The sequence below is a fragment of the Streptosporangium becharense genome (assembly GCF_014204985.1).
Lineage (GTDB): Bacteria > Actinomycetota > Actinomycetes > Streptosporangiales > Streptosporangiaceae > Streptosporangium > Streptosporangium becharense.
The window spans coordinates 2237615-2295285 of sequence record NZ_JACHMP010000001.1 but is presented as its reverse complement, the minus strand read 5'-3'; the positions used below and the strand labels follow the sequence as shown (position 1 = coordinate 2295285).

Here is a 57671-nt window from a genome sequence, read left to right as displayed (position 1 = left end):
GTCCGACATGCGGGTGCGCAGCACCGTCGGCCACAGCGTGAACAACGTGCCGAGCACGGTCAGCCCCACCCAGCCGAGCAGGTTCACCTCGGCGTGCGCGGCGTGCAGCCGCTCGTGCAGGCTGCCGTGCCCGACGTGCGCGGTCAGCAGCCCGCCCAGGGTGCCGCCGGTCGCCAGCGCCGCGGCGGCGCACACGTACCAGGCGATGACGTGCCCGAACCGGCCGGGCAGCGCCCGCCGGACCAACTGCACCAGCGCGACCGCGTGCCAGATGACGACCACCACGATCACACCCGCCCCGGTCGCCGCCACCGGCCACGGCCCGACGGCCGCGCCGTGCAGCACGGCCACCGTCGCGGTGTTCAGCAGGCCCAGCCGGGTCAGGCTCCAGCGGCGCTCCGGCGTGCGTGCCCGCAGCAGCGCCACCGCGAAGTGTTCGCTCCAGATGAGGATGGCGGTGCTGACCGCGCCAAGCAGGAACACGTGGATCAGCAGCCAGCGCGGTGCCGGCAGTGCCTCGCCCGCCAGGGCGGTGGCGACGGTCAGGCCCAGCCAGCCCACCACGATCGCGTTCGCCCGCAGGTGCCACGACGCGCGCAGGCGCGGCGGCCCGTCCGGTGGCGGGGTGGGCGGCGGACCCTTCTCGATACGCACCTCGACCGGACCCAACGCGGGTGCCTCCCTATCGCTGACCGGCGCGTCGCCGCGTGAACGCGGTGGCGCCTCCGGCCTCACGCTAACCGGCCGAGGTGCGGTACGACCGGGCTCAAAGGCCGTTGCCGTCGGGACCAAAGTCCTTTTCCGGTCGGCCCTTCTCCCGTCCTCCGCCCGTGCTTCGCCGTTCCTCGCCCGTTTCCGCCGGCCGTCCGTTCGTTTCCGCCGGTCCTGGGCTGTCTCCGCCCGCCGTCCGCCTGCTTCCGCGGGGCTCCGCCCGTCCCCGGAGACCGGACACGTCGCGTCCCGAGACCGGGTCCGCACCGCCTCCCACGTGCGGGTTCGCCCCATGCCGTCTTCCCCGGGCGGGCACCGCCCCGCCGAAGCATGGGACTTTCCTCCCGAAGTTCAGAGGCCAGTGGCCCTTCACCGGGCCCGTCCGCGGCCGAAGGCTCTTCCCCGGAGACCCGGCCATCGGGCCCGCCATCGCTGCGAGAGGGAGACGACCGATGAAGAACCCGCGCGGACTGGCCGCCACGCTGGTGGGCGCCGTCGGTGCCGCCAGCCTGACGGCCGGCGCCGTCATGACGGCCCGCGGCCTGCAGGGCAGAGCGGAAGTCAGGGACGAACTGCTCCGCCAGAAGATCACTTTCCCGGAGAAGGGACTGCCCGACGGGTTCGAGGAGCACGCCGGACAGCAGGTGGAGACCGGAACGCAGGCGCGCGTGTTCGCCGACGTGATCGGCGGGAACGTGCGCCGGGCGACGAAGGGACGCACCTACTCCGAGGTCAGCGCCGAGCTGAACGCCGCCGGAGGCGAGGACGAGGCGCTCGCCGCGCTGCGTCAGACCGCGTTCATGGGCGAGACGTTGCGCGCGTCGCTGATGTCGGCCTACCAGGCATGGCAGCTGACCTCCATGTCCATCGGCCTGGGCGTGGTCCTGATGGGCACCGGAGCCGCGTTCGTCACGGTGGGCGCGGCGCTGTCCTCCCGTCCGTGACCACCTTCCCGGCGCCCGCCGGGAGGAAAGGAAGCTCAATGAGCGAACCCGCTCCCGGCGGGCCGTCGCCGGCGGAACGGCGGCGTCCCCGCCCGGTGCGTCCCGTCCGCCGCGACGTCGCCTCCGCTCCGTTCATCGTGATCTGGGAGGCGACGCGGGCCTGCCCCCTGGCCTGCCGGCACTGCCGGGCCGAGGCCAGGCCCGACCGCGATCCCGCCGAGCTGACGACCGCCGAAGCGGTCGGGCTGATGCGCCAGATCGCCGCTTTCGGCCGCCCGACCCCGCTGTTCGTCATCACCGGTGGCGACCCCTTCGAACGGCCCGACCTCTACGACCTGATCCGCCGGGCACGGGAGCTGGGCCTGTCACCGGCCGTGTCGCCTTCGGCCACACCCGCGCTCACCGCCGATGCCCTGGCCCGCCTCCGCCAGGCGGGCGCCTCGGTGATCTCGCTCAGCCTGGACGGCGCGACCGCCGCCCCGCACGACGCGTTCCGCGGGTTCGGCGGTGTGTTCGACCGCACGCTGCGAGGCTGGGAGACGGCCCGCGACGCCGGACTCAAGGTGCAGATCAACACCACGGTGACCCGGACGAACCTGACGGACCTGCCGGGCATCGCGCACCTGGTACACGAGCGCGGGGCACTGCTGTGGAGCGTGTTCTTCCTCATCCCGACCGGCCGGGGGCGTGCGCTCACCTCGCTGACCGCCGCCGAGAGCGAGGACGTGCTGAACTTCCTCTACGACGTCGGAGAGATCGTCCCGGTCAAGACCACCGAAGCGCACCACTTCCGCCGTGTCGCCCTGCAACGGCATGTGCTGGCCGAACGCGGAGACGACCACGAGGAGGTCCTCGGTCTGGGACCGCTCTACCGCGACCTGCGGCGACGGGCCCAGGACCTCGGACTGATCGGCACCGGCCGGGTCCGGCGACCGCCGATCGACGTCAACGCCGGTCGGGGTCTGGTGTTCGTGTCCCACACCGGGGAGGTCTCACCGTCCGGGTTCCTGCCCCTGTCGGCCGGTAACGTCCGCGACCGCCCGCTGCCGGAGATCTACCGGGACTCCACGGTGTTCACCTCACTGCGTGATCCCGGGCTGCTGACCGGGCGGTGCGGCGCCTGCGAGTTCCGTACGGTGTGCGGCGGCTCACGTTCCCGGGCGTTCGCCGTCACCGGTGACGTGCTGGCCGAGGAACCGTGGTGTTCCTACGAGCCCGGCAGCTTCCCCTACGCCCGGGAGCTGGCCGGTCTGCTGTGAGCCGTCCGGGCCGTCCGAGCCGTTCGAGCCGTTCGAGACGGCCGCCGGTCCGTCCGTTGTGAGTCCGCTCGGGAGGACCGGCCGTGAGCCTTCCGCGGAGCCCGCGACCATCCGGGTCGCGGGCTCCTTCCGTCCGAGGTCTGCCCGGGATCGGCCGGGGTCGATCCGAGGTCTGCCCGGGGTCCGGTCCGGCTTCTCCGCGGTGGGAGGTCAGGCGGCCCGCAGGATGCGACGGCCGGAGATCTGTTCGGCGGCGATGACGATGAAGTGGTCACGGCTTCCCGGTGCCCACGGTGTCAGCGGCAGCGCCGCCAGCCGGGCGGTCTCGGCCGGATCCTCGGCGGCGCGAGCGTGCCCCACGGCCGTGACCGACCACCCGGTGCGGGCGACGGTGTCGAAGTCGTCCACCTCGAACGCCACGATGGTCCGGCGTGTCGCGGCGGCCAGCTTGGAGCCGGCCGTCGTGCGGATCACGATGTCCTCGCCGTCGAGGTAGAAGTTGACCGGCTGGACGGCCGGCAGAGCCCGGTCGGTGAAGACGATCCGCCCGATCGGGCACGAGGCCATCAGGCGCATGCACTCCTCGCGGGAGAGCACCTGCAGGCCGGCCGAGTCGAATCTCATACCTCCAGCCTGCCAGGACACTCACCGCGGGATGTAGGGGCGAAAGTCCCGCCGTCGGCCGCCGGTGGACACCAGGACCCCTCGGCCGGTCACCGGCCGAGGGGTCCTCTGGTGGACCGTCGTCCTCAGCGGGCGGTCATCGACGGCGTCACCGAGGCGGTCGAGCGCCGCCGGGCCGTGGAGCGGACCGCGGTCACCGTCAATGCGAGGGTCAGCACCGACACTCCGGCCAGCAACGCCAGCCCCAGGCCGTAGGAGCCGAAGCGGCCGTAGACGAAGCCCATCACCAGCGGCGGGACGAATCCCCCCAGTCCGCCTGCGGCTCCCACCAGACCGGTCACCGAACCGACCTTGTCGGTCGGAGCCACCTGGGCGACGAGCGCGAAGGTGGCGCCGCTGCCGGCGCCGAGCGCCGCGGCCATGGTCAGGAACGCGACCGTGCCCAGGAACATCAGCGGCGGGGTGAACGCCTGCACGGCGGCGCAGAGGGCGACCGCGGCGAACACCGCCACCAGGACGGGGATCGACCCGATCCGGTCCGACAGCCAGCCGCCGACCGGACGCATCACGACCGCCAGGAGCACGAAACCCGCCATCCGGTTGGCGGCGTCGGCCTGCTCGAGACCGTAGGCCGACTGGAGGTAGACCGGCAGGTAGACGGAGAACGCGACGTAACCTCCGAAGGCCACCGCGTACAGGATGCAGGCCTGCCAGGTGATCGGCAGCTTCACGGCCGCCGCCAGACGGGCCCAGGTCGACTGCTTCGGCACCGTACGGCCCGGCGCGTCACGCAGGACGAGCCAGGACACCACGGCATAGACCGCCAGCATCGCGGCGGTGAGCAGGAAGGGTGTGGCCGAGTCGCCGGCCCTGACCAGCTTGACGGTGGTCAGGGCACTGATCGCGGTACCGCCCATGCCCGCCCCGAAGACGCCGATGGCCAGGCCGCGACGCTCCGGGGGGAACCAGGCGCTCACGAAGGGCACGCCTACCGCGAACACCGTTCCGCCGATGCCCAGGAAGAAACCCCCCACCAGCAGCGCCGCGAACGAGCCCTGCCCGGCCAGGCCGATGAACAGCACCGGGACGATGGTGGCGGCCGAGATCAGCGGGAACATCACCCTGCCGCCGAACCGGTCGGTGAGCGCTCCCACCGGGATCCGGCCCACCGATCCGACGATCACCGGGACCGCGACCAGCAGCGCCTGCTGGGAGGCCGACAGGCCCAGCAGCTCCTTGAAGCGCGGGCCCAGCGGGCTGAGCAGCGCCCAGGCCCAGAAGTTGACCGCGAATCCCACCGTGGCCAGCGTCAGCATCAGCGCCGGCCGTTGACGGGGGTCAGCTGGGGCTTTTCGGCCGGTTGTGTCGGTGCTCATGTTGTCCATCCTTCTCGCGCCGTTTCATGCACATGTGGCGTCGTACTGACCCCCGCCGCGCCCGTTGATGCACGGGGTCGCGGGAGCCGGGGTACAGCTCGATCGAGATGGTCGGCAGGCGACCCGCGGGGGACGGCAGGGCGGTTCGGTAAGCCGCGAACCGGTCGCGTGAACGGTCCTCAGGACGACCCATCGCCTCCGGCGTCACCCGCCAACACCACGCCTTACCGGGCAGTCCTCTCGATCGCGGCGTCCTTTCGCACTGTGTCCCTCTCATCCCAACCAAAAGCCCCGCAGCTCCGTAGGGGCCAAGGTCCTGCCGACCGGGGACCTTCTGCCCGGTCACGTCCACGATGCCCCGTCAATGCCGGAACACACGCCTCTCAGGACACAGGCCTCGGGGAGGGACGCCTCCCGGCGCGGGTCTTAGGAGATCTCGTCGTCCGGACGGCCGACCAGCCGCCCGAGAGGGACTCCCGCCAGGCGCCGCACCTCGTTGGCCATGTGCGCCTGATCGGCGTATCCACTGGCCAGGGCCACCTCGGCCGCCGCGACGCCCCGCCTGGCCAGCCGCAGTGCCAGTTGGAACCTGACCACCCGCTGCAGCGTCTTCGGCCCGTACCCGAAGGCCCGCAGCGATCGCCGCCGCAACTGCCGCTCACCGATCCCCAGATCGCGGGCGACCTCGGCGACGTTCCGCCCCGCCCGCAACGAGGCGACGACGGCCGCCGCCGAGGGGTCGGCCGCGGAGGTCACCCGCAGGCGTGCGGCCAGCGCCCGCTGCATCTCCGCGGCGACCGACTCGGAAGGCTCCGTCGCGTCGGTCCGCTCGGGCAGCCGGGTGAGCGGGGCCAACTCCGGGACCCCGTCCAGGTCGGACAGCGGGACCCGCAGGTCGCGCAGGCTCTCCACCGGCACACCGAACACCTCACCCACCCCGCCGGGCCGGAAACGGATCCCGATATAGCGGTCACCGGGCACCATCGGCACCGGTTGCGGGCCTGTGTCGGGCCCGGCCACATGCGGTCCGTACGGACCCCAGATCAGGTCGACGCAGCCGTCGGGCACGACCGGTTCCGTCGCGGACGAGACGGCCTCGTTCACCCACACGCAGGCCACCCGTGCGTTCAGCGGCGGATCCGGAGCCCATTCCCGATACACGATCTCAGCGTACGGGTGCGGTCCTCTTCTCCGGGGTGTCCGTCCGGGGGGCCTCCCCCGACACCAGGACGGCGGCCCAGTCGCCTTCCGGATCGCTGTCGACCAGCAGCGCGCGGACCAGGAGGCTGAGCGGGATGGCGAGCAGCGCGCCCAGCGGACCGAGGACGAACGCCCACAGCATGAGAGACAGCAGCGTCATCGTCGTGGACAGGCCGACCGCGTCCCCCATGAACTTCGGCTGGACCAACGACTGGACCACAAAGTTGATCACCATGTAGGAGACGATCACCAGGAGCATGGTCCGCGGACCGCTCTCCAGCAGGCCCAGCAGGGCGGGTGGGACCAGCCCCAGGACGAAACCGATGTTCGGGATGTAGTTGGTGATCAGCGCCAACACGCCCCAGAGCAGCGGGAGCGGTACGCCCAGCAGCCAGAGTGCCCCCACGTCCAGCACGGCGCAGACCAGCCCGAACACCGTCGAGACCACCAGGTAGCGTCGGGTCTTCTGGGCGAAGTTCTCCAGTGCTCCGATGAGCTTGGGCCGACGTGTCGCCCCCATCGCGAGGGCCTTGGAGAAGGTGCGCGCATCCAGGCACATGGCCAGCACCAGCACCACGATGAGGACCAGGCCGGAGAGGACGCCCAGCAGGCCGGTGGCGAACCCCTGCACGAGCTGGAAGACCTTCCCGGGGTCGAGTGTCTTGATCGCCTCGTTCATCTGCTCGGTGCCGACGCCGAGCCGGCCGGCCAGGTTCTGTACGTCGGCGACGAGCTCGGTGAACTGCGGACCGTAGGTGGGAGCCAGGGCGGCCAGCTGCGCGACCGCCAGAATCAGGATCGCCACTATGCCCAGCAGAAGGAGGAGCACGAGGACGAGCGGAACCGCGACCAGGGTCCAGCCGGGGGCACCTCGCCTGCCGAGCCAGGTCCTGACCGGGGAGACGGCCAGGACCAGCACCAGGGCCAGGAGGGCGGGGCCGACGATCGAACCGACCTCTCTGATACCCGCCAGGGTGACCACACCGCATGCGGCGCACCCCAGCACGACGAACGGCCGGGGCATCACTCTTTGGTCCGTCATGCCCCGCTCCCTACCCAGCGGAGGGGCAGGACCTTCCGCCGATTTCCCGTTGCCCGCCGGGATCGCACGCTGATTTGACGGGCGTCGGCCTCCTACATAGAGTTCACAGGCCCGCAGGGGTTGGCGGAGATCGCCAAGGCCCGCGGGAACCTCCTCTGATCTCTTCCGCATCCGGAATAGACCATGCCGGGATTCTGTTCTGAAAAGAGCTGATACTTCCGGTTGGACAAGGCGCGGATGTTGAAGTAAGTTAGAGGGGTTGCCCTGGGAACAGGGAAGTCGGCATCCTAGCGGATCCGGCGGGTGTGGGTCGAACGGTCGCAAACACGACAGTTTGACACGAACCCAGAGGAAACGGTAAGATGGTGACACGGAATGGAATGCCCCGGAGGATCGGTCCGCACGGATCGGGTTCCCCGGTGAACGCGTCCGTTTCTTGAGAACTCAACAGTGTGTTAAAAGCCAGTGCATGAAGCACAACCCCGTCCGACTTGCCGGTCTGTGGCCGGTGGGGGGATGGGATTCCTTTGGTTGATGTTCCCTCGTGTCCGCCGGGCCGTTTCGGTCCCGGGGGGTGACGGGGGGCTTTCAGCCGGGAGAACTCGAAGACATTGTTTGGAGAGTTTGATCCTGGCTCAGGACGAACGCTGGCGGCGTGCTTAACACATGCAAGTCGAGCGGAAAGGCCCTTCGGGGTACTCGAGCGGCGAACGGGTGAGTAACACGTGAGTAACCTGCCCCTGACTCTGGGATAAGCCCGGGAAACTGGGTCTAATACCGGATATGACACGTTCCTGCATGGGATGCGTGTGGAAAGTTGTTTCGGTTGGGGATGGACTCGCGGCCTATCAGCTTGTTGGTGGGGTAACGGCCTACCAAGGCGACGACGGGTAGCCGGCCTGAGAGGGCGACCGGCCACACTGGGACTGAGACACGGCCCAGACTCCTACGGGAGGCAGCAGTGGGGAATATTGCGCAATGGGCGGAAGCCTGACGCAGCGACGCCGCGTGGGGGATGACGGCCTTCGGGTTGTAAACCTCTTTCAGCAGGGACGAAGGTGACGTGTACCTGCAGAAGAAGCGCCGGCTAACTACGTGCCAGCAGCCGCGGTAATACGTAGGGCGCAAGCGTTGTCCGGAATTATTGGGCGTAAAGAGCTCGTAGGTGGCTTGTCGCGTCGGGTGTGAAAGCTTGGGGCTTAACTCCAGGTCTGCATTCGATACGGGCTGGCTAGAGGTAGGCAGGGGAGAACGGAATTCCTGGTGTAGCGGTGAAATGCGCAGATATCAGGAGGAACACCGGTGGCGAAGGCGGTTCTCTGGGCCTTACCTGACGCTGAGGAGCGAAAGCGTGGGGAGCGAACAGGATTAGATACCCTGGTAGTCCACGCCGTAAACGTTGGGCGCTAGGTGTGGGGGCCTTCCACGGTTTCCGCGCCGTAGCTAACGCATTAAGCGCCCCGCCTGGGGAGTACGGCCGCAAGGCTAAAACTCAAAGGAATTGACGGGGGCCCGCACAAGCGGCGGAGCATGTTGCTTAATTCGACGCAACGCGAAGAACCTTACCAAGGCTTGACATCGCCCGGAAAGCTCTGGAGACAGAGCCCTCTTCGGACCGGGTGACAGGTGGTGCATGGCTGTCGTCAGCTCGTGTCGTGAGATGTTGGGTTAAGTCCCGCAACGAGCGCAACCCTTGTTCCATGTTGCCAGCACGCTCCTTCGGGGGTGGTGGGGACTCATGGGAGACTGCCGGGGTCAACTCGGAGGAAGGTGGGGATGACGTCAAGTCATCATGCCCCTTATGTCTTGGGCTGCAAACATGCTACAATGGCCGGTACAGAGGGTTGCGATGCCGTGAGGCGGAGCGAATCCCTAAAAGCCGGTCTCAGTTCGGATTGGGGTCTGCAACTCGACCCCATGAAGTCGGAGTCGCTAGTAATCGCAGATCAGCAACGCTGCGGTGAATACGTTCCCGGGCCTTGTACACACCGCCCGTCACGTCACGAAAGTCGGCAACACCCGAAGCCCGTGGCCCAACCAGCTTGCTGGGGGGAGCGGTCGAAGGTGGGGCTGGCGATTGGGACGAAGTCGTAACAAGGTAGCCGTACCGGAAGGTGCGGCTGGATCACCTCCTTTCTAAGGAGCAGTCGGCTCGCGTGGTTCCACCTCTTGGGGTGGGGGCGCGGGTTCATGTCGTGTCTGCAGGCGCGTGTCCTGCACACGGCGCGCTCATTAGTGGAGCACTGGCTAGTCGGTTCAGCGGGGTCGCTGGCCGGTCAGTACCGCCCGTGGGGTCATCGTCGTGATGGGTCTGTGGGAGGGGGAACGCCGTGTCGGGGCCGGGCTGGGGCGAACACACTGTTGGGTCCTGAGGGAACGGACACTCAGGGCGGATCGGTCGGTCGTCGTTGGATGGCCGGGGGTTCGCTCGTCTGTTTCGCCTCGTGTACAGGGCCGGATCGCTTGTCTCGGGTTGTCGGGGTGGGTGGGTGCGGTGGCTGTTTGTTGTTTGAGATTTGCATAGTGGACGCGAGCATCTTTGTGGCCAAGTTTTTTAGGGCACACGGTGGATGCCTTGGCATCAGGAGCCGATGAAGGACGTGGGAGGCTGCGTTAAGCCCCGGGGAGTCGCCAACCAGACGGTGATCCGGGGATGTCCGAATGGGGAAACCCAGCACCAGTCATGTGGTGTTGCCTCCGCCTGAATGTATAGGGCGGTTGGTGGTAACGCGGGGAAGTGAAACATCTCAGTACCCGTAGGAAGAGAAAACAAATAGTGATTCCGTGAGTAGTGGTGAGCGAAAGCGGAAGAGGCTAAACCGTGCACGTGTGAGAGCCGGCGGGCGTTGCGTGTGCGGGGTTGTGGGACTCTCCGACGGTCTCTGCCGGGACTGTGAGAAGTGATAAACCTCTGTGATAGTCGAAAGCTCTGGGAAGGGCTGCCGTAGACCGTGAGAGCCGGGTAGGCGAAATCGTGGGGGCTTCTGGAGGGGATCCCAAGTAGCACGGGGCCCGAGAAATCCTGTGTGAATCTGCCAGGACCACCTGGTAAGCCTAAATACTCCCTGATGACCGATAGTGCACGAGTACCGTGAGGGAAAGGTGAAAAGTGCCCCGGTGAGGGGTCGTGAAATAGTACCTGAAACCGTGTGCCTACAAGCCGTAGGAGCGTAGTCCTCTTCGGAGGGCTGTGATGTGACTGCGTGCCTTTTGAAGAATGAGCCTGCGAGTTATGGTGTGTGGCGAGGTTAACCCGTGTGGGGGAGCCGTAGCGAAAGCGAGTCTGAAGAGGGCGTTTGAGTCGCATGCTGTAGACCCGAAGCGGAGTGATCTAGGCATGGGCAGGTTGAAGCGCGGGTAAGACCGCGTGGAGGACCGAACCCACCAGGGTTGAAAACCTGGGGGATGACCTGTGTTTAGGGGTGAAAGGCCAATCAAACTCCGTGATAGCTGGTTCTCCCCGAAATGCATTTAGGTGCAGCGTCGCGTGTTTCTTGCCGGAGGTAGAGCACTGGATGGCCGATGGGCCCGACAAGGTTACTGACGTCAGCCAAACTCCGAATGCCGGTAAGTGAGAGCGTGGCAGTGAGACTGCGGGGGATAAGCTCCGTAGTCGAGAGGGAAACAGCCCAGATCACCGACTAAGGCCCCTAAGCGTGTGCTAAGTGGGAAAGGATGTGGAGTCGCAGTGACAACCAGGAGGTTGGCTTAGAAGCAGCCACCCTTGAAAGAGTGCGTAATAGCTCACTGGTCAAGTGATTCTGCGCCGACAATGTAGCGGGGCTCAAGTACACCGCCGAAGTCGTGGCATTAGCGTATGGACTCGAGCCTTTGTGGTTGAGAGACGCTGATGGGTAGGGGAGCGTCGTGCGGCCGGCGAAGCAGCGGGGTGACCCAGTTGTGGAGGCCGTGTGAGTGAGAATGCAGGCATGAGTAGCGAATCAGAAGTGAGAAACTTCTGCGCCGGATGACCAAGGGTTCCTGGGGCAGGCTAATCCGCCCAGGGTAAGTCGGGACCTAAGGCGAGGCCGACAGGCGTAGTCGATGGACAACGGGTTGATATTCCCGTACCCGCTGTGATGCGCCCATACTGAATCCAGTGATACTAAGGGTCCTTAAGCCCTTCGGACCTTCGGGTCTGGGGTGAGGCTGAACGCCTGGCCTGATCTGGTAGTAGGTAAACGATGGGGTGACGCAGGAAGGTAGCCCAGCCCAGGCGATGGTTGTTCCTGGGGTAAGCATGTAGGGAGGACCGTAGGCAAATCCGCGGTCCGCGTATCCTGAGATGTGATGCCGAGCCGATTGTGGCGAAGTGGGTGATCCTATGCTGCCGAGAAAAGCCTCTAGTGAGTGTCGCGGCGGCCCGTACCCGAAACCGACTCAGGTGGTCAGGTAGAGAATACTAAGGCGATCGGGTGAACTGTGGTTAAGGAACTCGGCAAATTGCCCCCGTAACTTCGGGAGAAGGGGGGCCTTCGCTGGTGATGGACCGTGCGTCCGGAGCTGGTGGGGGTCGCAGAGGCCAGGGGGAAGCGACTGTTTACTAAAAACACAGGTCCGTGCGAAGTCGTAAGACGATGTATACGGACTGACGCCTGCCCGGTGCTGGAACGTTAAGGGGACCGCTTAGCCAGGCTTGCCTGGCGACGGTGAGAACTTAAGCGCCAGTAAACGGCGGTGGTAACTATAACCATCCTAAGGTAGCGAAATTCCTTGTCGGGTAAGTTCCGACCTGCACGAATGGCGTAACGACTTCCCCGCTGTCTCAACCGCAGACCCGGTGAAATTGCACTACGAGTAAAGATGCTCGTTACGCGCAGCAGGACGGAAAGACCCCGGGACCTTCACTACAGCTTGACATTGGCGTTTGGAGCGTCTTGTGTAGGATAGGTGGGAGACGGTGAAGCTCGGACGCTAGTTCGGGTGGAGTCATTGGTGAAATACCACTCTGGTCGTTTTGAACGTCTAACCTCGGTCCGTGATCCGGATCAGGGACAGTGTCTGGTGGGTAGTTTAACTGGGGCGGTTGCCTCCTAAAGGGTAACGGAGGCGCCCAAAGGTTCCCTCAGCCTGGTTGGCAATCAGGTGTCGAGTGTAAGTGCACAAGGGAGCTTGACTGTGAGACCGACGGGTCGAGCAGGAGCGAAAGCTGGGACTAGTGATCCGGCGGTGGCATGTGGAAGCGCCGTCGCTCAACGGCTAAAAGGTACCCCGGGGATAACAGGCTGATCTTCCCCAAGAGTCCATATCGACGGGATGGTTTGGCACCTCGATGTCGGCTCGTCGCATCCTGGGGCTGGAGTAGGTCCCAAGGGTTGGGCTGTTCGCCCATTAAAGCGGTACGCGAGCTGGGTTTAGAACGTCGCGAGACAGTTCGGTCCCTATCCGCTGCGCGCGCAGGAGACTTGAAAGGAGCTGTCCCTAGTACGAGAGGACCGGGACGGACGAACCTCTGGTGTGCCAGTTGTTCCGCCAGGAGCACGGCTGGTTGGCTACGTTCGGAAGGGATAACCGCTGAAAGCATCTAAGCGGGAAGCTCGCCTTGAGATGAGGTCTCCCACCCTGTGAGGGGGTAAGGCTCCCGGGAGATGACCGGGTTGATAGGCCGGAGGTGGAAGCGCAGTAATGTGTGGAGCTGACCGGTACTAATAGGCCGAGGACTTGACCATGAAGCAGTCTTGTTGTGCTCGCGTCCACTAGGCAATTCTGAGGCAGCAACCGGTGGGTTGTGTGTTTCATAGGGTTACGGCGGTTATGGCGAAGGGGAAACACCCGGTTACATTCCGAACCCGGAAGTTAAGCTCTTCAGCGCCGATGGTACTGCACCGGGGACGGTGTGGGAGAGTAGGTCGCCGCCGGACAATCGTTGTGAGGGGGAGGGGTCTGTCCCGTGAGGGGACGGGCTCCTCCCCCTCATTTTTTTTCGTGCGCGTGTGCGTGTGCGTGTGCGTGTGCGGGGGGCCGGCCGGGATGGTGGGGGGCTCTTCTTTTTTGGTTGTATGGGGTTCCGGGGGGTTTGCGGGCCCCTTCTTTTTTTGTGTGTCGGGGGGTCCGGGGGCGGGCCCCCCCTTTTTTTGTGCGGGTGCGGGTGCGGGGGCCCGGAGGTGCGGGCCTGGTGGTGGGCGGCCGGGGCTTTGCGGGCCCCCTTTTTTTGTTCTGCGGGCTCCTTTTTTGTGTCGGCCTGGGGGGCTCTTCTGTTGTCGGGGGTGCGGGCGACGCCGCGGGGCGGGCCTGGCGCGTGCGTGCGCGGGGGCGGGTCCTGTTGCGCGTTCTGCGGGTGCGGAAGGCGGTACAGGGCCCTTTCTCGTGTGAGGGGGAAAGAGTGCGCAGGGCCCTTTGCGCGTATGCAGTATGCAGGGAGCCACCAACCGGGCGTCTTGGCATGCTGCCCGCCGCGGGCAATCAAGTGGGCTGATTCCGGCCTCGCCCGGCCTGGCGATGGGCACGGATTAGTTTGTGTCGACGCGACCGGCAGCGGATAAGTTACGGTGAACATGCTGGTTCATACAGTGAACATGCCGATTTCGAGGGAGAATCGCTGTGCGTGATGCCGCGCTGGACCTTCTGGCGGAGTGCCGCCGCAGTTACCAGACCGTGGTTGATCAGGCCGATGTCCGCATGCTGCGTGCCGAGACCGTGCAGCTCATGGGGGTGCTGGCCGACCCCGCGCATTGAAGCGCCGCCGATGTCGCCGCATTCCGCCTTGAGCGCGTCGAAGCTTTCCTGGGGGATCTGGAAGAGCTGGCCGCCGAGCTGACCATGCTCGGCGAGTTGCTCGTGCTGGCCGAGGACGATGCCCTGGTCGCCGAGTGCCATGCTGCGGCGGAGGCGCTGGCCGCCCGCCTCGGCAGCGTTCGCGAACAGGTGCCTCTTCACCACGGTGAACGCGAGGCCATCGTGGTCGTCGGGTGGGATTCGGAGAAGGCCCAGGGCTGGGCGGAGACGTTGGGGGGTGAGTACCTCTGGCGGGCCGAGCGCGATGGGCGAAGGGTGCAGACCTACAACTGGCGTATCGACTGGTTCGGCCCGAACGCCGTGGTGATGCGGGTCTGCGGGGCCGGGGCCTTCGAGTGGCTGGCCGCCGAAACCGGTACGCATCGCCGTGACTACGGGGAGGGCTGGCCGACGCTGGAAGCCTGGGTCGAGGTGCTTCCCGTAGCCGTGTCCTACGACTTCATACATGTTCCGGACGATGAGGTCCGGGCTGAGGACTTTCCGCAGACCTGGGGTTGCGGTGCCCGGCTTCCCGACTGGGATCGCTCGGTGCGGCTCACCCATCTGCCCACGGGGCTGGTGGCGTTCTGCGAGGGGCAGGGGTCGACGAGACGCAACCGGGACGGTGCGATGACCCTGTTGCGAGCGCTTCTGCTCCGTCATCGCCAAACAACCGGCGATCCGTCGGACGAGAGCCGCGCGGAGGCTCCCCACGCCGATGGGGCACACTCCTGACCGCTGTCGTCCAGACGATAGTTTCCCCTCTGTCCCGGAGAGCAGGTCTGACAGTCTTATCTACCGCCGGCCAGGGCCAGGGCCTCTGCCGACGGTGAAAGACGTTCGGCGGGGTTACCCCGCCGAACGTCTCGCCGGGGCCTCTCGCCGCAGTAACCGATCGCTGCGTTGCCGAGAGTCCCTGGAAGATCACTGTGTTGCCGAGGACCCCTGGAATTCGTCGAAGGGGCCGGAGGTTTTCCGTACGCGGATTCGGGGCCGGTGAGGGAACTCCAGTCTGGAGGCAGGACCCCGCCGAAGCGGCGGGGTCCTCGTCAAAGGGGGTGAAGGTCGTTAAGGGGGGAAGGTCGTCAGGGGGTGATGAAGAGGGCGTCTCCCAGGGTGCGCTCGGCACCGTCCGAGGGATGGTTGACGACCTTGTGGCCGACGACCATCGCGGTTGAGCCGCCACCGTCGAAGTTGATGGCCTGCTTGGCGCCCAGCCAGCGCATCAGCTGCGCTGCCTCGACCATCGAGGCGCCAACTGTGACGCCGGGTTTACGACCGTCCACCGTGGCCAGGATCAGGCCTCCGGACCGGGTGATACCGACCATCGTCCGCGGGTGGCGGCGGAGCATCATGTTGACCGAGGCGTGTCCGTCGGCCGCGGCGGTGATCCGAACCCGGCCGTTCCTGACCAGCCCGACCCCGCCTCCCATGATGTACGTCCGGTGGGTGAGGGGGATGGCCCTTTGCGTTCGCAGGTCTATGACCTTGGTGTCCACCTTCATCCCCCCGCCTTCCAGTGCGTACTCCTGGAGCCAGGCGGCGGCCAGGCCGGTGCCGTGGAGCACTGAGGTGCCCCGGGGGACCGCTCCGCCGGCCTGGCGGACGTTCACGATCCGGCCCTGAGCGTCGATCACGGCTTCGACACCGCCGTCGGCCGCGGTCTTGGCGCCGAACTCCTCCGTGTAGAGGACGAGTTCCTCGGCGGCGGCGGCCCGATTGATCCCCTTGACCTCGGTTCTCGCTCCGTCGGAGGAGATCGCGGTGATCATGGTCTTCAACTCGGTGATCCTGGCCTTGCGGCTGTCGGTGATGACCAGGGCACTGCGGCCGGGGATGCCCTCGCTGAGCAGCCTGCCGCCGACCACGGAGACTCCGACCGGGTCGCCCTGCAGGGCTTTGGCCGTGTGGATGTTGAAGAAACCGCCGTTGACACCCGCGATGGCACCGGCGAGCCTGGACATCGAACTGGTGGTCTCACGTCTGGCCACACTCTTGCCGACGCTGGTCTTGAACGACCCCCGGAAGGCCTTCGTGTCCACCATCAGCACCCGCATCTCCCACGGGCCGGTGGTCTCGGTGCCGTCGTCGCCCAGGTAGTCGGCCTTGGCTGGGATGTCGTACTTCTTCAGCTCCTTGACGACCTTGTCGGCCTCGGCCTGCTGCTTGAGCGTCCACAGGCCGATGCGCACCATGTAGCGCTCGACGGCCGGGGCGTCCGCGGCGGCCGGTTGCACGATCTTCACGAGGGAGGGGGTCAACCCGGCAGCCTGCACCGCTTCGGCTCTGGCCTGGGCGACGTGGAGCGGGCCGTTGTCGTGGCCGTTGGGCATCAGCACGGAGACCGTCCACCCCTGCGTGGCCTCTCCGTGGGTCACACTGAAGAGTTCCACGCCGGGGGCGACGCTCTGTTGCTTCTTCACCGGTACCGAGCCCGTTCCGAGTGGGAACGCCGAGGAGGGAAACCGTGCACTCGCCTGTTCGGCCTCGGCGGGAATCGCCGTGGCGGTGAGTGCTACGGCTGCCAATCCGGCGACGAGACGTCGCGACATGTATATCTCTCCCCATTGGTGGACCTGACTTAGGTGCACTATCGTGCCGAGATTCACCGGTCGGGGAGAGCGAAACACGCGAAACATCCCGAGAAAGTGTTGTTGTTCACTCGGACTCCGGCGCGGAGCAAGGATTTCCACGCTGTTCCGGCCGAGGGCCAGGATTACCGGTGGAGAGGGCCGACGCCTCGTCCGGGTCGGGGGTTAAGACCCAGGGTGCTCACCGTTGCCCCGCTTGGCTTGCGATGTCCCGTTCGGGGTGAGGATTGAGGGAGCCGGTGTTTCGTCCAGGGTGAGGATTGAGGGAACCGGCGTCCCGTCCCGGGTGAGGATTAACAGCGGAGGATGCCGGCCTCCTGTTCGGGAAACGCCGATCCGGATGAGGTCTGCGGGGAATGTGAATTTTCACATGGCCTGCGGGGGATTCTGGGGCTCCATGATGTGATACACCTTGCGCAGGGTCTCGTGAACGATCCAGATGGTTTTGGCTCCCTCTGCGAGCAGGCAGACCGAGCCGGGGGCGAGCTCGACGGTGGCTCCTCCGTCGACCTCCAGCGTGGCGCGGCCGGTCAGCACCACGAACACCTCGTCGCGCTCCACGTCGGTGACCGTGCCCGGGGTTATCTCCCAGATGCCCCGGCTCTGCCCGCCGTCCGGTGACGACCACAGTTCGATCGACGACACGCGAGGAGAGCCCGCGAGAATCTGGCCGGGGGCCAGTTCCTCGGGGGAGAGCCGGACGCCGTCCGCCGGGACGGAGAAGGCTCCCGCGGCGGCGACCATACGGGCCAGGTCGGCGGGCTCGGGGACGATGATCTCTGGCATGGATACCTTTCAGGTGCGGGGGTTGTCTCTCCGGAAGGACTCCAGCGCCAGGAGGGCGACGTGGAGGGAGAGGCAGGACTCGACGTCGTCCAGGTCGGTGTCGAGGATGCGTTCAAGCCTGCGCAGGCGGTCGTAGAAGGCCGGTCGTGACAGATGGGCCTTCTGCGCGGCGACGGCCTTGTTGCGGCCCACGTCGAGGTAGGTTCGGAGGATCCGGGTGAGGTCGCCGCCGCGCTGGGCGTCGTGGGCGAGCAGGGGGCCGAGCTCGCGCTCGGCGAAGGTCTGCAGCCGGGCGTCGTCACGCAGCAGATGGAGCAGGCCGCGCAGGCGCAGGTCGGGCAGGCGGTAGAAGGGGCGGCCGTCGGGCTGCCGGACGGCCACGTCGGCGACCTGCTCGGCCTCCAGAAAGCTGCGCCGCACGTCGCGGACCGATTCGACCACGGAACCGGCGGCGAGTACGAACGGCAGGGGGAAGGCCGCGCGCAGGTGGTCGGAGAGTGAGGTCAGCGCGGGTTCGGCGAAGGTGCGCGGCGGCAGGGGGAGCAGGATCCCGACGCGGTTCTGGTCGAGTGCCCCGACGAGTGCGGGCAGACGGATCTCGCGACAGGCCGACGCGGCGGCGTCGGCCAGCTCGACGAGCCGGGCGAGCTGCTCCTGGCCGTCCAGCTGGTTCTCCGATGTCCCGATCATGCGGAGCACCACGCTGACCAGCTTGCGGCCGGTGAGGGGGACGCCGACCGCGCGAGCGCGGGCCGCAGCCTCCTCCGGGTCGGCGTAGGCGTAGGTCAGGATGCCGGTGATGATGGTGCCGTGAGCCTGTCGCTCCAGCGACTCCTGGTGGCGTTCCAGCAGGCGGCCCAGAGCCAGAGTGGTGGCGGCGCGTTCGGCGAGCACGATGTCGCGTGGACCGGGCGGGGTGTCGCAGAGCAGGATCAGCCGGCCCCAGTCCTGGCCTCGCGCGCCGACCATGGTGACCAGCCAGCCGGAGGCCGCGTCGTAGGCGGTGCGCTCCGCGGGCGCCACCGCGCGGGAGCGGGTCTCCCAACCGGCGAGCAGAGCGCCGGTGTCGTGCCCGGCGCTCTCGCAGGCCAGAACCTGGTGGGCCAGGTTCTCCAGCAGCACGGCATGCCCGGACAGTCTGGTGACCTGGCTGAGCACCTCCGCGGGGGAGGCGCCTTCGACCGACAGCTCGGTGAAGACCTCGTGGAGCTGCTCTGAGGCGCGCAGCTCCTGGAGCTGGATGTCGATGATGCGAGCGTGGACCGACTCGGTGATCTGGACGAACGGGGTCTCCCTGGCCAGCGTGATCAGGGGAAGGCCGTGCCGCTCGGCGGCTCCGACCACGGAGCGCGGCAGTTCCCCGATGAACTTACGGCCCAGCTCCACGATCAGCCCGGAGGCGCCGACCGCGGCCAGCTCGGCGACGTAGTCGGCTAGTTTGCCCGGATCATCGGGGAGGGCGATACCGGTGGTGAGGACCAGCTCCCCACCGCGCAACAGCTGGGCGATGTCGGTGACCTCTCCCACATGGACCCAGCGCACCCGGCTGTCGAGCCGATCCGCACCCGCCACGACGCGGGGGTTTCCCCGCCGGACGGTGTCCAGGGCGAGAACGTCGGCGACTGTCGGGAGCACTCACCGAGAATATCCGATCAGATTGTAAGTTTGGAGCGACGTGCTCTTACACTCCGTTCGGACAGGGTGGGCCCGCCTGTCCGGAGGAAGCTGCGATACCACCCCGCGCCGCCGGCCTCCGGGCCGCCCTGTCACGGTCATCGGCACCGGCCCTGGCACCGGCACCGGCATTGTCACTGTCACCGGCCCTGGCACCGGCACCGGCATTGTCACTGTCACCGGCCCTGGCACCGGCATTGTCACCGACACCGGCATTGTCACTGGCCCTGTCGCCCCCACCGTCACCGGCCCTGGCACCGGAACGATCGAGGATCGGGCGGCCGAGGCGGTCGAGGCGGCGGACCGGCCTCGGTCCTGTGGCCCTAGGATGACTTGACCTTTTCACGGCCGAGGGGCGCGATTGTGGACATGGTTGAGACTTCCGGCACGCGGCGGCGCAGGACACCGAAGAGTGCCTCCCGGGTGGAGGAGCTGGATCTCCGCGAGCTCCTGGCCGGGCTGACGGCCGTACGCGACGGAGACTTCGGCACCCGCCTCCCCGAGGACGGCGACGGGCTGCTCAAAGAGATCGCCACGGTGTTCAACGGCATGGTCGACCAGTTGTCGCTCTTCACCTCCGAGGTGACCCGGGTGGCCCGGGAGGTCGGCACCGAGGGGCAGCTCGGCGGGCAGGCCGAGGTGCCGGGCGTCTCCGGCACCTGGAAGGACCTCACCGACTCCGTCAACGCCATGGCGGGCAACCTCACCGACCAGGTGCGCGACATCGCGCAGGTCGCGACCGCGGTGGCGACCGGCGACCTGTCGCAGAAGATCACCGTGGACGTCCGGGGTGAGATCCTGGAGCTGAAGAACACGCTGAACACGATGGTGGACCAGCTGTCGTCGTTCGCGGCCGAGGTGACCCGGGTGGCCCGGGAGGTCGGCACCGAGGGACGGCTGGGCGGCCAGGCCGAGGTGACCGGGGTCGCCGGCACGTGGCGCGACCTCACCGACTCCGTCAACTTCATGGCGGGCAACCTCACCGACCAGGTGCGGAGCATCGCGCAGGTGACCACCGCCGTCGCCCGCGGCGACCTGTCGCAGAAGATCACCGTGGATGCCCGGGGCGAGATCCTGGAGCTGAAGAACACCATCAACACGATGGTGGACCAGCTGTCGTCGTTCGCGGCCGAGGTGACCCGGGTGGCCCGGGAGGTCGGCACCGAGGGCCAGCTCGGTGGGCAGGCCGACGTCAAGGGTGTCTCCGGCACGTGGCGCGACCTCACCGACTCCGTCAACTACATGGCGCGCAACCTCACCGACCAGGTGCGCAACATCTCGCAGGTGGCCACCGCCGTCGCCCGGGGCGACCTGTCGCAGAAGATCACCGTCTCGGCGCGCGGTGAGATCCTGGAGCTGAAGAACACGCTGAACACGATGGTGGACCAGCTGTCGTCGTTCGCCGACGAGGTGACCCGGGTGGCCCGGGAGGTCGGCACCGACGGCCGGCTGGGCGGGCAGGCCGACGTCAAGGGCGTCTCCGGCACCTGGAAGGCGCTCACCGAGTCGGTGAACGTGATGGCCGACAACCTCACCGCGCAGGTGCGGAGCATCGCGCAGGTGACCACGGCGGTGGCCAAGGGCGACCTGTCGCAGAAGATCCGGGTCGACGCCCGGGGCGAGATCATGGAGCTGAAGGAGACCATCAACACGATGGTCGACCAGCTCAGCGCGTTCGCCGACGAGGTGACCCGGGTGGCCCGGGAGGTCGGCACCGAGGGCAACCTCGGCGGCCAGGCCACCGTCCGCGGTGTCTCCGGCACCTGGAAGGACCTGACCGACAACGTCAACTCGATGGCCAACAACCTCACCAGCCAGGTGCGGAGCATCGCGCAGGTGACCACGGCGGTGGCCAAGGGCGACCTGTCGCAGAAGATCACCGTTGAGGCCAAGGGAGAGGTGGCCGCGCTCGCGCAGACCATCAACACGATGGTCGACACGCTGAGCGCGTTCGCCGACGAGGTGACCCGGGTGGCCCGGGAGGTCGGCACCGAGGGCCAGCTGGGCGGTCAGGCCCGGGTGCCCAACGTGGCGGGCACCTGGAAGGACCTGACCGACAACGTCAACTCGATGGCCAACAACCTCACCAACCAGGTGCGGAACATCGCGCAGGTGACCACGGCCGTGGCCCAGGGCGACCTGACCAAGAAGATCGACGTGGACGCCCGGGGTGAGATCCTGGAGCTGAAGACCACCATCAACACGATGGTGGACCAGCTGTCGTCGTTCGCGGCCGAGGTGACCCGGGTGGCCCGGGAGGTCGGCAGCGAGGGGCGCCTGGGCGGGCAGGCCGAGGTCGAGGGCGTCTCCGGCACGTGGAAGCGGCTGACGGAGAACGTCAACGAGCTGGCCGGCAACCTCACCCGGCAGGTGCGGGCGATCGCCGAGGTGACCAGTGCCGTGACCTCGGGAGATCTCACCCGGTCGATCACCGTCGACGCGTCGGGCGAGGTGGCCGAGCTCAAGGACAACATCAACTCCATGGTGAAGTCCCTGCGCGAGACCACTCTGGCCAACCAGGAGCAGGACTGGCTCAAGTCGAACCTGGCCCGCATCTCCGGGCTCATGCAGGGACACCGTGATCTCGCCGTCGTGGCCGAGCTGGTCATGAACGAGCTGGCCCCGCTGGTCTCCGCCCAGTACGGGACGTTCCTGCTCGTGGAGGAGGGTCCGGAGGGGGCGGAGCTGGAGGTGGTCGGCTGCTACGGCCACCGGGAGACCACTCGCCGTCACGTCTTCGGCGAGTCGCTGGTGGGCCAGGCGGCGCTCGCCAAGCGGCCCATCCTGGTCGAGGACATCCCGGAGGGCTACCTCACCATCTCCTCCAGCCTGGGGTCGGCCGGTCCCGTCCACCTCATCGTGCTGCCGATCATCGTCGAGGACCAGGTCCTCGGAGTGATCGAGCTGGCCAGCCTCAACCGGTTCACCCAGGTGCACCGCGCCTTCCTGGAGCAGCTGGTCGCGACCATCGGCGTCAACGTCAACACGATCGTCGCCAACGCCCGTACCGACTCCCTGCTCACCGAGTCGCAGCGGCTCGCGACCGAGCTCCAGGTCCGGCAGGAGGAGCTGCAGCGCTCCAACGCGGAACTGGAGGAGAAGGCGGAGCTGCTGGCCCGGCAGAACCGCGACATCGAGACCAAGAACAGCGAGATCGAGCAGGCGCGCCAGGAGCTGGAGGACCGCGCCAAGCAGCTCGCCCTGGCGTCCAAGTACAAGAGCGAGTTCCTGGCCAACATGAGCCACGAGCTGCGCACCCCGCTCAACTCGCTGCTCATCCTCGCCCAGTTGCTGGCGCAGAACCCGGCCCGCAACCTCACCGCCAAGCAGGTGGAGTACGCCAACGTCATCCACTCGGCGGGCACCGACCTGCTCCAGCTGATCAACGACATCCTCGACCTGTCGAAGATCGAGGCGGGCAAGATGAGCATCAGCCTCGAATCGCTGCCGCTGCGGCAGTTGATCGACTACGTGGAGGCGACCTTCCGCCCGCTGACCACGGAGAAGGGGCTGCGGTTCGACGTCGTGGTCGCCCCCGACGTGCCGGAGGTGCTCCTCACCGACGAGCAGCGGCTCCGGCAGGTGCTGCGGAACCTGCTGTCCAACGCGGTGAAGTTCACCGAGAAGGGTGCGGTCGAGCTCCGCATCGAACGGCTCGACAGGATGGACCTGCCGGGGGCACACGGGCAGGAGGTCCTCGCCTTCCAGGTCCGCGACACCGGCATCGGCATCGCCGAGGAGAACCTGTCGCAGATCTTCGACGCCTTCCAGCAGGCCGACGGCACGACCAGCCGCAAGTACGGCGGCACCGGGCTCGGCCTGTCCATCAGCCGGGAGATCGCCACGCTCCTCAACGGCGAGATCGGGGCGGTGAGCGTCCTGGGGGCGGGCAGCACCTTCACGCTCTACCTGCCGATCGCCGACGTCGCGCCGGGCGAGGCCGCGACCGCGGTGCACGCTCCCGCCGCGCCGGCCGCCGTGACACCGCAGGCGGTGACCGGCGCGCCGGCCCCGGAGAGGTTCTCCGGGGTGGCGGACATGCGCCGTCTGCTCGTCGTGGAGTCACGCCCCAACGGGCTGCTGTCGCAGCTGGCCGAGAGCGTCATCGCCGACCTGACCGAGACCCACGGGCCGGTGCAGGTCTCGACCGCCAACGATCCCGGCACCGCCCTGGAGATCCTGAACGCCGACGACCACCACTGCATCGTGCTGGACCTGGGCATGCGGCAGGACGCGGCGGCGGAGTTCCTCCGCAGGCTGGACGACAGTCCGGCCCTGCGCGCGCTGCCGGTGCTGGCCCACCACACCCGCACTCTCACCCGCCCGCAGGAGAACCTGCTCAAGGGCCGGTCGAACACCCAGCCGCTGGAGCGCCTGCCCAGCCTCGACGAGCTGCGCGAGCGCATCACCCTGCACCTTTCGGCGCAGGACCCGGCAGACGTGCTGCCCCTGGTGCAGCCCAGCGCCGACGAGCGTCCCCAGCCGGTGGACGAGGTGGACACCGTGCTGGTGGGCCGGAAGGTGCTGGTCGTCGACGACGACGTCCGCAACGTCTTCGCGCTGACGAACATCCTCGAACTGCACGGCATGGAGGTGCTCTACGCCGAGAACGGCCGCCGGGGCATCGAGGTCCTGTCACGTAACGAGGACATCGACCTCGTCCTGATGGACGTGATGATGCCCGAGATGGATGGTTACGCCGCCACCGCGGCCATTCGGAAGATGGCGAACTTCGCCAACCTGCCGATCATCGCGGTGACCGCCAAGGCCATGCAGGGCGACCGTGAGAAGACCCTGGCCGCGGGTGCCAGCGACTACGTCACCAAGCCGGTGGACGCCCAGGAGCTGCTGACCCGCATCCAGCAGTGGCTGGACGCCTAGGCCGCTCGGAGATGACGACGGTGGCGGCGGTGACGCGGCGGGGCGTGGTGGCGACACTGGTCTCGGCGGCGGCGTTCGGGCTGATGCCGGTGTTCGCGTTCTACGCGTACGGCACGGGCATGTCGGTGACGACGTTGCTCGCGGCGCGGTTCGCCATCGCGGCGGCGGTGTTCCTCGCCTGGCTGGGGGTGCGCGGCAGGCTCGTCCGGCTGACCGGCCGACAGTGGGCGATCCTGGCACTGCTGGGCGGCGTCATGTACGCGGCCCAGTCGCTGCTCTATTTCACCGCGGTCGAGCGGATCTCCCCCGCTCTGGCGGCGCTGCTGCTGTACCTCTACCCGGGGCTCGTCTCGGTGCTGTCGGCGCTCGTCGAGCGCACCCGTCCGGGCTGGTCCACCGTCGGGCCGATCCTGGTCTCCCTCGCCGGGCTGGCGCTGGTGGTGGGGAGGGTGGAGGCCGACCTCGACGTCATCGGCATGCTCGCCGCCGTCGGGGCCGCCGTGGCGTACGCCTGCTACATCGTGCTGGGCAGCAGGGTGTCGGCGGCGCTGTCCCCGGCCGTCACCACCGGCTACCTGTCGATGTTCGCCACCGGCTCCTTCGTGGTGCTCGGCCTGGTCACCGGTGGCCTGGACCTGGGTTTCGCGGCGGTGGGCTGGGCGTGGGCGGCGACGGTGGCGCTCGTATCGACCGTGCTGGCGATCGTCCTGTTCTTCGTCGGGGCCACCGCGCTGGGGCCGGTGCGCGCGTCGCTGCTCAGCATGTTCGAGCCGGTCGTGGCGGTGGTCGCCACCTGGCTGCTGCTGGGGGGCTCGCTGACCGCGGCGCAGCTCGCGGGCGGTGCGGTCGTGCTCGCCGGCGCGGCCTGGGGCGTGCTCGCCGCCGCGGACCGCACCGGTACGCCCGAGCCTGCGGGGCCCGCATCCAAAGCAGGGCGGGCGGTCCCCACGGCCGACGGCTGAGTCTCCGCGGCCGACGGCTGAGTCCCCACGGCCGGCGATGCCCGCCTGCGATCGGCGGCAGGGGAGGACATCTGCGCGCTGCCTGCGGCAGGGGAGGAACGTCCGCTCGCGGCCGGAGGCCGGAAGAGGTCAGACGGCGGCGCCGTCGCCGTCCGCCGGCGCATTCCCGGGACGCGGACCGGTCCCGGGACGCGCGGCCGTTTCGGAGTGCGGGGCGGTCCCGGAGCGCGCGGCCGACGGGGGACGCGGGGCCAGGCCCGGTCGCGGGGCGTCCGGGCCGCGCTCCAGCCGGGCCGCCAGCCCGTCGACGAGGCAGGTCAGGCCGAACTCGAAGTTGAGGGCCCGTTTCGTGGACATGTCGACGGCGCCGTACTCCGCGTAGTAGGCGAGCAGCGCGGGATAGTCCGCCGCGACCATCTCCACCGCCGGCCGGATGGCCGCGTCCATCTCGTCGGGGCCGGCACCCGCCCTGGTCATCATGGCCTGCCAGGAGATCTCGGGGGTGGTCACCCCGGTCACGTAGGACGTGATCGTCGAGACGGCGTAATCGCGGTCGAGGCCCTGGAAGCCGGCCTCGGCGAAGAGGGTGAGCATCCGGTCCGTCAGGCGCATGGCGTTGGGACCGAGGGCGGGGGTCGTCCCGATGATCGAGGTGACCCAGGGATGCCGGAAGATGGCCTGCCGCATGGCGTACGCGAAGGCGAATACCGCGTCGCGCCAGCCGACCTCACCGAGGTCGGGGACGACGAGCTCGCCGTAGACCTCGTCGAGGACCAGCTCCAGCAGCTGGTCCTTGTTCGCCACGTGCCAGTAGATGCTGGTCGCGCCGGCGCCGAGCCTGGCACCCAGCCGGCGCATGCTCAGCGCCTCCGACCCCTCGGCGTCGAGCAGTTCCACGGCCGCACGCACGATCTGCGCGCGGCTGAGCGTAGGGCTCTTGGCGGCACGGGGCTCACGCGTCCAGACGGAGCCGAAGGAGTGGTCCACCCCCCAAGCATAAATGTTGTCGCACACTGTGCGATGTTATCGTACGCTGTGCGAGTGAAATCGAACACTGTGCGAGTAGAACGTGATCCGCGGCGTTGGTGGGTCCTCGGGGTGCTCTGTCTCAGCCTGCTGGTCCTGGTGGTGGACAACAGCGTCCTGAACCTGGCCATCCCCGCGCTCATGATCGATCTGGGGGCCGGTCCGGCGGACATCCAGTGGATCATCGACGCCTACATCCTGGTCTTCGCCGGGTTGCTGCTCACCGCAGGCAGCCTCTCCGACCGCTACGGCCGCAAGCGTTTCCTGATCATCGGCCTGGTGCTGTTCGGCGGGGCCTCGCTGGCCGCCCTGGCGGTCACCGAACCCTGGCACCTGGTCGCCGTCCGCGCGCTCATGGGCGTCGGCGGGTCCATCCTCATGCCGAGCACCCTGTCGATCCTGATCACCGTCTTCGACGACGCGGAGCGGCCCAAGGCGATCGCCGCGTGGAGCACCGTGGCCATGGTCGGCGTGGTCGCCGGCCCCACCCTGGGCGGTTTCCTGCTGGGGCACTACTGGTGGGGGTCGATCTTCCTGCTCAACGTGCCGGTCGCGGCGGTCGCGATCGTGGCTGCGCTGGTGCTGATGCCCGAGTCGCGGGGCCCGGCCAGGCGGCTCGACCCGGTGGGCGTGGTGCTGTCCATCCTCGGGATGACCGCCCTGGTCTACGCGGTGATCTCCGCTCCCGCCGCGGGTTGGACCTCGGCCGGCACGCTCGCCCCCGCCGCCGTGGCGGTGCTCGCCCTGGGCGGGTTCGTGTTCTGGGAGCGCCGGGCGAGCCACCCCATGCTGCCGCTCGAACTGTTCCGCGACCGGAACTTCAGCGGGGCGTCGTCCTCGATCGTGCTGATGTCGTTCGGCACCGGCGCGCTGCTGCTGATGCTCACCCAGTACCTGCAGTTCGTGCTCGGCTACGACCCGATGGAGGCCGGCCTGGCGCTGCTGCCGTACGCCGTGGCCGCCGCCCTGTTCAACCCGGTCGGCGCCGGCCTGGCCCAGCGCCTCGGCAACCGCACGCTGATCATCGGCGGCTTCCTGGTGATGGCCCTGGGCTTCGGTGTGCTCGCCTTCATGACCGCCGAGACCGGGTACGGCATGCTCGTCGCCGGCCTCGTTCTCATGGGGGTCGGCGGTGGCCTGGGCGGACCCGCGGCCTACGCGACCCTGATGGGGGCGGTGCCGCCCGCGCACGCCGGGGTCGGCTCCGCGCTCAACGACACCGTCCAGCAGACGGGCATGGCGCTCAGCGTCGCCGTGCTCGGCAGCGTGCTGACCGGGGTCTACACCTCGGCCATGCCCGCGGACGCCCCGGCCGCCGCGCGGGAGTCGATCGGCGGCGCACTGTTGCTGAAGGACCCCGCGGTGGCCGAGGCGGCGCGGGAGGCGTTCGTGTCGGCGATGTCACTGGGCTCGTGGGTGGGCGTGGCCTTCATCCTGGCCGCCGCCGCGCTGGCGTTCACCGTGCTGCGGCCCGCCCCGGTGGTCACCGCCGATCCGGCGGACGGCTCTGCCGTGGAGCCGGCGAAGGCGGACGGCCCTGCCGCGGAGCCGGCGAAGGCGAACGGCTGATCCGCGCGGGTCCGCTTCGCGCGGGTGCCCGGCCCGCCCCGGGGGGCCGGGCACCCGGGCTCCGCCGGAGCGTGAGTCCCGGCACATACCGATGATCTCCTCGGGGGGGGGCATCGGCGGACGGGGCTGACACTCTGACGGACCATGGGCCAATATCCCGACACTTTGTCGGTATGAGCAGGCGAGGCGAGCCGCGATACTCGATGTATGTCGGACCTTCTTGCACGTCATCGCGCGGTGATGCCCAACTGGCTCGCCCTCTACTACAACGAGCCCATCGAGATCGTCGGGGGCAAGGGCAACCGCGTCGTCGACGCTTCGGGCAAGAGCTACCTCGACTTCTTCGGGGGCATCCTGACCAACATGATCGGCTACGACGTGGCCGAGGTGCGGGAGGCGGTGGAGCGGCAGCTCGCCACGGGCGTCGTCCACACCTCCACGGTCTACCTCCTCCGCGGCCAGATCGAACTGGCCGAGAAGATCGCCAGGCTGTCCGGCATCGAGAACGCCAAGGTCTTCTTCACCAACTCCGGCACCGAGGCCAACGAGACCGCGCTGCTGCTCGCCACCTACGCGCGCAAGACCGACCAGGTCCTCGCCATGCGGCAGAGCTACCACGGACGCTCCTTCGGCACGATCGGCGTCACGAGCAACCGCTCCTGGAAGAACAACTCGCTCTCGCCGCTCAACGTGCACTTCCTGCACGGCGCCGACCGTCACCTCGTCCAGTTCCGCGGCATGTCGGACGCCGACTACATCGCGGCCTGCGTCGACGACCTGCGTCACGTGCTCTCCACCGCCGTCGCGGGCGACGTGGCGGCGCTGATCGCCGAACCGATCCAGGGCGTCGGCGGTTTCACCATGGCTCCGGACGGGCTGTTCGCCGCCTACAAGGAGGTCCTCGACTCCCAGGGCATCCTGTTCATCTCCGACGAGGTGCAGACCGGCTGGGGCCGCACCGGCTCGGCGTTCTTCGGCATCCAGAACCACGGCGTCACCCCCGACATGATGACCTTCGCCAAGGGCCTGGGCAACGGCTTCGCGGTCGGCGGCGTCGTCGCCCGCGGCGACCTGATGGACGCTCTCCCCGCCGTCGGCGTGGCCACCTTCGGCGGCAACCCGATCTCCATGGCGGCGGCCAACGCCACCCTGGACTACGTCCTCGACCACGACCTGCAGGCGAACGCGGCCAGGACCGGTGCCCTCATCGTCGACGGGCTCCGCGAGGCCGCGCCGCGCCTGCCGGTGGTCGGCGACATCCGGGGCAAGGGCCTGATGTTCGCCCTCGAACTGGTCGACCCGGCGACGGGCGAGCCCTCCCCGTCGCTCGCCGGCCGCTTCATGGAGGAGACCAAGAAGGCCGGCCTGCTGGCGGGCAAGGGCGGACTGTACGGCAACGTGCTCCGCATGGCACCGCCGCTCACCCTGAGCCTCGACGAGGCCGCCGAAGGACTCGGGATCATCGTCAACGCGCTCGAAACCATCAACGCCGAGGTCGCCTCGTGAAGAACGTCACCCACTGGATCGACGGGGCCCGCGTCGAGGGCACCGGCCGGACCGGCGAGATCTACAACCCCGCCACCGGCGAGGTCGCCGGGCACGTCCGGCTCGCCTCCGCCGCCGAGGTCGACGCGGCCGTGGCCGCCGCCGCGGCGGCCTTCCCCGCCTGGCGGGACGCCTCGCTGGTCAAGCGCTCCCAGGTGCTGTTCCGCTTCCGCGAGCTGCTGCACGCCCACCGCGACGAACTGGCCGCCCTGATCTCCGCCGAGCACGGCAAGGTGCACTCCGACGCGCTCGGCGAGGTCGCCCGCGGCCTGGAGGTGGTGGAGTTCGCCTGCGGCATCGCGCACCTGCTCAAGGGCGGCTACTCCGAGGGGGTCTCCACCCGGGTCGACTCCTACTCCATCCGCCAGCCGCTGGGCGTGGTCGCCGGGATCACCCCGTTCAACTTCCCGGCCATGGTGCCGATGTGGATGTTCCCCGTCGCGATCGCCTGCGGCAACGCCTTCGTGCTCAAGCCGTCCGAGCGCGACCCGTCGGCGTCGCTGCTCATGGCCGAGCTGTGGCAGCGGGCCGGGCTGCCGGACGGGGTCTTCAACGTGGTCCAGGGCGACAAGGCGGCGGTCGACCGGCTGCTGGAACACCCCGACGTGCGGGCGGTGTCGTTCGTCGGGTCCACCCCCATCGCCCGGTACGTGTATGAGACCGGTACCGCGCACGGCAAGCGGGTCCAGGCGCTCGGCGGGGCCAAGAACCACATGCTGGTGCTGCCCGACGCCGATCTGGACCTGGTGGCCGACGCCGCGGTGTCGGCGGGCTTCGGCTCGGCCGGGGAGCGGTGCATGGCGATCTCGGTCGTGCTGGCCGTGGACCCGGTCGGGGACGAGCTGGTCGACAAGATCGTCTCCCGGGTGTCCGCGCTGACCGTCGGCCCGGGCGACGACCCCGCCTCCGAGATGGGGCCGCTGGTCACCGCCGCCCACCGGGACAAGGTGGCCTCCTACCTGGATGCGGGCGTCGCCGAAGGCGCCAAGCTGGTGGTGGACGGCCGTCTCACCCCGGTCCGGGGCGGCGCCGCCGCGGCCGACACCCCCGGGTTCTGGCTCGGCCCCACCGTGCTGGACCATGTGCCGGCCGGGTCCCGGGTGCACACCGAGGAGATCTTCGGCCCGGTCCTGGCGATCGTGCGGGTGGCCTCCTACGAGGAGGGCCTGGAGCTGATCAACGGCGGCGCGTTCGGCAACGGCACCGCGATCTTCACCAACGACGGCGGCGCGGCCCGCCGCTTCCAGAACGAGGTGGAGGTCGGCATGGTCGGCATCAACGTGCCGATCCCGGTGCCGATGGCCTTCTACAGCTTCGGCGGCTGGAAGGACTCGCTGTTCGGCGACACCCACGTGCACGGCACCGAGGGCGTGCACTTCTACACCCGGGGCAAGGTCGTCACCTCCCGCTGGCTCGACCCCAGCCACGGCGGCGTCAACCTGGGATTCCCCACCAACAAGTAGTCCCGACCCGGCGAGGGAGGGCCGGTTCGCGTACCGGCCGGGCCGGCCAGGGCCGATAGGCTCCGGGCAGGCGATGCGGACGTCGGGAGGACACTTCGTGGGCACGGCGGGCACGGCGGGCATGATGGGCACGGCGGGCACGGACATGCGCGGCCGGATCCGTCTCGGGGCGTTGCTGGGGATGGGCTGCCTGGTGCTCGCCGCCTGTGCCCCGGCGGGGGCGGCGAGCACGGCCCTCCCGGAGCGTGTGCCCGCGGGTTCCGCCGTGCCCGTGGGGTCCGCGGCGCACTCGGGTTCCGCGGGGTTCGCGGGGTTCGCGGCGGACTCGGATCTCACGGGGTCCGCGTCCGGCCGTACCGCGCCTTCTCCGCCCCCCACCGCCTCCCCGAAGCCCTCCGGCTCTCCGGAGGGCAGCGCCTCCCCGAAGCCCTCCGCCTCCATCGGCAAGAGCGAGGGCACGCTCCAACTGCTCACCTTCTACGGTCATGTCGAGTACGGCGGAGCCCTCTCGCGGGCCAACTGGGTCGCGCCTTTCGAGAGGGAGAGCGGCTGCCGGGTCGTCAAACTCGACCGGGTCGGGACGACCGAGGAGATGGCCGCCAAGCTCGCCGACGACGCCTACGACGTCGTCTCGCCGAGCCCGGAACTGGCCGCGCTGCTGGTGTCCGAGGGGCGGGTGTCGCCGGTCGACACCGGCCTGGTCCCCGCCTACAAGAAGATCCCCAAGCGGTTGCGCGAGCTGCCCGGCCTCCGCCGGGACGGCAAGGTCTACGGCATCCCCTACCTGTGGGGGGTCAACCAGGTCGTCCACGAGGGCGACCAGCCGCAGGGGCCGGCCGCCCTGTACGGTCCCGCGGCGGCGGCGATCAGGGACAACCCGCTGGCGATCGCCGACGCGGCCCTCGCCCTCCGGCGGAGCCGTCCCGAGCTGAAGATCGATGATCCGTTCCAGCTCACCTCCGCCCAGCTCGACGCCGCGGTGGAGCTGCTCGCCGAGAGGGACGGTCCCGGCCGTCTCTACTGGCGTGACTCGCTCGACCTGATCAGGGCCATGTCGGCGCGCTCGGTGAGCGTCGCCCAGGCCACGCCGTACCATCTGGATCTCTTCCGGCGGGCCGGCCGGCCGGTGAAGGTGCTCGACGAGGGGCCGCGGACCGGGTGGGCCGACTCGTGGATGCTCACGGCCAGGCCCGCGAGCCCGAACTGCGCCTACCGGTGGCTGAACTGGATGAGCTCGCCGCAGGCGCAGCGCGCGGCCGCTGCGTGGACGGGGCTCGCCCCGGCCAACCCGGAGGCGTGCGGCGGGCGTGCCGGACGGATATGCGACCTCTACCGGGTGCGTGGCGGTGCCGGGCTGCGTGACGTCCTCTTCGCCACCCGCCCGATGAGAGACTGCGGCGACGGCGACGGGGAGTGCACCGACTACGCGGACTGGGTGGAGCGCTGGAAGAAACTGGTCGGGTGACCTGAGCCCGCCGGTCCGGTCCTGACAGGCCGCCGGCCTGCCGGGCCGTCCGTCGGCCGGAGTACTTCCCCCTCATGCCCGGCTGTATCTGCCTTGCCTGGTAGTGGCAACGGTTTTCGTGGTCTCGATTGCTCGGTGCGATGGATTCGGTGGAAAATCATGGTCTCCCTATCGACTGGTTGACCAGTCAGTGGGTAGTCTGGCCGCCATGAGAATCCTCCTTGTGGGAGCGGGCGGAGTCGGCTCCGCCGTTGTCCCGATCGCCGCGCGCCGAGATTTCTTCGAACACATCGTGGTGGCCGACTATAAACAGGACCGGGCCGCGGAAGCCGTGGCCAAGGTCGGGGACCGGCGGTTCAGCGCCATCGGGCTGGACGCCTCGGACCGGGCGGCGGTCGAGGCGGCCCTCATCGAGCACCGATGTGACGTGCTGTTCAACGCGGTCGATCCCCGTTTCACCATGCCCCTGTTCGAGGCGGCTCTGAACGCCGGGGCCCACTACCTCGACATGGCGATGTCGCTGTCGCGTCCCCACCCCGACCGGCCCTACGAAGTGCCCGGCGTGAAACTGGGCGACGAGCAGTTCGCCCTCGCCGACGCCTGGCGGGCCAGGGGCGGACTGGCGCTGGTGGGCATGGGGGTGGAGCCGGGCCTGGCCGACGTGTTCGCCCGGTACGCCGCCGACCATCTCTTCGAGAGCATCGAGGAGATCGGCATCCGTGACGGGTCCAACCTGGTGGTCGACGGCTACGACTTCGCGCCGACGTTCTCCATCTGGACCACCATCGAGGAGTGCCTGAACCCGCCGGTGGTCTGGGAGAACGGCGGCTGGCACACCACCGAGCCGTTCAGTGAGCCCGAGGTGTTCGACTTCCCCGAGGGGATCGGGCCCGTGGAGTGCGTCAACGTGGAACACGAGGAGGTGCTGCTCGTCCCCCGTTACATCGACACCAAGCGGGTGACGTTCAAGTACGGCCTCGGCAGGGAGTTCATCGGCGTCCTGAAGACGCTGCACAAGCTCGGCCTCGACAACGCCGGGAAGATCAAGGTCGGCGGCGTCGAGGCGTCGCCGCGCGACGTGGTGGCCGCGGCCCTGCCCGACCCCGCCACGCTGGGCGAGCGGATGCGCGGCAAGACCTGCGCAGGAACCTGGGTGAAGGGCGTGGGCAAGGACGGCGAGCCGCGCGAGGTCTACCTCTACCACGTGGTCGACAACGAGTGGTCGATGCGGGAGTACGGCTGCCAGGCCGTGGTCTGGCAGACGGCCGTGCACCCGGTGGTCGCCCTGGAGTTGCTGGCCCGTGGCGTCTGGTCGGGCAGCGGCGTGCTCGGCCCCGAGGCGTTCGACGCGGTGCCCTTCCTGGAACTGCTCAACGACTACGGCTCGCCCTGGGGCATGCGCGACCAGAGCGCACGGCGCGACGCCTCGGCCCTCCAGCCGGCCTGACGCCCCGGCCGTCCCCCGGATCGGGAGGCCGCCCCCGGCGGTTCAGGAGAAGGCCACGCGCCGGGGGAGGGGGCGGATGTTCTCCTGCTGCGGCAGCAGCGCGTCGGCGCACTCCGGGCAGGCGTACAGCGCGGCGTCATCGGGCAGTCTGCCGATTCTGATCCGGGGGCGTGGCCACTTCTTGTGGCACGCCACGCAGGCGTCACCCTCACGCTGGGTGCGGGTCAGACCCTCAGGGTCGAACGTCATCACGGCGTGGTTCGCTCTGGTCGGCCGCCAGTTCATCACGCTTCCCGTCCTGATCGCGCACTCTCATCCGGAACCGTTATAACGCCGCTTGAGCCCGTGATCGCTTTGGCGGGAGCCAAGGGGTGGTTAAATCACGCCCTACCTAAGGGCCATATAGCAGCAAAAGGGGCATCCGGCATCAAGCCGGGTGCCCCTTTTGTTCGCTTCTAAACCGTCAGACCTCGGCCACGGCCTTCTCCAGGATCGCCAGTCCCTCATCCAGCAGGTGGTCGGGGATGACCAGCGGGGGAAGGAACCGCAGAACGTTGCCGTAGGTACCCGCGGTGAGCACGAGCAGGCCCTCGGCGTGGCACCGCTTGGCGATCTCGGCCGCGGCGGTGGGGTGCGGATCCTTGGTCCCCGGGACGACGAGCTCGATGGCGATCATGGCGCCGCGTCCACGCACGTCGCCGATCGCCGGGTTCTTCTCCGCCATGGCGCGCAGCCGAGGAAGCATGGTCTCGCCGATGCGGCGTGCCCTGCCGACCAGGTCCTCGGCCTCGATGGTCTCCAGCACGCCCAGCGCGGCCTCGCAGGCCAGCGGGTTGCCGCCGTAGGTGCCGCCCAGGCCGCCCACGTGCACCTTGTCGAGGATCTCGGCGCGGCCGGTGACCGCGGCCAGCGGCAGGCCGCCCGCGATGCCCTTGGCGGTGACGATGATGTCGGGGACGATGCCCTCGTCCTCGCAGGCGAACAGGTCGCCGGTGCGCGCGAAGCCGGTCTGGACCTCGTCGGCGATGAAGACGATGCCGTTGGCCCGGCAGAACTCCAGGATCCTCGGTAGGAAGCCCTTGGCGGGCTCGATGAACCCGCCCTCGCCCGCGATCGGCTCGATCACCACGGCGGCGACGTTCTCCGCGCCGATCTGCTTGGTGATCTGGTCGATCGCCTGCGCGGCCGCCTCCTCGGCGCAGTTCTCCGGCCCGGTGGGCCAGCGGAACGGGTAGGCCAGCGGCACCCGGTAGACCTCGGGGGCGAAGGGCCCGAAGCCGTGCTTGTACGGCAGGTTCTTCGCGGTGAGCGTCATCGTCAGCAGGGTCCGGCCGTGGTAGCCGTGGTCGAAGACGACGACCGCCTGGCGGCCGGTGGCGTGCCGGGCGACCTTGACCGCGTTCTCCACGGCCTCGGCGCCACTGTTGAGGAAGAAGGTGCGCTTCTCGTGGTCGCCCGGGGTGATCGCGTTGAGCCTCTCGGCGACCTCCACGTACGACTCGTACGGGGTGACCATGAAACAGGTGTGGGTGAAGTCCGCGACCTGCCTGCGCACCCGCTCGACCACGCGCGGGGCGGCGTTGCCGACGCTGGTCACCGCGATGCCGGAGCCGAAGTCGATCAGCGAGTTGCCGTCGGCGTCGACGACGACGCCACCACCGGCGTGTGTCACGAAGACGGGCAGCGTGGTGCCGATGCCCGGCGGCACGGAGGCCTGCTTGCGGGCGAACAGCTCGCGGGACTTCGGGCCGGGGATCTCGGTGACGACGCGGCGCTCCTGCGGAAGCGAGGGGCCGCCCTCGGTGACGGTACTCATGCTGAGACGTTATGTCCCGGATGCCGGTGTGCCGATGATGCACTATGGCAAAATTGCCGGGAGAACTGTAGACGTAACGTACAAAACGGGGGTGACCGTGGTGCCGACGCTGCGCACCGTCGTGCGGCGCCTGCCCTTCCAGCTCGTCGTCCTCGCAGGACAGGACGCCATGGACCGGCCGGTGCGCTGGGTCGCGGTCAGCGAGCTGGAAGACCCGACTCCCTTCCTGGAGGGCGGCGAGCTGGTGCTGACCACGGGGATGCGCCTGGACGCCGCCGGCGCCGCCCCGTACGTCGACCGCCTGGTCGGCAGGGGCGTGACCGGCCTCGGCTTCGGCGTCGGCCTCGGGCACGACAGGACCCCGGACGAGCTGGTCGAGGCCGCGGCGCGGGCGGGACTGCCGCTGGTCGAGGTGGCGCGCGACACCCCCTTCGTGGCCATCGGCAAGGCGGTCAGCGACCTGATCGCCGCCGAGCAGTACGACGAGCTCAGCCGTGCCTTCACCGCCCAGGGCCGCCTGACCCGCGCCGCCCTGCGTCCCGAGGGTCCGCCCGCGGTGATCGAACGCCTGGCCCGTGAGATCACCGGGTGGGCGGTGCTGCTCGACGACGCGGGAGTCATCCGGCACGCGGCGGGCGAGGGAGCACCGGAGGCCGCCACCCGGGCCCTCGGGCCCGAACTGGAACGTCTGCGGCGCCTCGCGGCCCGCGGCGCGCCGGCGAGCCTGGCCCTGTCCACCCCGCAGGAGCACGTCATCGTGCAGCCGCTCGGTGCCGGCCGGGTCCGCGGGTTCCTCGCCGTGGGCCGCGACCGGCCCTTCACACCCGTCGCGCACACCGTCGTCAACGCCGCCGGATCGCTGCTGACGCTCGCCGCCGAGCACGGCGGGCGGCACCTGGCCGCCGAGGGCCGGGTCCGGTCCGCGGTGCTCCGGTTGCTGCTGGAAGGGCGGGTGCGGGCCGGGCGGGAGACGCTGGAACGGCTGGGCGAGCGGCTCGCCGACGGGCCGCTGGTGGCGATCGTTTCCGGGGTCCCCGAGGAGGAGCGGGAGGCGGTGCTGGAGGCCGCCGGCGAGGAGTTCGCGGCGGTCGAGGGCGACCGGGTGGTCCTGCTCGTCCCCGAGGACCGGGTCGACGGCGTCCTGGTGCGTCTCGACGGGCACGGACCGGTCGGAGTCGGCTCCCCGGCCGGTCCCGAGGACCTGCGAGCCGGGCTCGACCAGGCCGACCGGGCACTCGCCGCGGCCAGGCGCGCCGCCGCGCCCGTCATGCGCTTCGCCGACCTCGCGGGCCAGGGGCTGCTCTCCCTGCTCGACCCCGGCGCCGCCGCGGCGTACTCCGTCGCGCTGCTCGCCCCGCTCCGGCAGTACGGTCCGCGCGCGGACCTGCTGGCCTCCCTGCGGGCCTACCTGTCGTGCAACGGACACTGGGACGCGGCGGCGCAGCGGCTCGGGGTGCACCGACACACCCTGCGTTACCGGATGCGCCGCGTCGCCGAACTGCTGGGCCGCGACCTGGACGACCCGGCGGTGCGCGCCGAGCTCTGGGTCGCCCTCGCGGTGGCCGGCTGACGGCCGTCCGGCCGGTGCCGCCCCGGGCGGACGGTGCTCGGGCGGACGGTGCTCGGGCGGACGGTGGCCGGGCGGACCGTCAACAGCCGGGCGGTGCGCGAAAGGGGAGCCGGAGGCGCTTCCGTCAGGGCCTGTCGACCAGGTAGCGGGAGACGGTGGCGAAGGTCACCGCGTCGTAGGTGCTGCTGTCGCGCAGGTGCCCGGCACGTTCCAAACTGATCGCACCCTGCGCGGCGGCCCACAGCGCGTCGGCGATCTTCCTGGGCTGGGTGGGGACGATGTAACCGGCCGAGATGCAGTCGGCGATCACCCGGTCGAGGACGTTCAGCGCCGCGCGGGCGAGCGTCCGGGCCCGCTCGCTGGGCACGAAACCAGGGATCGCCCGCTCGAACATCAGGGCGTAGTAACCGGGCTCGGCGAGCGCGGCCTCCCGGTAGGCGGGGCCGAGAGCCGACAGGCGCTCCAGGGCGTTCCGGTGCGGGGGCACGGCCTCCAGCCGCCGCCGGAACCGTTCGAAGCCCTCCAGGTACAGCGCCTCGGCCAGCCCCTCCTTGCTGCCGAACATGGTGTAGATCACCGTCGTCGAGCACCCCGCCTCGGTGGCGATGCGGCGCATCGACAGGCTCTCGGGCCCGACGGTGACCAGGAGCTGGCTGGCGACGTCGAGCAGTCGTGCGCGCAGCTCGTCGTGGGAGGCCCGTTCCCCGAGGAGATAGGCGCCCTGGAGGCCGCGCGGCGCCGAGGAGGTCATGCGCACACGCCCTTCCGCTCCGGGTTTCCATCCGTGACTTAACCATGGTGAAGATCATTCAAACCGTTGCCACGTATGGAATATCCCTTATCGACCTCGTTTCCGTTACAGGGGTGCGCCATGGATTTTTATGCGTAACGGCGCGGTCACCCGGGACTCTTGTGCGGAGTGGAGTAGCGCCACGTCCGAGCCGGTGACATAGCGTCGAGGTATGGACGTGCGCCCCTTCTGGCTCGCAGGTCGCCCCGCCACGGGCGACGCCGAGCTCACCGTGACCAACCCGCATGACGGCCGTACCGTCGCCGTCTGCTCCGTGCCGACCGCCGACCAGGTCGAGGAGGCCGTCGCCGCCGCGGCGGCCGTCCGGAAGCGGGCGGCCGCGCTCCCGATCCACGTGCGGGCCGAGGCCCTCGCGCATGTCGCGCGGCGGCTCGCCGAGCGCGCCGACGAGATCGCTCATCTGATCACCGCCGAGAACGGCAAACCGATCTTCTGGGCACGGGGTGAGGTGAACCGCGCGATCTCCACCTTCCGCTTCGCGGCCGAGGAGACCCGCCGGCTGAGCGGTGAGACCGTCCGCCTGGACACCGAGGCCGCCTCCGCCGGTCGCCTCGCCTACGTCTCGCGGGTGCCCCACGGGCCCGTCCTGGGGATCACACCGTTCAACTTCCCGCTGAACCTGGTGGCGCACAAGGTCGCCCCGGCCATCGCGGTCGGCGCTCCGATCATCGTCAAGCCCGCCCCCGCCACCCCGGTCTCCTCGCTGGTGCTGGGGGAGATCCTGGCCGAGACGGACCTGCCCGAGGGCATGTTCTCGGTGCTGCCGGTGCCCAACGACCGCGCCGCCTCGCTGGTGGAGGACCCGCGCCTGCCGGTCGTCTCCTTCACCGGCTCGGCCCCCGTCGGTTACGCGATCATGGACCAGGTGCCGCGCAAACACGTCACCCTGGAGCTGGGCGGCAACGCCGCCGCGGTCGTGCTCGCCGACGCCGACCTCGACTGGGCCGCCTCGCGCGTCGCGCTGTTCTCCAACTACCAGGCCGGGCAGAGTTGCATCGCCGTCCAGCGGGTGATCGTCGAGGAGTCGGTGCACGACGACTTCGTGGCCCGGCTGGTCCCGGCCGTCGAGGCCCTGGTCACCGGAGACCCCGCCGACGAGAAGACCCAGGTCGGGCCGCTCGTGTCGGACGAGGCCGCCGAGCGCGTGGAGCAGTGGGTCGACGAGGCCGTCTCCGCCGGCGCCCGCCTGCTGACCGGCGGCACCCGTGACGGCGCGACCATCGCCCCGACCGTCCTCACCGACGTGCCCGCTGACGCCAAGGTCTGCCGCGAGGAGATCTTCGGCCCCGTGATGGTCGTGCAGTCGGTCTCCGGTGTGGACGAGGCGTTCGCCACGGTCAACGACTCCAAGTACGGCCTGCAGGCCGGGGTGTTCACCCGTGACCTCGACGTCGCCTTCCGGGCGAACCGCGAGCTCGAGGTCGGCGGTGTGATCATCGGCGACGTCCCGTCGTACCGCGCCGACCAGATGCCCTACGGGGGCGTCAAGGACTCCGGCGTCGGCCGGGAGGGCATCCGGTCGGCCATCGCCGACCTCACCTACGAGAAGGTCATGGTCCTCACCGGCCTGAGCCTCTGATCCCTCCGGCCTCCGGTGCCTCCCGCGAAGATCTGCGCCGCGGGAGGCACCGGGACCCGCCGCCGTCACGAGACGTGGGCCGTGGTGTACAGGTCGCGGGCGGAGCCGCCGAAGTAGGGGCCGTACATGGTGTGGCGGTCGTCGCTGTACTTGAAGCTGCTGACCGAGACGATCGTGCCGCGCCCGGTCGAGGCGTCGAAGCCGCTCAGCCAGGGGCCGCCGCTGGACCCGGCGGTCATGTCGCAGCGCAGGCCCTGGTCGCTGGTCTGGCCGTTGGGGTCGTCGCGGAGCGGACCGGCGCAGAAGATGAGGCGCTCGCCGTTGTACGGCGCGTCGGCGGGAAAGCCGAAGCCGTGGGCCCGGTGCCCCCTGGGCCTGCCGAAGGCGATCTCCTGGCCGCCGACGACATCGGTGAGATGCCTGCCCTTCCTGGTGTTGACCGCCACCATGCCCACGTCGAAGCTGTCGTCGCCGGTGCGTGCCCAGGGGCCCGCGACGAACATGCGGCGCGCGGTGAACTGGCCGTAGGGCCGGCGTCCCCGGTCGTAACCGGGGACGAAGGTCCAGTTGTCGGCCCAGGCGCCGGCGCCGTCCTTGACACAGTGGCCGGCGGTCACCACCAGATCCCTGTTGGCGCTCCTGACCGCGCTGGCCGAGCAGACGAAGTCGTTGCCGCCGACGGTCAGGAACACCCGCCCGGTGGTGCGGCTCACCAGCCCGCCGGAGGCCCAGCGGGCGCCGGTGACGCGGGCGGCGGCCGGCAGCCGCCGGGCCCCGGCGGGTGACCCGGCCCGGCCGGAGGGGGCGAGGATCCGCCTGACCGCCTTGGTGACGGTGCCCAGGGAGTCGAGCGGGACCGCCGCGGCCATCCGGCGGGGGGTCCAGTAACCGAGCACGCGCCGCTGCTCCGGAGCGGCGTCGGCGGCGGTGTGCTCGACGACGTCGGCCGCTCCGGACGCCGGGGTCGTGCCGGTCGCCTTGCCGGCAGGGGCGCCGGGCACGGCGGCGGGTGCCTCGGCGGGGCCGGGGTGCGCGAGCGGGCGGGAGAGCGCGGCGAGACCGGACGGCGCCGGCGCGGTGGCGGTCTGCCGGACCTGCTCGGCGGGCCGGACGGGGGTCTTCACGGCCTGCCGCCCGGGCTGGACGGCCGTGGTGCCGATCACGGAGGCGCCCAGCAGACCTGCGACGATGGGGACGGCCGCGACCAGGGGGAGGCTTGAGGTCATGAGACCCGAGTTTGCACTACCGCGTGTGTCGTTGTGATTACTTTAGGTAAATCCGGGAAGTGCCGGTGCGCTTGGCGGGAGCCGGTTCGACAGCGCGGCGCCAGCGGGGAGAATGGGGCGGTGCAGCCAGACACCACGCGCTCCGTCGTCCTGCTGGGCTCGACCGGTTCCATCGGCACCCAGTCCCTCGACGTCATCGCCCGCAACCCCGGACGGTTCCGGGTGGCGGCGCTCGCCGCCGGCGGCGGCCGGATCGACCTGCTCGCCCGCCAGGCCGCCGAGTTCCGGCCCGAGGCCGTCGCCGTCGCCGACGTCTCCGCCGTGCCGGCCCTGCGCGAGGCGCTGGCCGCCCGCGGGGTGGACGCGCGGGTCCTGGCCGGGCCCGAGGGGGTGGCCGAGGCCGCATCCCGGCCGTGCGACGTCGTCCTCAACGGCATCACCGGCGCGCTGGGGCTGACCTCGACGCTCGCCGCCCTGGAGGCGGGCCGGACGCTCGCGCTCGCCAACAAGGAGTCGCTCATCGTCGGCGGGCCACTGGTCAAGCGCCTGGCCAAACCGGGCCAGCTCATCCCCGTCGACTCCGAGCACTCCGCGCTCGCCCAGTGCCTGTGGGCGGGCGGCCCCACCGGTCCGGACGCGCAGGCCGTGCGGCGCCTGATCGTCACCGCCAGCGGCGGGCCCTTCCGTGGCAGGTCGCGGGCAGAACTCGGCGACGTCACCCCGGAGCAGGCGCTGGCCCACCCCACCTGGTCGATGGGCCCGGTCATCACCGTGAACTCGGCCACACTCGTCAACAAGGGCCTGGAGGTCATCGAGGCCCACCTGCTCTTCGACATCGGCTTCGACCGCATCGACGTGGTGGTCCACCCGCAGTCGGTCATCCACTCGATGGTCGAGTTCGTCGACGGCTCGACCATCGCCCAGGCCAGCCCGCCCGACATGCGGCTGCCCATCGCGCTCGCCCTCGGCTGGCCCGAGCGGGTCGCCGGGGCCGCCGGCGCGGTCGACTGGACCACCGCCCACACCTGGACGTTCGAGCCGCTCGACGACGAGGCGTTCCCCGCCGTGGCGCTGGCCCGGCAGGTCGGCTCCACCGGCGGCACGGCTCCGGCCGTCTACAACGCGGCCAACGAGGTCTGCGTCGAGGCGTTCCTGGCCGGGCGGCTGCGGTTCCCGGCCATTGTCGACACCGTGGCCGCCGTGGTCGCCGAGCACACCGCCACCGAGGCCGACACGGTCGCCGAGGTGCTGGAAGCCGACTCCTGGGCCCGGAACCGGGCACGGGAGCTCACCGCGACTGCCTAGACTGGGGATGTCGTCGACTCTTCAAGGGCTGAAAATGACTTCTGTTGCTCTCGGAATCCCGTCCGTCAGGACCAGGCCGATCGCCGAGCGGCGCACCTCCCGTCAGATCATGGTCGGTTCGGTTCCGGTGGGCGGTGACGCGCCGGTCTCGGTGCAGTCGATGACCACCACGGTCACCGCCGACGTCAACGCCACACTGCAGCAGATCGCCGAGCTGACCGCCGCGGGCTGCCAGATCGTCCGGGTCGCGGTGCCGTCGCAGGACGACGCCGACGCGCTGCCGATCATCGCCCGCAAGTCGAAGATCCCGGTGATCGCCGACATCCACTTCCAGCCCAAGTACGTCTTCGCCGCGATCGCGGCGGGCTGCGCGGCGGTCCGGGTCAACCCGGGCAACATCAAGAAGTTCGACGACCGGGTCGGTGAGATCGCCAAGGCCGCCACCGAGCACGGGGTGCCGATCCGCATCGGGGTCAACGCCGGCTCGCTGGATCCGCGGCTGCTGGCCAAGTACGGCAAGGCCACCCCGGAGGCGCTGGTGGAGTCGGCGCTGTGGGAGTGCTCGCTGTTCGAGGAGCACGGTTTCCGCGACATCAAGATCTCGGTCAAGCACAACGACCCGGTCGTGATGATCCAGGCCTACCGGTTGCTGGCCGCGCGGTGCGACTATCCGCTGCATCTGGGGGTGACCGAGGCGGGGCCGGCCTTCCAGGGCACGGTCAAGTCGGCCGTCGCCTTCGGCGCGTTGCTGGCCGAGGGCATCGGCGACACCATCCGGGTGTCGCTGTCGGCGCCGCCGGTGGAGGAGGTCAAGGTCGGCAACCAGATCCTGGAGTCGCTCAACCTGCGCGAGCGCGGTCTGGAGATCGTCTCCTGCCCGTCCTGCGGGCGGGCCCAGGTCGACGTCTACACCCTGGCCGAGCAGGTGCAGGCCGGTCTGACGGGGATGAAGGTGCCGCTGCGCGTCGCCGTGATGGGCTGCGTGGTCAACGGGCCGGGCGAGGCCCGCGAGGCCGACCTCGGGGTCGCCTCCGGCAACGGCAAGGGGCAGATCTTCGTCAAGGGCGAGGTCATCAAGACCGTCCCCGAGTCGCAGATCGTGGAGACCCTGATCGAGGAGGCCATGCGCCTGGCCGAGGAGATGGGCGTCGAGATCGACCTCGACGACGACACCGCCGGGCCCGAGGTCGTCGTCGGCTGACTCGCTTGACCCGCTGAACCGCTGACCCCGAACCCCCGGCCGCGAACGCGGCCGGGGGTTCGCCGTCTTCCCGCCGCCCTCCGGGCCGCGTCCACCAGGATGCTCTCCGCACGACCCCGAGCACGGCCCCGGCCCCGGGCACGGGCCGGGCCTGATCGACGCCGGAGAGGAGCCTCCGCGAGGACGCTCGCCGCACGACCCCTTTAAGTCACAGTCGGCAATCACTTGACTACAGAGTGGTAACCATCCGGCTGTCTTCCGGGTGCCGGGTCACCGCCCAGGAGACCATCGCCTCTGCCGTACGAGGAGGGGATCGAACAGTGAAAAGGGTCGTCGGAGCCGCCGCGGGAGTCGGTTTGCTGGTCGCCGCGGTCGGAGTGCCGCAGGGGGCCGTCGCCCAGGAGCGGACCGGGCTGGTCTGGGGGGCGTGCAGGGGGACCGGGAGGCCGGTTTCCCAGGGGACGGCACCCGACCCCGCCCGGCGCACGGACGACACCATGGAGTGCGCCACGCTGAGGGTGCCGCTCGACTACCGCAACCCGCACCAGACCATCGGCATCGCGCTGAGCCGGGTGCGGGGGAAGGCACCCCGTGACGGCGACCACCTGGGCTCGCTGCTGGTCAATCCCGGTGGCCCGGGAGCCTCCGGCCTCGACCTGGCCAAGACCGTCGCCTCCACGCTCCCCGCGGAGGTGGCCGACCGGCTCGACGTGATCGGGTTCGACCCGCGCGGTGTGGGCGACAGCGAGCCCGCGCTCACGTGCGTCGATCCGAAGACGTACTACGCGCCGCCCCGCCTCGACCACGTGCCGGACAGCCGGCGTGACGAGGCCGCGCTGCTCTCCCGTGCCCGCCGGTACGCCGAGGCGTGCGGCGGCCGGTGGAGCTGGATGCTGCCCCACCTGGGCACGGAGAACTCCGCCCGGGACATGGACCAGATCAGGGCCGCGCTCGGCGAGAGCAAGATCAGTTACCTCGGATACTCGTACGGGACCTATCTGGGGGCGGTCTACGCGACGCTCTTCCCCGACCGGGTCGGGCGGCTCGTCCTCGACAGCGTGGTGGATCCGCGCGGAGTCTGGTACGCCGCCAACCTCACGCAGAACGTCGCCTTCGACCGCAGGCACCAGGACTTCCTGAAGTGGACCGCCCGCCACAACGTCGCCTACCGGCTGGGCGAGACCGGCAGGGAGGTCTCCTTCGCGTGGTACGCCATGCGGGAGCGTCTGGAGCGGCGACCGGCCGGAGGGGTGGTCGGCCCGAGCGAACTCGACGACATCTACACCGTCGGCGGTTACAACGACGTCGTCTGGCCGCAACTGGCCAAGGCGTTCTCGGCGTACGTCAAGAAGGGCGAGACGGCTCCCCTGGTCGCCGCCTACCGCCGGCACGCGGAGAACGACGCCAAGGACGAGAACAGCTACGCGGTCTACCTCGGGGTGCAGTGCCGGGACGCCGCCTGGCCGCGCGACTGGAGTCGCTGGCGGGCCGACATGACCAGGCTGCACGCCAGGGCACCGTTCCTCACCTGGCCGAACGCCTGGTACAACGCGCCGTGCGCGTTCTGGCCCGAGCAGGGCGGCACCCCGGTGCGGATCCGCCCCGGCGCGCAGCTTCCCCCGGCCCTGCTGATCCAGTCGGAGCGCGACGCCGCGACACCGTACACCGGCGCGCTGCACATGCGCGGGCTGCTGCCCGGCTCCCGGCTGCTGGCGGTGCCGGGCGGCAACCACGGGGTCGCGCTCGGCGGCAACCGCTGCGTCGACCGGCGTCTGGCCGCCTACCTCAAGGACGGCACCCTGCCGCCGCCGGCACCGGGCCGGCATGAGCCCGGGGATCCGGACGCCCGCTGCTCCGGCAGCCCCGCACCCGTTCCCGCGCTGCGTCTCGGAGCGCGAACCGATGCGAGCAGGTAGATAAGACGCTCTACGCCGTTTCCTGCCAAAAACTCAGGGGTCGCGTAGGCTGATCGAGTGATGCTGCGCACAACGGCGTCGCGCGTGCTCGACGACAACGACCGGGACGAGGTCCTGGCGCTCCTCGACACCGACCCCGTCGGCAACGTCTTCGTCGCCGCCAGGGTCCGCTCGGTCGGTCTCAACCCGGCCAGGCTCGGTGGCCAGATGTGGGGGTTCGGACCGCGCGGTGGCCTGACCTCGCTCTGTTACGCGGGGGCCAACCTGGTCCCGGTGAACGCCGGTCCCGAGGCCGTCCATGCCTTCGCCGACCGTGCGCGCAAACAGGGCCGCCGTTGCTCCTCGATCGTCGGGCCCGCGGAGGCGGTCCGGCTGCTCTGGGAGCGCCTGGAGCCGTACTGGGGGCCCGCCCGCGCCATCCGCTGGAGGCAGCCGGTGATGGCCGTCACCGAGCCGTCGCCGGTTCCGGCCGACCCGCTGGTCCGGCGGGTCCGGCCCGACGAGTTCGACATCCTGCTTCCGGCCTGCGTGGCGATGTTCACCGAGGAGGTGGGCATCTCCCCGGAGGTCGGCGATGGCGGCGCGCTCTACCGGTCCAGGGTCGCCGAGCTGATCAGGATCGGCCGGTCGTACGCCCGGATCGAGGACGGGCGGGTCGTCTTCAAGGCCGAGATCGGCGCGGTGACGCCGCTGGCCTGCCAGGTCCAGGGAGTGTGGGTCCACCCCGAGCTGCGCGGTCGCGGGTACGCGGTGGCCGGGATGGCCGCCGTGGTCGAGCACGCGCTCGACTGCTTCGCGCCGATCGTCTCGCTGTACGTCAACGACTACAACGCCCCGGCCAGGGCCGCCTACCGCAGGGCGGGTTTCACCGAGGTCGACACCTTCACCTCGGTGCTGTTCTGACACCGCCCGGCCGTGCTCTTCCGCTGTCGGGGAATCGAAGACTCAAGGACACTAGGGCGTGCGGACCAGCCGGTTCATCAGGTGCTCCAGTTCCGCCTCGGGGTCGGCGGTGAGGCCGGCGTGGACCGGGCTCGTCTGCACGATCGTGCTGCGCGGCGCGGTCAGCCAGCGGAACCGGCTGCCCAGCGGCTCGCCGGTCAGCGGCCCCGCGTCGTCGGTGCAGGAGCGCTGGTAGGCGCCCAGCGCGTGGCGCACCCCGTCGAGGTTCACCCGGGTGTCGAGCGCCCGCAGCCGGGACTCGTCCAGCTCCACCCTGGCGCACAGGTAGCCGCGCGGCTGGCAGTAGAGCAGCACGCCCACGTTGACCAGCTCGCCGCGTTCCACCCGGGGCACCACCCGGATGATCGCGTACTCGTAGACGTCCTTCACCGGTTGTCCCTCCAGAACGCGCCGACCGAGCCGCTCTTCCTCTCCTGCCTGTCCTGCCCGCGCGTGCCGGACGGGTCGGGCAGCCAGGTCCGGGGGCCCTGGGCACGGGTCAGCAGGTGGTCGACGTACGCCTGGCGCACGGCCTGGGCGCCGTCGAACCCCGGTTCGTCCTCCAGCCACTCGTCGGGGATCTCGTCCACCACCCCGTCGAGCAGATCCCTGGTGATCTTCTCGCCGAGCTCGGCGTCGGCCTCGGGCAACCGGGTGGCGTACGGGGCCAGCACGTGGTCGTCCGCGTCGTAGCCGCGCAGCGGGTCGGCGGAGGGCCAGTTGTGGTGGAACCAGAGCGCGGCGCCGTGGTCGATCAGCCAGACGGCGTCGTGCCAGTGGAGCAGGTTCGGGTTGCGCCAGCTCCGGTCGACGTTGTGCACCAGCGCGTCGAACCAGAGCAGCCGGGAGGCGAAGCCGGGGTCGGGGTCCCACGCCAGGGGGTCGAAGCCGAGCGCGCCGGGCAGGAAGTCGACCGCGAGGTTGTCGCCCTCGCTGGCCTTGAGCAGATCCTGGATCTCCTCGTCGGGCTCGCGGGCACCGAGCTGCGGGTCGACGTCGATCACCTTCAGCTCGGGCGTGCGGAAACCCAGCCGCCGGGCCAGGCCCGCGCACACGATCTCCGCCACCAGGACGCGGCGGCCCTGCCCGGCGCCGCGGAACTTCACGACGTACGTGCCGAGGTCGTCCGCCTCCATGACCCCGGGGAGCGACCCGCCCTCGCGCAGGGGTGTCACGTACCGGGTCGCCCTGATTTCTTCCAGCACCCGGCCAGGGTACCGGGTCGGCGTCCCGGCCTCCTCCGGCGAGGACGTCACATCCTCGCGATGACCTCCTCGGCGAAGCGCTCCATGGTGGCGACCTTGAGCTCGACGCCGTCGCCGTGCCGGGCCTTCTCCTGCGGCGTGGCCAGCCACCAGGGGGCCGCCATGGTGCCGGTGACGCCCTTGGCCGCGAGGCGGCGGTAGACGTCGGCGCCGGGCACGGCCGCCAGCGGAGCGATGATCTCCAGGGCGTCGACGGCCCTGCCGTACTCCTTCAGGTAGCGCCGCAGGTCGTCGAGGACCCGGTCGAGCTGCTCCTCGGTGTAGATGCGGTTGCCGAGCCAGCCGTCGCCGAGCCTGGCGGCGCGGCGGAGGGCGGGTTCGCTGTCACCGCCGACGAAGAACGGCACCGGCCGGGCGGGGACCGGTGAGATCGACAGCGGACCGTAGTCGAAGTGGGTGCCGTGGTGCTCCACCGTGCCGCCCGCCCAGAGTTCGCGCAGCGCCGGGATCATCTCGTCCAGCCGTCGGCCCCGGGTGTGGAAGTCCTGGCCCGTCTGGAGGAACTCGTCCTTGCACCAGCCGACCCCGACGCCGAAGGTCACCCGGTCCCCGGACAGGACCGCGGCCGTGGAGACCTGCTTGGCGACGGTGAACAGGTCGCGGGCCGGGGCGACGTAGACGTTCGGCGCGAAGCGCAGGGTCGAGGTGACCGCGGCCATGGCGCCGATCGTGACCCACACGTCGGGCCAGTGCGTGGTGGCGTCCCATCCGGGCGTGCCGGTCTCCGAGTACGGGTAGGGCGAGTCGAAGTCGGCGTAGAAGATGTGGTCGGACAGGGTGAGCGTGTGGAAGCCGCAGCGTTCCGCCGCTCCGGCCAGTTCCAGGAACTGGTCGGTCTCGACGAACGACGCGGCGAGCCAGAACTGCATCGGTCCTCCCGTGGCGGCGGACGGTCGGTCGGCACCGGGACGGATCAGCCGGAGAACTCCGGGATGACCTTGGTGGCGAACAGTTCGAGGTTGCGTTTGACGGTGTCGAGGGGGAGCACCCCCTGCTGCCCCTGCATGAACAGGCCGAACCACTCCAGGTCGGGCATCCGGTCGAGCATGCGCCGGATGCCGCGCTTGACGTCGTCGGGGTTGCCGAGCAGGGCCATCTCGACCTCGTTCATGCGCTTGAAGTCGCCCTTCTCCGGGCTGATCGGCCGGTGGCGGTCGTCCTCCTCCTTGCGGAGGACCTCCAGGTAGCCGAACGGGCCGAAGAAGGCGGCGAAGTCCTTCTGCATGCTCTTGCCGTAGGTGGCGATGGCCTCCTCGCGGGTGTCGGCCATCCCGACGATCTTGAGGATTCCGGTGTGCTCGCCCAGCTTGTAGTCACGCCCGCACTTGGCCGACTCCTCCTGGTAGAGCCTGGCCTTGGCCGCGTGTTCGTCCGGGTTCGGGGTGAACATCCACGGCAGGATGTCCTCCTGCGCGGCCCGGATCACCGAGCGGTCGGAGATGGTGAACGGCTGCCACAGCTCGGGGTGGGGGTTCTGGTACGGCCGGGGGCAGACCGAGACCGCCCGGATCCTGCCGGCGTCGTCGAGTTCGCCGGGGGCGCCGAAGGTCTTGGTCCACTCCTGCGCGGGCCAGCCCTCGATGCCGTCGAACGGCGCGGGCACCTCGTAGTCGAGCACCTCGGACCGGTAGCGGAGGGTCTCCTGCGTCCAGGCCATCTTCATGATGTTCAGCACCTCGCCGAACACGTCGAAGTTGCGGTCGTCGTCCTTCGAGCCGTCCGACCGGGCCGCGGAGGCGCGCCAGCGCTGCGCCAGGACGTTCATCCACCGGTTCTGGTAGCCGCGGGCCACACCGAGCCGCAGACGGCCCCGGCAGAACTGGTCCAGCAGGGCGACGTCCTCGGCCGCCCTGATCGGGTCCCAGGCGGGCAGCACCAGGCCGAGCGGCGCGAGCAGGATGCGTTCGGTTCTGGCCGCCAGGTCGGTCAGGAACATCAGCGGGTTGACCGAGAACTCGAAGCCCTCGGAGTGGAAGTGGTGCTCGGTCATCATCAGCGCGTCGAAGCCGAGCCGGTCGGCGTGGACGGCGATCTCGCGGACCTCGTCCAGCAGCTTCTGGTACGACTCGGTGTCACGCCCGATCGGCCTCCTGGCCCTGGCGTTCTCCTCCTGGCTGTAGCCCGAGCCGGGGATCTGCGGATTGAGCATCAACGAGAACTTCACGGCAGGCTCCTTAGCCAGTTCGTGACGACGGTGAGGAATTCCCCGGGGCGTTCCTCGTGCAGCCGGTGGCCGCTGCCCTCCCAGGTGACCGCCTTGGAACGCGGGTCCTTGAACAGCCCGGCCTCCCACGCGGCCTGCTCCGGGTCGAACCGGAAGGTGAGCACCGGACAGGTCCGGCGCGCCAGGTAGGTCTCCGCGCCGGAGCGCAGGCCGAGCGCGTCCGGTCCGCCGAACATCGCCTCGAACGCCTGGAGCAGCACGTGCGGCGAGGTGGCCAGGATGCGCCGCCGGTGCCACTCGCGCAGCCAGCCGGGGCTCGCGGGGGTGTAGGTCCATTCGTCGTTGCGCAGGCACACCCCCATGACGTCCTCGCGCATCCGCTCGATCATCGCCGGGAAACCGGCGGCGACCGGGCCGGTGAAGCCGTACCCGGGGTCGACCGTGACCAGCGCTCCGACCAGCGAGGGGTGTTCCACGGCCAGGTGGGAGACGACGTGCCCGCCCATGGAATGGCCGACCGCGACGCACGAGCCGACGCCGAGCGCGGCGCAGAGCCGGGCGAGGTCGTCGGCCATCCGACGGGGGGTGTTGCCGGACTCCGGCGCGGAGGAATGACCATGCCCCCGGACGTCCACCGCGACCACCCGGTACCGCTCGGCCAGCGCGGGGATGTGGTGGACCCATTCGCAGGAGTCGGACCCAAGCCCGTGGACGAGCAGCAGGGTCGTCCCGCCCGTCCCGTCGTCGGTGTGGAACAGCCGCACGTCGCCTAGGTCCGTGAACGCCATCAGCGTCCTTCCGTGAGGAGTGCCGTGCCCGCCGGGCGGTTCCGCCGCCGGTGCGGCCGGTGGACGTCAGCCTCCGCCCTCGTCATCCGTGACGTGAGCACGCTACCCTAGGAACCCGTCACCGAGCAATCGCTTGGTTTAAAGAACGGAGACGTCGATGCGGCTGGGTGTCACCACGTTCGCCACCGACCTGTCCATGCCGGTCGCCGAGCTGGCACGGGCCGCCGAGGAACGCGGGTTCGCTTCCCTCTACCTGCCCGAGCACACCCACATCCCCGTCTCCCGCCGCACACCGCCCCCCATGGGGCAGGACGTGCTCCCCGAGGAGTACCGGCGCACGCTCGACCCGCTGGTCGCCCTCTCCCACGCCGCCGCGGTGACCGACCGGATCGCCCTCGGCACCGGCATCCTGCTCGCCGCCCAGCGGGAGCCCATCGTCACGGCCAAGGCGGTGGCCACCCTGGACCACCTGTCCGGCGGCCGGGTGGTGCTCGGCGTCGGCTTCGGCTGGAACGTCGAGGAGGCGGAGGACCACTGCGGGCCCGGCGGGTTCCGCTCCCGTCGTGAGATCGCCCGCGAGCACGTGCTGGCGATGAAGGCCCTGTGGAGCCGGGAGGTGGCCGGGTTCGACGGCCGCCACGTCACCTTCGAGCCCTCCTGGTCCTGGCCCAAGCCCGTCTCCGGGCCGCCCGTCTACCTGGGCGGGGCGGCGGGTCCGAAGCTCTTCGCCCACATCGCCGAGTACGCCGACGGATGGCTGCCGATCGGCGGCGGGGGTATCAGGGCCGCTTTGCCCGCGTTGCGCGCGGCCTGCGAGAAGGCCGGGCGGGAGATGGTGCGGATCATTCCCTTCGGGACGCTTCCCACCAAGGAGAAACTCGACCACTACGCGGGCCTGGGCATCGAGGAGGTCGTGCTCGGCCTGCCCGGCGGCCAGGCCGATCAGGTCCTGCCCGTGCTGGACGCGTACACGGCCTTCCTGACGAGCTGAGCTTCCCTGACGCGCTGCCCCTTCCTGTGCCTGAGCCTTTCTGACGCGTTGAGCGGGTGATCCGCGTTGACTGTCCCGTTTGCCGTGACGTGAGCATCACATGAGTGTCACGGTCGGATGCACATGCGCTTCGCCCCCGTTGACTGTCGGCGATGCTTCTTCTTGAGTGAGAAGAGTGGCGGCGAGGGGAGGCCCGCGTGCCGTATGCGCAGCCGCTCAGGACGGGGGATCCCGCGCGGCTCGGTGACTACGAGATCGTCGGCCGTCTGGGTGAGGGAGGCCAGGGAGCGGTCTACGTCGCCGTGCGTCCCGACACGGGCCTGGAGCCCTACGCGGTCAAACTGCTGCACGCCTCCGTCGGGGACGATCCGGACGCCTTCCTGCGCGAGGTCGAGCTGGCCAAGCAGGTGGCCCGCTTCTGCACAGCCCAGGTGATCGACGCGGGGCTGGAAGGGACGAGCCCGTACATCGTCAGCGAGTACGTCGACGGCCCGTCCCTGCACCGGGAGGTCATGATCGGCGGACCCCGGCGGGGTGGCGCACTGGAGCGCCTGGCCATCGGGACCGCCACCGCCCTGGCGGCCATCCACCGGGCCGGGATCGTGCATCGCGACTTCAAGCCGCAGAACGTGCTGCTCGGTCCCGACGGGCCGCGGGTCATCGACTTCGGGCTGGCCAGAGCGCTGGACGCGGCGGCCACGCAGAGCGGCCGGGGGGCGGGCACCCCCGCCTACATGGCGCCCGAACAGGTGGAGGGCACCGAGATCGACCCGGCGGCCGACGTCTTCTCCTGGGCCGCCACGATGTGCTTCGCCGCCAACGGCCAGGCCCCGTTCGGCCAGGACTCGATCCCGGCCGTCCTGCACCGCATCCTCACCGCCGACCCGCGGCTGGGCGGTCTCGACGGGCCACTGCGCGCGCTGGTCGCCGACTGCCTCGACAAGAACCCCCGCAACCGTCCCGCCAGCAGGGAACTGCTGCTCTCCCTGCTCGGCGACGGGCTCGGCGACGGGCTCGGCGACGGCGGCCACCACGCAGCCCTGTACTCCTCGCGCTCCACGCCGGCCGTCGCTCCGGACGCCGCCCCGGCCGTCACCTCCATCGCGGACGCCCTCCCGGAGCGGGCGGGGCGGGCCGGGTCCGGCGGTTCCACCGGGAACGGCGGCCCCGGCCATAGCGGCGGCGACCCGGTCCGGAGCGGAAGCCCCGTCCGGGGCGGGGGCGTCGTGTGGAGCGGGGGCCGCGCCGGTGACGAGGCGCCCGCCGCGGACGAGGAGGGCGAGGAGTACCGGACCCGTCCGGGACGGGCCGCCACCAGCGCCTCGGTCGCGGTCTCCGGGGCGTTGCTGGTGAGCGCCGCCGTGCTGGCCGGAGCGCTGGCCCCCGCGCTGAGCGGCGGCGGGCAGGCGGCGCCCGTCGTCCCGGCGGTGGAGACCAGCGCGCGGGCGGAGCCCGCACCCACGCCCACGCCGCAGGCCGGCCGGACGGTCCCTCCGGCCGGGCCGCCGCGGACGACCCGGGCCGACGGGCCCAGGGCGGGTGGTGCCGGCTCGGCGCCGCTGCCGTCGCCGGTCGGCACCGTGCTCGTCCCGTCCCTCGCGGGGATGGATCGTTCCGCGGCGATCGCCCTGGTCAAGCGGGCGGGGCTGACCGCCGGAACCGTCACGGACGCCGACTCCGACCGGCCGGTCGGGCAGGTGCTCCGGAGCCGCCCGGAGGCCGGTGCCGCGGTGGCGAGAGGCAGCCGGGTCGACATCGAGGTCTCCGCCGGTGTCCGGGTGCCGGTGCTGACCGGGCTCGGCCGCAGGGCTGCGGAGGCCGCGTTGGCCCAGGCGGGCCTGGCCGCCGGTGACGTGGGCACGCGCTGCTCCGGTCAGCCCGCAGGCAGGGTGCTCGCCAGCTCTCCCGGAGCGGGCGAGCGCGTCGCCTCCGGTACGGCGGTCACGCTCGTCGTGTCCCGGCACGGAGCCGAGGTGCCCTCGGTGGTCGGCCGGGACGCGGCCGACGCGTCGAACGCGCTCGCCGCGGCGGGATTCGGCGTGCGGACGCGGGTGCGACCCGTCGCCGATCCCGGGAAGGTGGACACGGTGCTGGGGCAGAGTCCGGCTCCCGGTCGCTGTGCCCGTCCCGGCGCGACGGTCGTGATCGGAATCGGTGTCGAGGCCCAGGCCGGTCCGGGGCCGGAACCGCAACCCGAACCGGTACCAGATCCCGAACCGGAGCCGGAACCCGACGCCGAGCCCGGCGGGTCCTCCGCCGGCGAGGTCCCTCAGGAGTCGCTCTCCGGGGAACGCGGGACCGGATGGGCGTGGCTCAGGACCAGGAGTCGTGGAGGGTGAGGGCCGTGGCGAGGAGGGTCTCCCGGACGACCTCCTGCGGCAGGTCGATCGTCTTGAGCACCGAGAAGTGGAGCGAGCCCAGCAGGGCACAGGCACGTACCCGGCGGACCGGGTCGGGGTCGGGTCCGGCCACGCGGCGGTAGATCTCGTCGCGGATGGCGCGGATGGTCTCGCCGACGGAGCCGGGTGGTGCCTCGTCGGCGGCGTCGATGTCCTCCATGATCAATCGGATGATCATCCGGTTCCGGACCACGAAGGTCACCAGCGCCTCGACGAAGGCGCGCCCGTCGTCGTGCTCACCCTCCAGCAGCGCCACGACGTCCTCGGCCGCCGGCGCGATCAGTTCCGTGGCCAGCCGGTCCTTGGGGTGGAAGTGGTAGGCGACGGCCGTCTTGGTCAGGCCCACCGCCGAGGCGATGTCGGCCAGCGAGGTTCCGGCGTAGCCGCGTTCGGCGAACAGCTGCCGGGCGGCGGCGAGGATCCGGCTCCGGGTGTCGTGCCCGTGCTCAAGTGTGGTCATCGTCTCATTCCCACGTAATTCAGAGCATTTACCACTCTTTGCCCCTACTCTTGATCGTACGTCTGTACGCCCGTACAGGACGGTCTTTCAGGCACATATCAGACCTTAATAGGGCGGTCCCGATGTCTGGTTTGCTGGGGCGACTCGGAGATTGGTGCGCTCGGCACGGCAGGGCCGTACTGGCCCTGTGGGTGATCGCCGCCGTCCTGCTGACGGCGGGGTCGGTGCTGTTCCCCGGTCCGGTGAGCAACAACGTCAGCATTCCCGGGACGGACGCCCAGCGGGCCCACGACCTGATGCGCGAAGGCTTCGGCGCCGGTCTCGACCCGGGCGGCACGGTGCAGATCGTGCTCTACTCGCCCGACGGACCGCTCACCGCCCAACGGCGGGTGCGCGCGGTGCACCGGGCGATGGACCGCATCCGCCAGGTCCCGCACGTGGTCGAGGTGGAGACCCCGTACCGGGTCGGCGGCCTGGCGCCGAGCATGGAGATCGGCCTGATCACGGTCAAGATGGAGGGGCACGACAACTCCAAGCTGGCGGAGAACACCAAGCGGCTGTCCGCCGCGGCGGAACCGGTCCGGCGGCTGGGCATCGAGGCGGTGCCGGCCGACTCGTCCACCCCGGCGGACAAGGAGATCAAGACCGGGGCCAGCGAGGCGATCGGCGTGGTCTGCGCGCTGCTGGTCCTGCTGTTCGCGTTCGGCACGCTGGTCGCCGCGATGATCCCGATCTTCACGGCGCTGGTGAGCATCGCCACCGGGCTGGGCGTGATCAGCCTGCTCGGCCACATCGTGGACGTCCCCAAGCAGGCCTCGATCATGGCGACGATGATCGGGCTCGGCGTCGGCATCGACTACGCGCTCTTCCTGCTCAGCAGGCACCGCAAGCTGCTGGCCGACGGGGTGCCGGTGCACGAGGCGGTCCGCCGGGTGGTCGCGAGCTCGGGTGGCGCGGTGGTGTTCGCCGGCGGCACCGTGGTCATCGCGCTCAGCGCTCTCATGCTCGCCGGCTTCCCCTTGCTGCGGACGCTGGGCTGGATCACCGGTATCTCGGTCGTCTGCGCGGTGCTCACCTCGGTCACCCTGGTCCCCGCGCTGTTCGGCCTGCTCGGGCACCGCGTCAACGCGCTCCGGCTGCCGTTCATGGGCCGCCGCGGCAGCCACGGCTCCTCCTCCGGCTGGGCTTCGCTGGGTGAGTGGGTCGCCAGGCGGCCCTGGGGGGTGCTCGTGCTGAGCGTCGTCGTCCTCGGCGCGCTGACCGCTCCCGCGCTGGCGCTCAAGCTCGGTTCGCTCGACGACGGCTACGCCGACCGCGGCACCGACCAGCGGCGCTCCTACGAACTCCTGCACGCCGGGTTCGGGCCAGGCATGAACGGTCCTCTCGTCGTGGTGGCCGACCTGGAGACGAGGATCGTCGACCGGGAGCCCGAGCCCGCCATGCTGCGGATCCTCAAGGAGCGCGTCGCCGACGTCGACGGGATGGCCCACGTCGCCGACCCGATCCTCAACGACGCCGGCACGGCGGTGCTGGTGCGGGCCGTCACCGACTACGCCCCCAGCGACCCCCGGGCACTGGAGGTGGTCGAGGACGTGCGTGCCCTCCGGATCGAGGGGGCGACGGTGCACGTGGGCGGCGAGGTCGCCGCCATGGCCGACGCCGGTGCCAGGATCTCCGAGCGCACCCCGCTGGTCGTCGGCGTCGTGGTCCTGCTGAGCGCGCTGCTGCTCCTGCTCGCCTTCCGCTCACCGGTGGTCGCGTTCAAGGCCGCGCTGATGAACCTGGTCTCGCTCGGGGCCGCGTTCGGCGCGCTCTCGCTGGTCTTCTCCATGGGCCTGGGCAGCGGACTGGTCGGCATGGACCCGCCGGTCGGCGCCGAGAGCTCCTACCTGAGCACCCTGTTCTTCAGCGTGCCGATCGACACCTACATCCCGCTGATGCTGTTCGCGGTGTTGTTCGGCCTGTCGATGGACTACGAGGTCTTCCTGCTCACGGCGGTGCGGCAGTCGTACGTGCGGCACGGCGACAACCGCAGGGCGGTCGCCGAGGGCCTCGGCTCGACCGGCCGGGTCATCACGTCCGCGGCCCTGATCATGGTCGCCGTCTTCGTGGCCTTCATCGCCTACCCCGACCCGATGGTAAAGATCTTCGGTGTGGGCCTGGCCGTGGCCATCGCGGTGGACGCCACCATCATCCGGGGCTTCCTGGTCCCGGCGGCCATGGTCCTGCTGGGCAGGTTCAACTGGTGGTGCCCCGCCTGGCTGGACCGGATCCTGCCCAACCTCTCCATCGAGGGCAACGACGAGGAGGCCGAGGCCGAGGAGCCGAGCCGGGAGCTCGTCGGCGCGGCACGCGGCTGAGGCCCCGCCCGGCACCGGCTCCGGTGGAGCCGTCCACGGTCGGGGCCGTCCATGGCCGGGTCCGTCCACGGTCGGGTCCGTGCACGGTCGGGGCCGTGCACGGTCAGGGCCGCTCGAGGTCGGGTCCGTCCACGGTCAGGGCCGCTCGCTGGCCAGGCGGTCGAGACCGGGCCGGAGCGTCCGCCGGGGGCCGGACGGCCCCGGCCCAGGGGGCGTGCTCAGTCGAAGACGACGACGCTGCGCGCCACGGCGCCCCCGCGGACGCGGCGGATCGCCTCGTTGATCCCCTCCAGCGGGACGCGCTCGCTGACCAGGCGGTCGAGGTCCAGGCGGCCGAGTGCGTACTGCTCGGCCAGCATGGGCAGGTCCCGCAGCGGCGCGGCGTCCCCGCCCTGGGTGCCCATCAGGCGCCGGGAGGCGAACAGCAGGCCGGGGTCGACGCCGAGCGGCCGGTCCCGGGGCGGGCTGCCGACCATCACGGTGGTGCCGCCGGGCCGGGTCGCGGCGAAGGTCTCCCCGAGGACCTCGGTGACGCCGGTGACGTCGAAGGCGTAGTCCACCCCGCCCCGGACGATCTCACCGACCCGCCCGGCCAGGCCGGTGGCGGGAACGGTGTGGGTGGCGCCGAACTCGCGGGCCAGCTCCAGCTTCGCCTCGACCAGGTCGGCGGCGACGATCGTCGTCGCCCCGGCCAGCACCGCACCCTGCACCACGTTCAGCCCCACCCCGCCGCAGCCGACCACCAGCACGCTGGAGCCGGGGACGACCCGCGCGACGTTGAGCACCGCGCCGACCCCGGTGACCACCCCGCAGGCCAGCAGGCACATGACGTCGAGCGGTGCGTCCTTCCCGATCCGCACGCACATGGGCTCGTTAACCACGGCGTACTCCGCGAACGAGCCGATTCCGATCATCGTTCTCGCGCCGGTGCCGTCCACCCGTACCCGGGTGGTGCCGTCGCGCATCGTGCCCGCGACGGCCGCCATCCTGGCCGCGCCGCCGCACAGGTGGAACCGGCCGCCGCCGCACTCGCGGCAGCGTCCGCAGGGACCGTTCATCGCGATGATCACTTGGTCGCCCGGAGCGACGCCGGTCACGCCCTCGCCGACGCTCTCCACGGTCCCGGCGCTCTCGTGGCCGAGGACGAACGGGAGCCGCCGGACCGCCGGGCTCCCGCCGTCCAGGGCCTTGACGTCGGAGCCGCATATGCCGGACGCCCCGATGCGCACCCGGACCTCGCCGGGGCCGGGGTCGGCGATCTCGACCTCGCGGACCTCCAGCGGGGCCCCGAACGCGGTGAGCACCGCCGCGCGCATCAACATGTCAGCTCCCGTCGCGCCGAGGACCCGTGCCGTTCCGCACGCTAACCCGGAGCCGGAGCATAAGCAAGCAGTTGCTTGGTGGCCGGATCGGCGTCCCGGCCGGACGCGTGGCCTCGATGTCCTGTACGAGGTAGCAAGCGTGCGCTAGGTTGGTTTGGTGGATCCGCATCCCATCCCCGCGGGGGACCCCGCATCCGCAGGGCACACGACCCGGGAGGCCCCCGGGCTCCTCCCCGGGTGCGGAGTGCGGAGGCGGCCGTGAGGTTCGGCGTCCCGC

General features: G+C 70.1%; 41 protein-coding genes and 3 rRNA genes (2 of these 44 running past the window's edge). 23 read left to right on the top strand and 21 right to left on the bottom strand.

Going from position 1 to position 57671, the window contains the following annotated elements:
• Positions 1–669, bottom strand: the 5' portion of a protein-coding gene (locus F4562_RS35760; protein ID WP_184539400.1) for a multicopper oxidase domain-containing protein. 1986 nt of this gene lie to the left of the window's left edge; only the first 669 of its 2655 coding nucleotides appear in the window; the start codon lies at positions 667–669; the stop codon falls past the left edge of the window.
• 494 nt (positions 670–1163) lie between these two features.
• On the opposite strand from F4562_RS35760, the gene F4562_RS09815 reads away from it, so the two are divergent.
• Both F4562_RS09815 and F4562_RS09810 read left to right on the top strand, forming a co-directional pair.
• Positions 1164–1655: a hypothetical protein gene (locus F4562_RS09815; RefSeq protein ID WP_184539401.1), complete on the top strand. Its 492-nt coding sequence runs from the start codon at positions 1164–1166 to the stop codon at positions 1653–1655.
• Between the two features lie 38 nt (positions 1656–1693).
• Positions 1694–2914: a TIGR04053 family radical SAM/SPASM domain-containing protein gene (locus tag F4562_RS09810; RefSeq protein WP_184539403.1), complete on the top strand. Its 1221-nt coding sequence runs from the start codon at positions 1694–1696 to the stop codon at positions 2912–2914.
• Between the two features lie 210 nt (positions 2915–3124).
• On the opposite strand, the gene F4562_RS09805 is transcribed toward F4562_RS09810, so the two are convergent.
• The 4 genes from F4562_RS09805 to F4562_RS09790 form a co-directional block, all read right to left on the bottom strand.
• Positions 3125–3538, bottom strand: coding sequence for a pyridoxamine 5'-phosphate oxidase family protein (locus F4562_RS09805; protein WP_184539405.1), 414 nt, complete (start codon positions 3536–3538; stop codon positions 3125–3127).
• A 125-nt stretch (positions 3539–3663) separates the two neighbouring features.
• Positions 3664–4914, bottom strand: a complete 1251-nt coding sequence (locus F4562_RS09800; protein ID WP_221206175.1) for a nitrate/nitrite transporter — start codon at positions 4912–4914, stop codon at positions 3664–3666.
• 426 nt (positions 4915–5340) lie between these two features.
• A complete protein-coding gene (locus tag F4562_RS09795; RefSeq protein ID WP_311733867.1) occupies positions 5341–6075 on the bottom strand; it encodes a DUF6597 domain-containing transcriptional factor in 735 nt (244 codons plus the stop codon).
• Between the two features lie 4 nt (positions 6076–6079).
• Entirely contained in the window at positions 6080–7156 is a 1077-nt protein-coding gene (locus F4562_RS09790) for an AI-2E family transporter (RefSeq protein WP_184539409.1), read from the bottom strand.
• Positions 7157–7768: 612 nt separating this feature from the next.
• Here F4562_RS09790 and F4562_RS09785 point away from each other — a divergent pair.
• The 3 genes from F4562_RS09785 (at position 7769) to rrf (ending at position 13017) form a co-directional block, all read left to right on the top strand.
• A 16S ribosomal RNA gene (locus F4562_RS09785) occupies positions 7769–9292 on the top strand.
• 407 nt (positions 9293–9699) lie between these two features.
• Positions 9700–12825 (top strand): 23S ribosomal RNA (locus F4562_RS09780).
• 75 nt (positions 12826–12900) lie between these two features.
• A 5S ribosomal RNA gene (gene rrf, locus F4562_RS09775) occupies positions 12901–13017 on the top strand.
• The 16S, 23S and 5S rRNA genes sit together here, the layout of an rRNA operon.
• 622 nt (positions 13018–13639) lie before the next feature.
• Here rrf and F4562_RS09770 read toward each other — a convergent pair.
• Complete coding sequence (locus tag F4562_RS09770; RefSeq protein WP_184548872.1) at positions 13640–13972, bottom strand: hypothetical protein; 333 nt, start codon at positions 13970–13972, stop codon at positions 13640–13642.
• Here F4562_RS09770 and F4562_RS09765 point away from each other — a divergent pair.
• A complete protein-coding gene (locus F4562_RS09765) occupies positions 13934–14605 on the top strand; it encodes a hypothetical protein (protein WP_312872203.1) in 672 nt (223 codons plus the stop codon). The genes F4562_RS09770 and F4562_RS09765 overlap by 39 nt on opposite strands.
• A gap of 350 nt (positions 14606–14955) precedes the next feature.
• Here F4562_RS09765 and F4562_RS09760 read toward each other — a convergent pair whose 3' ends face one another.
• The 3 genes from F4562_RS09760 to F4562_RS09750 form a co-directional block, all read right to left on the bottom strand.
• Positions 14956–16293, bottom strand: coding sequence for a phosphodiester glycosidase family protein (locus F4562_RS09760; protein WP_311734309.1), 1338 nt, complete (start codon positions 16291–16293; stop codon positions 14956–14958).
• A gap of 534 nt (positions 16294–16827) precedes the next feature.
• Positions 16828–17247: a cupin domain-containing protein gene (locus tag F4562_RS09755; RefSeq protein ID WP_184548878.1), complete on the bottom strand. Its 420-nt coding sequence runs from the start codon at positions 17245–17247 to the stop codon at positions 16828–16830.
• A gap of 9 nt (positions 17248–17256) precedes the next feature.
• A complete protein-coding gene (locus F4562_RS09750; RefSeq protein ID WP_184548880.1) occupies positions 17257–18882 on the bottom strand; it encodes a PucR family transcriptional regulator in 1626 nt (541 codons plus the stop codon).
• Positions 18883–19290: 408 nt separating this feature from the next.
• Here F4562_RS09750 and F4562_RS09745 point away from each other — a divergent pair, with 408 nt between their 5' ends.
• Positions 19291–23802 (top strand): HAMP domain-containing protein, encoded by a 4512-nt coding sequence (locus F4562_RS09745; protein WP_184548882.1) that lies wholly within the window; start codon positions 19291–19293, stop codon positions 23800–23802.
• Between the two features lie 11 nt (positions 23803–23813).
• Complete coding sequence (locus tag F4562_RS09740; RefSeq protein ID WP_184548884.1) at positions 23814–24764, top strand: DMT family transporter; 951 nt, start codon at positions 23814–23816, stop codon at positions 24762–24764.
• Between the two features lie 129 nt (positions 24765–24893).
• Here F4562_RS09740 and F4562_RS09735 read toward each other — a convergent pair whose 3' ends face one another.
• Entirely contained in the window at positions 24894–25751 is an 858-nt protein-coding gene (locus F4562_RS09735; RefSeq protein WP_311734310.1) for a TetR/AcrR family transcriptional regulator, read from the bottom strand.
• 54 nt (positions 25752–25805) lie between these two features.
• Between F4562_RS09735 and F4562_RS09730 the strand changes: the two genes are divergently transcribed.
• The 5 genes from F4562_RS09730 (at position 25806) to F4562_RS09710 (ending at position 33279) form a co-directional block, all read left to right on the top strand.
• Positions 25806–27359 carry an MFS transporter gene (locus tag F4562_RS09730; RefSeq protein WP_311734311.1) on the top strand — a complete coding sequence of 518 codons (1554 nt, stop codon included), beginning with the start codon at positions 25806–25808 and terminating at the stop codon, positions 27357–27359.
• A 207-nt stretch (positions 27360–27566) separates the two neighbouring features.
• Positions 27567–28865 (top strand): aspartate aminotransferase family protein, encoded by a 1299-nt coding sequence (locus F4562_RS09725; RefSeq protein ID WP_184548890.1) that lies wholly within the window; start codon positions 27567–27569, stop codon positions 28863–28865.
• Positions 28862–30367: a CoA-acylating methylmalonate-semialdehyde dehydrogenase gene (locus tag F4562_RS09720; RefSeq protein ID WP_184548892.1), complete on the top strand. Its 1506-nt coding sequence runs from the start codon at positions 28862–28864 to the stop codon at positions 30365–30367. Before F4562_RS09725 ends, F4562_RS09720 begins: the two co-directional genes overlap by 4 nt.
• 97 nt (positions 30368–30464) lie before the next feature.
• Entirely contained in the window at positions 30465–31832 is a 1368-nt protein-coding gene (locus F4562_RS09715) for a type 2 periplasmic-binding domain-containing protein (RefSeq protein WP_184548894.1), read from the top strand.
• A 208-nt stretch (positions 31833–32040) separates the two neighbouring features.
• Positions 32041–33279 carry a saccharopine dehydrogenase family protein gene (locus tag F4562_RS09710; protein WP_184548896.1) on the top strand — a complete coding sequence of 413 codons (1239 nt, stop codon included), beginning with the start codon at positions 32041–32043 and terminating at the stop codon, positions 33277–33279.
• A gap of 42 nt (positions 33280–33321) precedes the next feature.
• Here F4562_RS09710 and F4562_RS09705 read toward each other — a convergent pair whose 3' ends face one another.
• Both F4562_RS09705 and gabT read right to left on the bottom strand, forming a co-directional pair.
• Positions 33322–33564: a hypothetical protein gene (locus F4562_RS09705; RefSeq protein WP_184548898.1), complete on the bottom strand. Its 243-nt coding sequence runs from the start codon at positions 33562–33564 to the stop codon at positions 33322–33324.
• Positions 33565–33742: 178 nt separating this feature from the next.
• On the bottom strand, positions 33743–35095 hold the full coding sequence (gene gabT, locus F4562_RS09700) for a 4-aminobutyrate--2-oxoglutarate transaminase (protein ID WP_184548899.1): 1353 nt from the start codon (positions 35093–35095) through the stop codon (positions 33743–33745).
• Between the two features lie 91 nt (positions 35096–35186).
• On the opposite strand from gabT, the gene F4562_RS09695 reads away from it, so the two are divergent.
• The gene (locus F4562_RS09695; RefSeq protein ID WP_311734313.1) at positions 35187–36665 is read left to right on the top strand and encodes a PucR family transcriptional regulator; all 1479 of its coding nucleotides are present in this window, start codon (positions 35187–35189) and stop codon (positions 36663–36665) included.
• Positions 36666–36789: 124 nt separating this feature from the next.
• Here the strand turns inward: F4562_RS09695 and F4562_RS09690 are convergent, their stop codons facing one another.
• A complete protein-coding gene (locus F4562_RS09690; RefSeq protein ID WP_184548909.1) occupies positions 36790–37416 on the bottom strand; it encodes a TetR/AcrR family transcriptional regulator in 627 nt (208 codons plus the stop codon).
• A gap of 211 nt (positions 37417–37627) precedes the next feature.
• Between F4562_RS09690 and F4562_RS09685 the strand changes: the two genes are divergently transcribed.
• Positions 37628–39055, top strand: coding sequence for an aldehyde dehydrogenase family protein (locus tag F4562_RS09685; RefSeq protein ID WP_184548901.1), 1428 nt, complete (start codon positions 37628–37630; stop codon positions 39053–39055).
• A 65-nt stretch (positions 39056–39120) separates the two neighbouring features.
• Here the strand turns inward: F4562_RS09685 and F4562_RS09680 are convergent, their stop codons facing one another.
• Positions 39121–40281, bottom strand: a complete 1161-nt coding sequence (locus F4562_RS09680; protein WP_184548903.1) for a trypsin-like serine peptidase — start codon at positions 40279–40281, stop codon at positions 39121–39123.
• Between the two features lie 120 nt (positions 40282–40401).
• On the opposite strand from F4562_RS09680, the gene dxr reads away from it, so the two are divergent.
• From dxr to F4562_RS09660, 4 genes are all read left to right on the top strand, one after another.
• A complete protein-coding gene (gene dxr / locus F4562_RS09675) occupies positions 40402–41586 on the top strand; it encodes a 1-deoxy-D-xylulose-5-phosphate reductoisomerase (RefSeq protein ID WP_184548905.1) in 1185 nt (394 codons plus the stop codon).
• Between the two features lie 34 nt (positions 41587–41620).
• On the top strand, positions 41621–42787 hold the full coding sequence (gene ispG, locus F4562_RS09670) for a flavodoxin-dependent (E)-4-hydroxy-3-methylbut-2-enyl-diphosphate synthase (RefSeq protein ID WP_184854770.1): 1167 nt from the start codon (positions 41621–41623) through the stop codon (positions 42785–42787).
• Between the two features lie 320 nt (positions 42788–43107).
• Entirely contained in the window at positions 43108–44703 is a 1596-nt protein-coding gene (locus F4562_RS09665) for an alpha/beta hydrolase (protein WP_184542757.1), read from the top strand.
• A 60-nt stretch (positions 44704–44763) separates the two neighbouring features.
• Positions 44764–45606, top strand: a complete 843-nt coding sequence (locus tag F4562_RS09660) for a GNAT family N-acetyltransferase (RefSeq protein WP_184542829.1) — start codon at positions 44764–44766, stop codon at positions 45604–45606.
• Positions 45607–45657: 51 nt separating this feature from the next.
• Here the strand turns inward: F4562_RS09660 and F4562_RS09655 are convergent, their stop codons facing one another.
• From F4562_RS09655 to F4562_RS09635, 5 genes are read right to left on the bottom strand one after another with little or no spacing between them, the layout of a single operon-like run.
• Positions 45658–46035 carry a DUF3037 domain-containing protein gene (locus F4562_RS09655; protein WP_184542755.1) on the bottom strand — a complete coding sequence of 126 codons (378 nt, stop codon included), beginning with the start codon at positions 46033–46035 and terminating at the stop codon, positions 45658–45660.
• Positions 46032–46850: a HipA family kinase gene (locus tag F4562_RS09650; RefSeq protein WP_184542753.1), complete on the bottom strand. Its 819-nt coding sequence runs from the start codon at positions 46848–46850 to the stop codon at positions 46032–46034. Before F4562_RS09650 ends, F4562_RS09655 begins: the two co-directional genes overlap by 4 nt.
• Positions 46851–46897: 47 nt before the next feature.
• Complete coding sequence (locus F4562_RS09645) at positions 46898–47779, bottom strand: TIGR03619 family F420-dependent LLM class oxidoreductase (RefSeq protein WP_184542751.1); 882 nt, start codon at positions 47777–47779, stop codon at positions 46898–46900.
• Positions 47780–47823: 44 nt separating this feature from the next.
• Positions 47824–49074, bottom strand: a complete 1251-nt coding sequence (locus tag F4562_RS09640; protein WP_184542749.1) for an LLM class flavin-dependent oxidoreductase — start codon at positions 49072–49074, stop codon at positions 47824–47826.
• A complete protein-coding gene (locus F4562_RS09635) occupies positions 49071–49862 on the bottom strand; it encodes an alpha/beta fold hydrolase (protein ID WP_184542747.1) in 792 nt (263 codons plus the stop codon). The genes F4562_RS09640 and F4562_RS09635 overlap by 4 nt, the downstream gene beginning before the upstream one ends.
• A gap of 157 nt (positions 49863–50019) precedes the next feature.
• Here F4562_RS09635 and F4562_RS09630 point away from each other — a divergent pair, with 157 nt between their 5' ends.
• The gene (locus tag F4562_RS09630) at positions 50020–50853 is read left to right on the top strand and encodes an LLM class F420-dependent oxidoreductase (protein WP_184542745.1); all 834 of its coding nucleotides are present in this window, start codon (positions 50020–50022) and stop codon (positions 50851–50853) included.
• A 197-nt stretch (positions 50854–51050) separates the two neighbouring features.
• A complete protein-coding gene (locus tag F4562_RS36265; protein WP_184542743.1) occupies positions 51051–53192 on the top strand; it encodes a serine/threonine-protein kinase in 2142 nt (713 codons plus the stop codon).
• On the opposite strand, the gene F4562_RS09620 is transcribed toward F4562_RS36265, so the two are convergent.
• Positions 53167–53712, bottom strand: a complete 546-nt coding sequence (locus tag F4562_RS09620; protein WP_184542741.1) for a TetR/AcrR family transcriptional regulator — start codon at positions 53710–53712, stop codon at positions 53167–53169. The two genes, F4562_RS36265 and F4562_RS09620, sit on opposite strands and share 26 nt — an antisense overlap.
• A gap of 122 nt (positions 53713–53834) precedes the next feature.
• On the opposite strand from F4562_RS09620, the gene F4562_RS09615 reads away from it, so the two are divergent.
• The gene (locus tag F4562_RS09615) at positions 53835–56072 is read left to right on the top strand and encodes an MMPL family transporter (protein WP_184542739.1); all 2238 of its coding nucleotides are present in this window, start codon (positions 53835–53837) and stop codon (positions 56070–56072) included.
• Between the two features lie 218 nt (positions 56073–56290).
• On the opposite strand, the gene F4562_RS09610 is transcribed toward F4562_RS09615, so the two are convergent.
• Positions 56291–57394: an alcohol dehydrogenase catalytic domain-containing protein gene (locus tag F4562_RS09610; protein WP_184542737.1), complete on the bottom strand. Its 1104-nt coding sequence runs from the start codon at positions 57392–57394 to the stop codon at positions 56291–56293.
• 258 nt (positions 57395–57652) lie between these two features.
• Between F4562_RS09610 and F4562_RS09605 the strand changes: the two genes are divergently transcribed.
• Positions 57653–57671, top strand: partial view of a TIGR03619 family F420-dependent LLM class oxidoreductase gene (locus F4562_RS09605; RefSeq protein ID WP_184542735.1) — the beginning only. Its footprint extends 806 nt past the window's final position; the window shows 19 of its 825 coding nt (coding positions 1–19); its start codon is at positions 57653–57655; the stop codon falls past the right edge of the window.

Coding starts and splice junctions, on each gene's coding strand:
- F4562_RS09680 (WP_184548903.1), bottom strand. CDS start 40,281: ATGACCTCAAGCCTCCCCCTGGTCGCGGCCGTCCCCATCGTCGCAGGT.
- F4562_RS09745 (WP_184548882.1), top strand. CDS start 19,291: ATGGTTGAGACTTCCGGCACGCGGCGGCGCAGGACACCGAAGAGTGCC.
- F4562_RS09815 (WP_184539401.1), top strand. CDS start 1,164: ATGAAGAACCCGCGCGGACTGGCCGCCACGCTGGTGGGCGCCGTCGGT.
- F4562_RS09685 (WP_184548901.1), top strand. CDS start 37,628: ATGGACGTGCGCCCCTTCTGGCTCGCAGGTCGCCCCGCCACGGGCGAC.
- F4562_RS09725 (WP_184548890.1), top strand. CDS start 27,567: ATGTCGGACCTTCTTGCACGTCATCGCGCGGTGATGCCCAACTGGCTC.
- F4562_RS09755 (WP_184548878.1), bottom strand. CDS start 17,247: ATGCCAGAGATCATCGTCCCCGAGCCCGCCGACCTGGCCCGTATGGTC.
- F4562_RS09810 (WP_184539403.1), top strand. CDS start 1,694: ATGAGCGAACCCGCTCCCGGCGGGCCGTCGCCGGCGGAACGGCGGCGT.
- F4562_RS09610 (WP_184542737.1), bottom strand. CDS start 57,394: ATGTTGATGCGCGCGGCGGTGCTCACCGCGTTCGGGGCCCCGCTGGAG.
- F4562_RS09800 (WP_221206175.1), bottom strand. CDS start 4,914: ATGAGCACCGACACAACCGGCCGAAAAGCCCCAGCTGACCCCCGTCAA.
- F4562_RS09660 (WP_184542829.1), top strand. CDS start 44,764: ATGCTGCGCACAACGGCGTCGCGCGTGCTCGACGACAACGACCGGGAC.
- F4562_RS09705 (WP_184548898.1), bottom strand. CDS start 33,564: ATGAACTGGCGGCCGACCAGAGCGAACCACGCCGTGATGACGTTCGAC.
- gabT (WP_184548899.1), bottom strand. CDS start 35,095: ATGAGTACCGTCACCGAGGGCGGCCCCTCGCTTCCGCAGGAGCGCCGC.
- F4562_RS09620 (WP_184542741.1), bottom strand. CDS start 53,712: ATGACCACACTTGAGCACGGGCACGACACCCGGAGCCGGATCCTCGCC.
- F4562_RS09805 (WP_184539405.1), bottom strand. CDS start 3,538: ATGAGATTCGACTCGGCCGGCCTGCAGGTGCTCTCCCGCGAGGAGTGC.
- F4562_RS09790 (WP_184539409.1), bottom strand. CDS start 7,156: ATGACGGACCAAAGAGTGATGCCCCGGCCGTTCGTCGTGCTGGGGTGC.
- F4562_RS09630 (WP_184542745.1), top strand. CDS start 50,020: ATGCGGCTGGGTGTCACCACGTTCGCCACCGACCTGTCCATGCCGGTC.
- F4562_RS09710 (WP_184548896.1), top strand. CDS start 32,041: ATGAGAATCCTCCTTGTGGGAGCGGGCGGAGTCGGCTCCGCCGTTGTC.
- F4562_RS09615 (WP_184542739.1), top strand. CDS start 53,835: ATGTCTGGTTTGCTGGGGCGACTCGGAGATTGGTGCGCTCGGCACGGC.
- F4562_RS09635 (WP_184542747.1), bottom strand. CDS start 49,862: ATGGCGTTCACGGACCTAGGCGACGTGCGGCTGTTCCACACCGACGAC.
- ispG (WP_184854770.1), top strand. CDS start 41,621: ATGACTTCTGTTGCTCTCGGAATCCCGTCCGTCAGGACCAGGCCGATC.
- F4562_RS09645 (WP_184542751.1), bottom strand. CDS start 47,779: ATGCAGTTCTGGCTCGCCGCGTCGTTCGTCGAGACCGACCAGTTCCTG.
- F4562_RS09690 (WP_184548909.1), bottom strand. CDS start 37,416: ATGACCTCCTCGGCGCCGCGCGGCCTCCAGGGCGCCTATCTCCTCGGG.
- F4562_RS09740 (WP_184548884.1), top strand. CDS start 23,814: ATGACGACGGTGGCGGCGGTGACGCGGCGGGGCGTGGTGGCGACACTG.
- F4562_RS09770 (WP_184548872.1), bottom strand. CDS start 13,972: ATGGCACTCGGCGACCAGGGCATCGTCCTCGGCCAGCACGAGCAACTC.